We start from the raw sequence: 57671 nt of genomic DNA on the forward strand, positions 1-57671 counted from the left end.
GACCCGGTCGCCCTCGTCCGTGGTCAGGGCGACCGTCGCGTCGGCCGGGAGCTGCGGCCCCGACTCGGTCCACCAGGCACCGGCCCGCTCGTCCTGCGTGGGGTACGCGGCGAAGGCCACCCGGCCGCTCGCCGAGCGCTGGGCGAGCAGGGTGCAGTCGTACCCGTCGAGTTCGCAGCGGACCGCGGCGACCGGGCCGGGCCCGGCGGAGGGCAGCAGGGTGTACGGCTTGCCGCCGGGCCGCCAGGCGCAGAGGTCGCCGGCCTCGTCGCTGTAGTAGAGGGTCGTGCTCTCGGGGGAGGTGGCGAGGGCGGCGAGGGTGCCCGGACGGACCGGGGCCTCCAGCGCCTCCAGCAGCACGGGCGGCTTCCCCGCCTCCTCCTGCCGCCAGTACACGATCCCGCCCGGCACGGCCGCATACACCTCCACCCGCCCCGACTCACCGGTCACCGCCGCCAGCCCGTCCTCGACCAGCCGGCCCTTCAGGTCGCGCCACGGCTCCCAGCCGCCCTTCTCCTTCTGGGCGACCATGCTCACCCCGCGCCCCCGGTTGCGGACGAAGACATGGGCCCGGCCCCGCGCGTCCACCGCGACGGCCGGGGCGCCGGTGACCTCGCCCTTCTTGTTCGGGTGGCCGATCGACTGCCAGTCCAGGGCGGCCAGACGCGGACGGTAGTGGGTGGAGTGGACCAGCCCCGACTCGCCCTTCACCGTGGGCCGCCAGGCGACCAGGTGGGCGTATCCGTTGGCACCCCGGCCCACCGAGAAACCGGGGTGCAGCCGCTGGTCGCCGCCCATCTTCCGGGGAGTGCCCCAGGGACCGCCGGGGCCGCGTTCCGCCCGGCACAGCACGGCGTCACCCGACGGCAGATAGACACTGAGCCGGCCGTCACGGCCGCGGAGGAGCCAGTCGCCGTTCACCGCTTCACTCTAAGCGGGGCCGTTCGGGGCAGTGGCCCGGGCCCCGGGCGTGCGAGGCTGGGGGCATGGATGACGAAGCTCCCCTGCTGGTGATCGTCGACGGCGCGAACGTCGTCGGATCGCGGCCGGACGGCTGGTGGCGGGACCGCAAGGGGGCCGCCGAGCGGCTGCGCGACCGGCTGGCCGAGCGGGGCCTGCCCGGCCACCCGACCCCGGTGGAACTGGTGCTCGTCGTCGAGGGCGCGGCCCGCGGGGTGGAGTCGGTGCCCGGGGTACGGGTGGAGTCGGCGTCCGGCAGCGGCGACGACCGGATCGTCGAACTGACCGCCGACGACCCCGGCCGCCCCCGCCTCGTCGTCACCGCCGACCGCGAACTACGGCGCAGAGTCACGGAGTTGGGCGCCGAGGTCATCGGCCCGAGCGCACTGCTGCACTGAGCCGACCCCTCGCCGCGACCACGCCCGCCGCGCCACGGAGCCGGGCTCACCCACACCCGCCGCACCGCGGAACCGGATCGCCCGCAGCTGCCACCACGCCGAGTCGGGCCCAGCCACCTCCGCCGCGCCACGGAGCCGGGCTCACCCACACCCGCCGCACTGCGGAACCGGATCGCCCGCAGCTGCCACCACGCCGAGTCGGGCCCAGCCACCTCCGCCGCGCCACGGAGCCGGGGCCGCCCCGCGCCTGTCGTTCCCCGGTCCTACTCCCCCGGCACCCGTGCGTACAGCACCGCCCCGTCCACCTCGGCCACCTGTTCGTAGCCGGCCGTGAGCAGGCGGCGCAGGGTGGGGACCCGGTCGGGGCCGTAGGGCTTGCCCCGGGAGTCGTCGATCACCAGGGCCGGTGCCCGGTCCGCCAGTTCGGCGCGGAAGACCGGCCAGGTGCCCTCGACCGCGTACTTCTCGCCGACCTGCGGACCGTCGCGGCCACCGCTGAAGTTGGTGAGGAGGCCGGCCGTGAGATAGCGGGTGGCGGGGGTGCGGTCGGCGAGCCAGTACGTCTCCGGGTGTATCCCCCAGACCAGGACCCGGTCGCCGGGCTCGGTGCGGTGGGCGAGCGCGAGCGCGACCCGCTGGGCGTGCGCGAGTTCGGGGCGCGGGGCCAGGAGTCCCCAGGTCAGGAAGAGGACGCAGACACAGGCCGAGGTACGGATCGCGGCGGAGGTGCGCTCCCTGGGCAGGATCTGCAGCGCGGCCGTGGCCAGCAGGGCCAGCGGCGGGGTGAGTTGCAGGAAGTAGTGGCCGAAGAAGTGGAACCCGAGGGTGACGGCGGCCGCCGACGCGGCCAGCCACAGCCACAGGTCGACGGCGCCGGTACGGGCGATACGCAGGGCGCGGGCGACCGGCGGGAGCAGCCCGGCGCAGGCCGCGGCGAGGATCGCGGTGTTGGTCAACGCCCGTGCCAGGACGTGCAGTTCGGAGCCGGTGAAGGAGGCGTAGGCGCCGGAGCCGGTGACCGTCCAGAAGGCGAAGCCGGCCGGGTCGGTGAGCAGGGCCGCGCCCAGTACGGGCAGGGCGACGCCGGCCCCCAGTCGGAGCAGGCCGGCCCGCGGGCCGCCGTCCCGGTTGAGGAGATAGACCACCGGCAGCAGGACCGCGCCGCCGGTCTGCTTGGTGAGTAAGGCGCAGGCGACGGCGACTCCGGCGGCCCCCCAGCGGCGGCGGTCGGCGCACCACATCGCGGCGGCCGTGGCCGGCAGCATGAACACCTCGAAGGTGGCCGCCTGCGCGTCCTCGGGGTTGAGGCCCACGGAGACCAGCAGATACAACGCCCCGGCGGTACGCCCCGCACGGTCGCCCCACCGCCGTTGGGCGATCGACGCGAGCAGTACGGCGGTGGCCAGCTGCGCGAGCACGGCGAATACTCGGACCGGGGTGAGCGACCCTGACCCGAAGACCGCGAACACCCCCTCGTACAGCCAGGGCAGCAGCGGCGGCTTGCGGTCCACGACCGTCTCGTACAGCTGGCCGCCGCGCGCCAGTATGCGCGCCTGTACGGCGAGGAAGCCCTCGTCCGGGTTCCACACCGGCCGGCGGAAGGACGGCACCCGGGTGACGCAGGCCAGCACGGCGAGCAGCGGCAGCAGCCGCGGCCAGTACCCCTTCCGTACGACTACGGACCGTGCCGGGACGAGAGGGGCGACAAGCATGGGGAGCACGCTATCCGGCCCCGCAGTCCCACCTGGACGGGACATACGGGGCCGGAGTGGCGAGCCTGATGATTACGGAGCGTCGGCGGGGGTCCGCTGCTGTCCGGCGAGGCGGCTGTGCGAGCGGCCGTAGAGGAAGTAGACGACGAAGCCGATGACCATCCAGATGGCGAACCGCAGCCAGGTCTCGGCCGGCAGGTTGAGCATCAGCCACAGCGAGGCCAGCACCGAGACGATCGGCAGCGCCGGTACCCAGGGGGTGCGGAAGGACCGCTCCAGGTCGGGCCGGGTGTTGCGCAGGATGATCACGCTGATCGCGACGACGATGAAGGCGAAGAGGGTGCCGATGTTCACCAGCTCGGCGAGTTCGCTGAGGCTGGTGAAGCCGGCGACGATCGCGATGACGACGCCCAGCAGGATGGTCGGCCGGTAGGGGGTGCGGAACCTCGGGTGGGTGTGCGAGAAGAACCGGGGCAGCAGCCCGTCCCGGCTCATCGCGAAGAACACCCGGGACTGGCCGAGCAGCAGGATCATGCACACGGTGGTCAGGCCGACCGCCGCGCCGAAGCTGATCAGACCCGCGAACCAGGGGTGCCCGGTGGCCTTGAACGCGTCGGCCAGCGGGGCGTCCACGGACAGCTGGCTGTACTTCTGCATGCCGGTCACCACGACGGCCACGGCGACGTACAGCGTGGTGCAGATGATCAGGGAGCCGATGATGCCGCGCGGCACGTCCCGCTGGGGGTTGCGGGTCTCCTCGGCGGCGGTGGCGACGACGTCGAAGCCGATGAAGGCGAAGAAGACGACGGACGCTGCGGTGAAGATGCCCATCACCCCGAAGTTGGAGGGCGCCCAGCCGAACATCAGCTGGATCAGCGGAGCCTTGAGGTTGCCGCCCGCCGGCACCGGCTGCTCCTTCGGGATGAACGGGTCGTAGTTGCCGCTGTGGATGAAGAAGGCGCCCGCGATGATGACGACCAGCACGACGGCCACCTTGATGGCGACGACGACCGAGGTGACCCGGGCGGAGAGCTTCATGCCGACGACCAGGATCGCGGTGAGGACGAGGACCAGGGCGGCGGCGAGGATGTCGAAGCCGAAGCCGTGGGCGCCGTCCCGACCGCTGAGGTACGCGGGCAGCTGCCAGCCCGCGTTGTCGAGGAGCGAGTGGATGTACCCCGACCAGCCGACGGCGACCACCGCCGTACCGAGCGCCAGCTCCAGCACCAGGTCCCAGCCGATGATCCAGGCGGGGAACTCGCCGAGCGAGGCGTACGAGAAGGTGTACGCGGAGCCGGCCACCGGGAGGGTGGAGGCGAACTCGGCGTAGCAGAGCGCGGCGAGGCCGCAGACGACGCCGGCGACGACGAAGGAGAGCGCGACGGCGGGGCCGGCGGTGTTCTTCGCGGCCGTGCCGGTCAGGACGAAGATGCCGGTGCCGATGATGACACCCACGCCGAAGACCGTGAGGTCCAGCGCCGACAGCGACTTCTTGAGCGCGTGCTCCGGTTCCTCGGTGTCCTTGATGGACTGTTCGACGTTCTTGGTCCTGAAGAGCGTACTGGCCACGTGCCTACCTCCCACGTTTGTCGTCCTCGACATGATCGAGAGGGCCGGGGATGCGTATGCCCCGGCAAAGGCAGGTTCACGCAGACGGGTCGGTCTCGCCACCGGAGGGGTGAGCGAAACCGACCCATCGGGGGTTCGTGTTTCGTCGAGGGCTGACGGCCGGTGGGGGCTGGTCGCGCCCACGCGGCGGAGCCGCATATCGAATACAGCCCCGCGCCCCTGCAGGGGCGCGCCTCGGCCAGGACGTCTTAGTCCCTCGCGGGCTCCACCGAGTCGACTTCCGTCGTCGTGCCGTCCAGCTTCGCGACCAAACCGGTGACCTGGCGGGCGATGTCCGGGGCCGTCAGGCCGATCTCCGTCATGACCTCGGCCCTCGACGCGTGGTCGAGGAAGCGGGGCGGGATGCCGAAGTCGCGGAGGGGGACGTCGACGCCCGCGTCGCGCAGGGCCTGGGCGATCGCCGCGCCCACGCCGCCGACGCGGATGTTGTCCTCGACGGTGACGACCACCCGGTGCCGCTCGGCCAGCGGGGCCATCGCCTCGTCCACCGGCTTTACCCAGCGCGGGTCCACGACGGTGGTGGAGATGCCCTGCTTGTCGAGGAGGCCGGCGATCTCCAGGCACATCGGGGCGAGCGCGCCCACGGAGACCAGGAGCACGTCCGGGGTGTCGGTGCCGGGCTCGCGCAGCACGTCCATGCCGCCGATCTTGCCGACGGCGGCCACGGCGGGTCCGACCGCGCCCTTCGAGAAGCGGACGACCGTCGGCGCGTCGTCGACCTCGACGGCCTCGCGGAGCTGGGCGCGGACCTGGTCGGCGTCGCGCGGGGCGGCGAGCCGCAGACCGGGGACGACCTGGAGGATCGACATGTCCCACATGCCGTTGTGGGAGGCGCCGTCGGTGCCGGTGACGCCGGCCCGGTCCAGGACGAAGGTCACCCCGCACCTGTGCAGGGCCACGTCCATCAGCACCTGGTCGAAGGCGCGGTTGAGGAAGGTGGCGTACACGGCGAAGACCGGGTGCAGTCCGGCCGTGGCCAGGCCCGCCGCGGAGGTGGCACCGTGCTGCTCGGCGATGCCGACGTCGTAGATCCGCTCCGGGAAGGCGTCGGCGAACTTCTTCAGGCCGACCGGCTGGAGCATGGCCGCCGTGATCGCGACGATGTCCTCGCGCTCCTTGCCGAGCCTGACCATCTCGTCGCCGAAGACGGAGGTCCAGTCGGCGCCGGAGGCCTTGACCGGCAGGCCGGTGTCGGGGTGGATGGGGCCGATGCCGTGGAAGCGGTCGGCCTCGTCCTGGAGGGCGGGCTGGTAGCCGCGGCCCTTCTCGGTGAGGCAGTGCACGATCACCGGGCCGCCGAACCGCTTGGCCCGGGTGAGGGCGGACTCCAGGGCCTCCATGTCGTGGCCGTCGATCGGACCGACGTACTTCAGGCCCAGGTCCTCGAACATGCCCTGCGGGGCGATGAAGTCCTTCAGCCCCTTCTTGGCGCCGTGCAGGGTGTCGTAGAGCGGCCTGCCGACGACCGGCGTGCGCTCCAGCAGGTCCTTGCCCCGGGCCAGGAAACGCTCGTACCCGTCCGTCGTACGCAGGGTCGCCAGGTGGTTGGCGAGGCCGCCGATGGTCGGGGCGTACGACCGCTCGTTGTCGTTGACGACGATGACCAGCGGGCGGTCCTTGGCGTCGGCGATGTTGTTCAGCGCCTCCCAGGCCATGCCGCCGGTGAGGGCACCGTCACCGATCACGGCGACGACGTGGCTGTCGCGTTCGAGCAGCTGGTTGCCCTTGGCGATGCCGTCGGCCCAGCCGAGGACCGTGGAGGCGTGGCTGTTCTCGATGACGTCGTGCTCGGACTCGGCCTGCGAGGGGTAGCCGGACAGGCCGCCCTTCTGCTTCAGCCGGGAGAAGTCCTGCCGGCCGGTGAGCAGCTTGTGCACGTAGGACTGGTGGCCGGTGTCCCACAGCACCTTGTCCTTCGGCGAGTCGAAGACGCGGTGCAGGGCGATGGTGAGCTCGACCACGCCCAGGTTGGGACCGAGGTGGCCGCCGGTCTTGGAGACCGCCTCCACGAGGAAGCTCCGGATCTCCTCTGCCAGCTGGAGCAGCTCCTCGGGGCTGAGCCCGTCCAGATCGCGCGGTCCCCTGATACGGGTCAGCAGCGGCACCCGTGCCTCCTTGCAGTAGAGCTGATCGAGCTGTTGCCGGGCCTGTCGAGTCTAATGTTCCGCCCGGGCGGCCGACGCGCGGGCTGTGGGTCGTACGTCACGCGAACGGCCGTACCCACCGAGAGCTCTTCCTATGACACGACTGTGCCCGGCACTGTCCAGTGCCGGGCACAGTCGGAAACCTCAGGGGCGCGGGGCTGTATTCATGTGCGGCTGCCGCCGCGTGGGCGCGACCGGCCACAACGGACCTGCACCCGCACTACCTCGGCACCCCCGACGGCGATCGGCGTCAGCCGCGCCCCGCCGCCTTCTGGCTCTTGCGGGAGACCGAGTCGATGACGACCGCGCCCAGCAGAACACCGCCGGTGATCATGTACTGGATCGACGTGTTCATGTTCAGCAGGTCGAGGCCGGTCTGGATGGACTGGATGACCAGCATGCCCAGGAGGGCGGACCAGACGGTACCGCGCCCACCGAACAGCGACGTACCACCGATGACCGCGGCCGCGATCGCCAGCATCAGCGTGTTGCCGCCACCGGCGTTGAGCGTGGCGCTCGCCGTCTGACCGGCGAAGAACATACCGCCGATGGCCGCGAAACCACCGGAGATCGCGAACACGGTGATCCGGACCATCGGCACGCTGATACCCGCACGGCGGGCCGCCTCGATGCCGCCACCGACCGCGAAGACCTTACGGCCGTAGGTCGTACGACGGAGCACGAAGTCCACGACCACCAGGGACGCGAGGAAGATCACCAGTGCGTTGGAGACACCGGACGCGTTGTTCAGCACGGCCGCCGCGACGAAGGACGCGATCGCCAGCAGCGCTACGCGGACCAGGATCTCGCTGGTGGGCCGGAACGGCACACCGGCCGCGCGACGCCGGCGCTGCTCGTTGAACTGGCCCAGGGCCGACAGCACGACACCGAGACCGGCCAGCAGGTACGCACCGATGATGGCCTGGTCCATGAAGAAGGAGCTCTGGCCGAGGACGTGCACCGGACCGCTGTCGGCCGGGATGTTGATCGTGCCGCTGTCGCCCAGCAGCCACAGCATCAGACCGTTCCAGCCGAGGAAGCCGGCCAGGGTGACCACGAACGCGGGTACGCCGATCTTCGCGAAGAACCAGCCGTGCAGCGCGCCGATACCGATGCCGGTGATGATCGTGAGGATCAGGGCCAGCCACTGGTTCATTCCGTGGTTGACCACGAAGACGGCGAACACCGTGGACGCCAGACCGCTCACCGAACCGACGGACAGGTCGATCTCACCGAGCAGCAGCACGAACACCAGGCCGATGGCGAGCATGCCGGTGGCCGCGAGGAAGTAGCTGATGTTGGAGAGGTTGTCCGCGCTCAGGAACAGGCTGTTCTTCAGCTGGAAGATGGTCCAGATGATGATCAGGCCGATGACCACCGGCAGCGAGCCCAGCTCGCCGCCCTTCACCCGGCGCTTGAACTCGGTGAGGTAGCCCTTGAAGCCCTCTTCACGGACCAGCAGGCGCGGGTCGACGACCGTGACCGGCGCGGCCGTGGGGTCGTCGGCGGGAGCCACCGTGGTCGGGGTCTCGGCGGCCGCGGCCACCTCGACCTTGTCGATCTTGGGCGACTCGTCGCCCTGCACGGTCTTGGACGTCTCGCTCACTTTGCCGCCTCCGGGGTGCGACGCTCCGAACGACGGGTCACGGCGTTGTCCGTGGCACCCGTGATCGCCGCGATGATCTCTTCCTGGCTGGTGCTCTTCACGGGGAAGAAACCATTGTTCTTGCCCAGTCGCAGCACGGCGACGGTGTCCGCCACCGCCTTCACGTCGGCCATGTTGTGGCTGATGAGGATGACGGCGAGGTTGCGCTCGCGCAGCCGCTCGACCAGGTCGAGGACCTGTGCGGTCTGCTCGACGCCGAGGGCCGCGGTGGGCTCGTCGAGGATGACGACCTTGGGGTCGCCGATCAGGGCGCGGGCGATGGCCACGACCTGGCGCTGACCGCCGGAGAGGCTGGCGATCGGGATGCGCACACTCGGGATGCGGATGGAGAGCGTGCTCAGCAGCTCGCGGGCCTGCTTCTCCATCGTCACCTCGTCGATGACGCCGCGGTACAGCAGCTCACGGCCGAGGAAGAGGTTGCCGACCACGTCGAGGTTGTCGCACAGGGCGAGGTCCTGGTAGACGGTCGCGACGCCGAGTCCCTGGGCGTCGTGCGGCTTGTTGATGCTGACGGAGTTGCCTTCCCATTCGATGACGCCCTCATCGATGGGGTGGACACCCGCGATCGTCTTGACCAGGGTCGACTTTCCTGCGCCGTTGTCGCCCACCAGGGCGACCACTTCTCCGGCGTGGACCTCCAGATCGACATCGGTGAGGGCCTGGACCGCACCGAATCGCTTGGAGACTCCGCGCAACGCCAGCACGGGCGTAGCGGACACGTGAACCATCTCCTTCGCCGCCTGACCGGCGGGGATGCCGCGCTTGGTGGCCAAGCGCGGAGGGCCGTGCGGTACCTCAGGTTGGTCGGTGTACGCACGTGGTTTACAAGATGAACATGCGCGAATCCGCTGCGCTTGGCAACGGGTCCGTCCGACGCCCGCTCCGGCAGCGGGGTATGAAGGCCGGAGCGGGCGTCGGAGGGGTTTCGCGAGACCGCCGGACGGACGGGGCGCCTTGCGGAAGGGCCGGGCCCGTCGGGCGGCCGGGGCCCGGGTGTCGTACTGCGATCACCCGGGCGCTGACGGCCGGAGCCGGACGGCTCCAGGGCTGGACTACTGCAGGCCGGCGGCCTTGCAGGCCTTGGCGAAGTCGGCGGTGCAGATGTCCGCGACGGTGTACAGCTTGTCCTTGATCACGGTGTCCTTGATGTTGGCCTTGGTGACCGACACCGGGGTCAGCAGCTGGGAGGGCACCTTGTCGCCGGAGCCGCTGGTCTGCGTGGTGGTGGCGAGCGAGGAGATGCTCTTGTTCTCCAGCAGGTCCACCGCGATCGTGGCGGCGGCGTCGGCCTCCGGCTTGAACGCCTTGTAGACGGTGGAGGACTGGGTGCCGGCGACGATGCGCTGGATACCCGCGAGCTCCGCGTCCTGACCGGTCAGCGGGATGCCGCTGATGTTGGCACCCTTGAGGGTGGTGGCGATACCACCGGCCATGCCGTCGTTGGCGGAGTAGACGCCCGCGATGTTCTTGGCGCCGAGCTGCGTGATGGCCGCCTTGACCTTCTGCGCGGCGACGGTGTCCTTCCACAGGCCGGACTGCTCGTAGGCGATGTCGACCTTGCCGTCCAGGGCCTTGTGCGCGCCCTGCTTGAACTGGGCGGCGTTCGGGTCGGCGTCGTCACCGTTGATCATGACGACCTTGGACTTCTTGGTCGCCTTGGAGCCGAGAGCGTCGAGCAGGGCCTGGCCCTGGAGCTCGCCGACCTTGACGTTGTCGAAGGAGACGTAGGCGGAGACCGGGCCCTGGGCGAGGCGGTCGTACGCCACGACCTTGATGCCCTTGTCCACGGCCGCCTGGATGGAGGACTTGATGGCCGCAGAGTCCTGGGCCGAGATCACGATGACCTTGACGCCCTTGGTGATCATGCTGCTGACCTGCTGGGCCTGCTTGGCCGAGTCACCGGCGGCGTTCGCGTACTCGACCTTGCAGTCGGCACACAGCGAGCTGACCTGCGCCTCGAAGTACGGCTTGTCGAACTTCTCGTAGCGCGCGGTCACGCTGTCGGGAAGCAGCAGGCCGATGGTCTTGCTACCACCGGAGGAGCTGCTGCTCGACGAGTCGCTCTTCTTGTCGTCGCCGGCCTTGCCACAGGCGGCGAGCGACAGCGCCATGGAAACCGCGGCGGTGCCGATCACGACTCTACGCATCGTTGCGTTCATTGGGGGTGCCTCCCTGACAGGGCCGCAACGCTGCGGCCGAGGTGGCTGGAAGTCAACTCGGCCGTGACTGCGGCGTCAAGAAGTAAATACTTAACGAGATGGCAACGGCGCCATTCGTTCTCTAAGTGAAGGCAGGTGCAACGGCAGGCAACGTGCCGTCCAAAAGGGTCGAATCGCCCATCTCGCTGAGCGCGAGAGCGAGCGCGCCGAGCACCTCCGCACGGCCGCCGAGGGCCCCCGGAAGCACCGAGAGCTGCCGGGCGGCGCTGGGGATCGCATAGCGCCCCACGGACTCCCTGATCGGCGCCAGGACCAGCTCTCCGGCCTCGGCGAGGTCGCCGCCGAGGACCACCCGGCTCGGGTTCAGCAGGTTGCAGAGGTTGGCCACCCCGCTGCCGATGTGCCGGCCGACGTCGGCGATCACCCGTCGGCATCCGGGATCGCCGTCCCGGGCCAGCCGCACGACACCCTCCAGGGTCAGGTCGGTGCCGTGACTGGGCTGGAGCAGTGGCAGCACGTAGCGGGCCGCCGCGAAGGTCTCCAGGCAGCCGCGGTTGCCGCAACGGCAGACCGGGCCGGATTCATCAAGTGTAATATGTCCTATTTCGCCTGCTGTGCCGCCGGGGCCCCGGTAGATCTTCCCGTTGATCACCAGACCGGCGCCGACGCCGCTCGCGACCTTGATGTACGCGAGATCACGGACACCCTTGCCGCTGCCCCAGACCAGCTCGCCGAGAGCGCCGAGGTTGGCGTCGTTGTCCACGTGCACGGGGACGCCGAGGCGGAGTCTGAGTTCCTCGGCGGGTCTCGCGCCGATCCAGCCGGGCAGGATGGCGCTGGAGCCGAGGGTGCCGGACTCGACGTCGATCGGACCGGGGACGCCGACGCCCACGCCGGCGATCTTCGAGCGGTCCACGCCGGTCGCCGTGATCAGGCGGTTGACCAGCTCTTCCGCCCGATCGAAGCCCTGGCTGGACGACGCGTCCACGTCGAGCGGTTCGGATTCCTCGGCCAGCACCTGATGGGCGAGGTTCCCGATCGCGACGCGCAGGTGGGTGTGGCCGAAGTCGATCCCTATGACGATGCCGGCGTCACCGCTCAGACTCACGCTGCGGGCCCTGCGGCCGCCCGCCGACGTGGGCGTGACCTCGACGGTTCCGCCGTCCTTGAGCTCGCGCACGATGTTGGAGACCGTCGCCGCCGACAGGCCGGTCGTGCGCGCGATCTCCGCCTGCGTGAGCGATCCGGCCAGACGTACGGCCCGTACGACACGTTCCAGGTTGGCTCGGTGCAGCGACGACTGCGACCCCGGAGTCTCCATCGACCCATCCACTCCCGCCATCGGAGGCGGCCACGGCGCCGCCAACGTGACCCAAGTCACATCACTGGAACCGGGTCACTTACAAGTTATGAACTCCAAGCTCTGCTGAACGGGTTACCGCCGTCAAGTCCTTGACAGAAATCGTTGGCGGTTCGGGGGTCGCCTGACGGACACGCTTTCGACATGTCTAGTCCACTGGTGGGCAGGCGGGAGAGGGGGTGGTGCGTGGGTCCGAGGGAATCCGCGCGGGTGCTGCGTGGCTGGTCTCGCCCACGCGGCGGAGCCACACAGTGAACGCAGACCGCGCCCCTTCGGGGCGCGGTCGTGGGCACCGGATTCCCAGGGCCTGTCTGGCGCCCCTCTTTCGGGTCGCGAACGTTCGGGGGTTTACTTCAGAGCGCCCGCCGTCAGGCCCGCCACCACCTGGCGCTGGAAGATGATGTACGCCGCCAGGACCGGGAGCATGGCCATCACCAGGCCGGCGAACAGGCCCGACCAGTCACCCTTGTAGCCCTGACTGACCGCCAGCTGGACCAGGCCCTGGGTGAGGACGCGCTTGTCGGGGTCCGTGTTGAGGACCGTCGGGAGCATGTACTGGTTCCACTGGCCCAGGAAGTTGAAGATCCCCACGCTGATCAGGCCGGGCTTGGCCATCGGCAGCATGATCTGGAAGAACGTGCGGGTGTGGGAGGCACCGTCGACGAAGGCCGCTTCGGCCACCGAGGTGGGCAGGGTGCGGAAGAACGCCGTCAGGAAGAAGACCGTGAACGGCAGCGAGTACGCGATGTAGACCAGGATCAGGCCGTGGATGGTGTTCAGCAGGCCCATGTTGTTCACGACGTAGAACAGCGGGACCAGCGCGAGCATGATCGGGAAGCTCATGCCGCCGATGAACAGGAAGTAGATGAAGCGGTTGCCCGGGAAGTCGAAGCGGGCCAGGACGTAGGCCGCCATCGAGCCGAGCACCAGCGTGCCGATGAGCGAACCGCCCACCACCAGGATGGTGTTCAGGAAGTAGTCGCTCATGTTGGCCTGGGTCCAGGCCCGCGACCAGTTGTCGAAATGCAGCTTGTCCGGCAGCGCCCAGGGCGAACTGAAGATGGACCGGTCGTCCTTGAAGGACGTCATCACCGCCCACAGCAGGGGTGTGACCACCATGAACGCCCAGATGATCAGGACGCCGTGGGAGAAGACGTTGAGGACCCCGCCCTCGCGCTTGCGCCGGGGCGGCTTCGGCGCGGGAACGTCGATCTTGGTGACGGTGGTGTCGGTCTCGGTCGTCGTCATCGCTTCAGTACTCCAGCCGCTCGCGACGGCCCAGCCGCATCACGATCGCCGCGAAGGCGAGCGTGACGACCAGCAGGGCGACGCCGATGGTGGTGGCGTAGGCGGCCTGACCGTCCCGGAACGCCTTCTGGTACACGTACAGGACCATCACGGTCGTCGAGTAGTCGGGGCCGCCCGGTCCGGTCGTCATGATCTGTACGACTGCGAACGACTCGGCGCCGAGCGCGAGGATGCCCATGTACACCCAGCCGGACTGCACGGTGTCCCAGAGCAGCGGCAGGGTGAGGCGGAAGAAGGTGGTCGCACGGCCGGCGCCGTCGAGGAGGGCGGCCTCGTAGAGATCCGTGGGGATGGACGCCATGCCCGCCGAGAAGAGGACCACGAAGAAGCCGACCGAGGACCAGACCAGTACGGCCATCACGCACCACAGCGCCAGGCTCGGGTCGCCGAGCCAGAGCGGCTGGATATTGTCCAGACCAATTCCCCGAAGCAGTGAATTGATCGCGCCGCTGTCCGGGTTGTACGCGAAGGCGAACAGCAGCGAGACGATCGCGATCGACAGCACCTGCGGAAAGAAGTAGACGATCTTGTAGAAGGAGGAGCCCCGGACACCGGTGACGACCGGACCGCCCTTCCTTCTGCGACCGCCCACATTGATCATGAAGGCGAAGAACAGCGCCAGGCTGATCGTCACCAGCGGCAGCACGACCGCGAACATCAAGCTGTGCTGCAAGGACTTCCAGAAGATGTCGTCGTGGAGCATCCTCTTGTAATTGTCCAGGCCGACCATCTTGAATTCGGGGCTCAGGCCGGTCCAGTCCGTGAACGAGTAGTAGATGGACTGGATGAACGGCCATACCACGAAGAGCGCGTACAGTCCGAGGGGCAACGCCAAAAACCCCACAATGAACCGGTACTTGCCGTGCTGCATCGCCACTCCGGTGCGGTCAGGGTTTCGGGTTACTGGTGCTTGTAGTGCTTGATCGAGTCGTCCTTGGCGGCCTCGTCGGCAAAGCCCTGGATCTTCTTGATGGCCTCCGCCGGGGTGAGCCGGCCCGCCATCATCTCGCCGAGACCGGACACGCCGATCTTCTCCTTCTGGAGCTGCACATACCAGTCCTGGAGCCGCGGGTTGACCACGTTCGACCCGGCCAGCTTCAGGGCGGCGACACCGGAGGTGAGGCCCGGGGTGAGGGTGATGCCGTCGGTGCCGCCGTTGTACGCGGTCAGCGACTTCACCTTCGACGTGAAGTTCTTGGAGGACGCCTCACTGAGCATGATGCGCAGCTGCTCCATGCCGCCCTCGGCGTTCGCCGCCTTGGCCGGGACGATGAACGGCTCGCCGCCGGAGGCCCAGATGGTGCCGAACGGCATCTTGTCGTTCTTGTCGATGCCGGTGGGCGCGGAGACGGCGAGGTTGAAGTCGGAGGGGATGACGTTCGCCGACTCGTTCTCCACCCAGGAGCCGTTCGGGATGAACAGCGCCTTGCCCTGGGCCCAGGCGGTCTGCGACTGGATGTGGTCCAGGCCGGGGGTGCCCTTGAGGATGTAGCCCTTCTTGTAGAGCTCGTAGTAGGCCTCGAAACACGCCTTGACGGCCGGGTGCTTCCAGGCGTTCGGCTCCAGGTTGTCGATCGCGTTCAGGACCTCGACGCCGCCGACCTTGCCGATCATCGGGTACAGCGAGAAGGGGATGTAGTACGGGTACTTGCCCGCGTACGTCCAGCCGGCCATGCCCTTCTTCTTGGCCTTCTCGCAGACTGCGATCATCTGGTCCCAGGTCTGGGGGTACTCCGCGTCGAGCGAGTCCAGGGCCTTCTGCGAGTACCAGACGCCGTACACCGTGTAGGCGTAGTACATGATCCAGACCGGGTCGCCGTCGAACTGGCCCATCTCGACGATGCCGGGGCGCAGCGTGTCGCGGACCTTCTTGTTCGGGTCGTCGTACGACGGCGCGTCGAGCAGCGGGGTGAGATCGGCCAGCTGCTTCTTGCCGACCAGCACGCCCATGTCCATCTGCTCGGCGCCGGAGTTGTCGATGAGGTCCGGCGGGGTGCCCTGGTTGAAGCGGGGCTGCAGGGTGGACTGGATCTTCTGGGTGGCCGAGAACTTGACCTTGGCCTTCGGGAAGTCCTTCTGGTAGATCTTCACCGCGTCCTCGGCGTACTCCTTGCCGAAACCGCCGTCGAAGAGGACGAATTCCATCTTGGCGGTGTCGTTGACACCGAGCGGGTTCTTGGTCGTCTTCTTGCCGGCCTTGTCCTTGGACTGGCCGCCTCCGCCGCTGCTGGCGCAGGCGGAGAGAAAACCGACGGTGGGGACCGAAATCAGGCCGAGTGCGGCTGACCGCTTGATCAGATCGCGGCGGCCGACGCCTTCGGAACCATGACTGGCTGCGGATGTGGATCCCATGCTCAAGTCCTCGCCCTCTCCAGGACTCAGGCGGTGAACCGGATCCTTCCCGGCACCGCGGTCGGGTAGTGCTGGGCCGTGCAGGAAGTCACTCAGGAAACGCCGACAGGTATAGTCCACTTCACGCCAGCGGGGCAAGATCGAATGCAAGGTTGGCCATGGGTCTTTTCCTAGTTGAGACCTGTCGGAAATCTGAGCGACCTGTGTACGCCTTACCGGAAAAAGAGCCGACATAGACCCCTGAATGCCGCAGCCAACACCCTTGACATCACGGAGCACTTGACCACCTACTGGTTCCTGCGCCACGCATCTGACAACGTTGTCTCATGTGGCAGGGAGGGTACCCGTTGTGATGCAGCGGAGAACGCAGCGAAGAACAGGACACAGATCTGGTACGGCGGTCGTGATCGCGGCCGCCGTAGTCATGACCCTGGGCTCCCAGGGGGCCGCGGTCGCCCTGCCGGCCAAGGCACCGGCCGCCGCGACGCAGTTCGCATCCTCGTTCGAGTCTGGCGATCCGTCACCGGACTGGACCGACACGGTCGACACGGACCCCGGTGGCGCCCCGCGCGCCTCCGGCGTCGACGGCGGCTACAGCACCGGCATCCCCGGCAATGTCACCGACCATGTGACCGACATGCGGGCCAGCGGCGAGAACACCGGCGCGGGCGAGGTCAAGGAGAACCTCGTCGACGGCGAGCCGGGCACCAAGTGGCTCACCTTCGAGCCCACCGGCTGGGTGGAGTTCGACTTCGACAAGCCCATCAAGCTGGTGACGTACGCCGTCACCTCGGCGAACGACTACGCCGAGCGCGACCCCGCGGACTGGACCCTCCAGGGTTCGGCGGACGGCAAGGACTGGAAGACCGTCGACACCCGCACCGGCGAAGGCTTCACCGAGCGGTTCCAGACCAGGTCGTACGACCTCTCCGCACCCGCCGAGTACCAGCACTTCCGCCTCGACGTCACGAAGAACAACGGCGCGCCGGACATCCTGCAGATCGCCGACGTCCAGTTCTCCACGGGCGGCAGCGGCGGACCGGTGCCCCAGGACATGCTCTCGCTGGTCGACAAGGGACCGAGCGGCTCGCCGACCGCGAAGGCACGGGCCGGCTTCACCGGGACCCATGCGCTGCGCTACGCGGGCCGGCACACGGCGAGCGGGCGGGCGTACTCGTACAACAAGGTCTTCGACGTGAACGTGAAGGTCCGGCGGGACACACAGCTGTCGTACCGGATCTTCCCCTCGATGGCCGACGGCGACCTCGACTACGACGCCACCAACGTCTCCGTGGACCTGGCCTTCACCGACGGCACGTATCTGAGCGGCCTCGGGGCGGTGGACCAGCACGGGTTCGCGTTGTCCCCGCGCGGCCAGGGCGCGTCGAAGGGGCTGTACGTCAACCAGTGGAACAACGTCGCCTCGGTGATCGGCTCGGTCGCGTCCGGCAAGACCGTCGACCGGATCCTGGTGGGCTACGACTCGCCCGCCGGCCCGGCCAAGTTCCGGGGCTGGATCGACGACGTGAACATCGGGCGCGTCGCCCCCGAGAAGCCCAAGGCGCATCTGTCCGACTACGCGCTGACCACCCGCGGCACCAACTCCAGCGGCAGCTTCTCGCGCGGCAACAACTTCCCGGCTACGGCACTGCCGCACGGCTTCAACTTCTGGACGCCGGTGACCAACGCGTCCTCGGAGAGCTGGCTGTACGAGTACGCCCGGGCGAACAACGACGACAACCTGCCGACGATCCAGGCGTTCAGCGCCAGCCATGAGCCCAGCCCCTGGATGGGTGACCGGCAGACCTTCCAGATGATGCCGTCCGTCGCCGCCGGCACCCCGGACACCGGCCGCACGGCACGCGAGCTGGCCTTCCGGCACGAGAACGAGACCGCGCGGCCCTACTACTACGGGGTGCGCTTCGAGAACGGCCTCAAGGCCGAGATAGCGCCGACCGACCACGCGGCCGCGCTGCGCTTCACCTACCCGGGCGACGACGCGAGTGTGATCTTCGACAACGTGACCGAGCAGGCGGGCCTGACCCTCGACAAGGAGCACGGGATCGTCACCGGCTACTCCGACGTCAAGTCCGGCCTGTCGACCGGCGCCACCCGCCTGTTCGTCTACGGCGTCTTCGACAAGCCGGTGACCGGCGGCGACTCCAGCGGGGTCAAGGGCTACCTCCGCTTCGACGCCGGCTCCGACCACACCGTCACCCTGCGCCTGGCCACCTCCCTGATCAGCGTCGACCAGGCCGAGGACAACCTGCGCCAGGAGATCCCGGACGGCACCTCCTTCGCCACCGTGAAGGCACGCGCCCAGAAGGTCTGGGACGGGCTGCTCGGCAAGGTCGAGGTGGAGGGCGCCACGGCGGACCAGCTGACCACCCTCTACTCCAGCATGTACCGGCTGTACCTGTACCCCAACTCGGGCTTCGAGAAGGTCGGTTCGAAGGACCAGTACGCCTCCCCCTTCTCGCCGATGACCAGCCAGGACACCCCGACGCACACCGGCGCGAAGATCGTGGACGGCAAGGTCTACGTCAACAACGGCTTCTGGGACACCTATCGCACGACCTGGCCCGCCTACTCGCTGCTGACGCCAGGTCAGGCGGGCGAGATGGTGGACGGGTTCGTGCAGCAGTACAAGGACGGCGGCTGGACCTCGCGCTGGTCCTCTCCCGGTTACGCCGACCTGATGACCGGCACCTCCTCGGACGTGGCGTTCGCCGACGCGTACGTCAAGGGCGTGAACTTCGACGCGAAGGCGGCCTACGAGGCGGCCCTGAAGAACGCGACGGTCGTCCCGCCCTCCTCCGGCGTGGGCCGCAAGGGCATGTCGACCTCCCCCTTCCTCGGCTACACCAGCGACGACACCCGCGAGGGCCTGTCCTGGGCGATGGAGGGCTACGTCAACGACTACGGCATCGCCGAGATGGGCCGGGCCCTGTACAAGAAGACCGGCGAGAAGCGGTACAAGGAGGAGTCGGACTACTTCCTCAACCGCGCCCAGGACTACGTGAACCTCTTCGACTCCAAGGCCGGCTTCTTCCAGGGCAAGGACGCCCAGGGCAAGTGGCGGGTGGACTCCTCGGCGTACGACCCGCGGGTGTGGGGCTACGACTACACCGAGACCAACGGCTGGGGCTACGCCTTCACGGCCCCGCAGGACAGCCGGGGCCTCGCCAACCTCTACGGCGGCCGGTCCGGACTCGCCGACAAGCTGGACGAGTACTTCGCGACGCCCGAGACGGCCTCCACCGACTTCGTCGGCTCCTACGGCGGGGTCATCCACGAGATGACCGAGGCCCGGGACGTCCGGATGGGCATGTACGGCCACTCCAACCAGGTCGCCCACCACGTCACCTACATGTACGACGCGGCCGGCGAGCCCTGGAAGACGCAGGCGTACGTCCGCGAGGCGGTCTCCCGGCTCTACCTGGGCAGCGAGATCGGCCAGGGCTACCACGGCGACGAGGACAACGGCGAGCAGTCGGCCTGGTATCTCTTCTCGGCCCTCGGCTTCTACCCGCTGGTGATGGGCAGCGGCGACTACTCGATCGGCTCGCCCCTGTTCAAGAAGGCCACGGTCCACCTGGAGAACGGCCGGGACCTGGTGATCCGGGCGCCGCGCAACAGCGCGACCAACGTCTACGTGCAGGGCGTGCGGGTCAACGGCCGTATCTGGACGTCGACCTCGCTCCCCCACTCGCTCATCTCCAAGGGCGGGGTCATCGACTTCGCGATGGGCCCGAAGCCGTCGACGTGGGGCACGGGCAAGAGCGCCGGCCCGGTCTCGATCGCCAAGGACGACAAGATCCCGACCCCGCGCGCGGACGTCCTGAAGGGCGACGGCTCCCTGTTCGACAACACGTCGGCGACGGAGCAGGCGGTGACCTCGGTGGACCTGCCGGTGTCCCGGTCGGTCAAGGGGATCCAGTACACGCTCACCTCACCGGCGGACCACACCAGGGCCCCGACGGGCTGGACCCTTCAGGCCTCGACGGACGGCACCACCTGGCGCACCGTGGACCGGCGTTCGGGTGAGGCCTTCGCCTGGAACCTGCAGACCCGGGCGTTCACGGTCCGCACGCCCGGGACGTACGCGCACTACCGGCTCGTCCTGGACGGCGCCTCGACGCTGGCGGAGGTGGAGTTGCTGGCCTGAGGCACTGCACGGAGAAGCCAAAAAAAAGGGGGGCGGGCCCGTTCGGGTCCGCCCCCCTCTGCATCTCCGGCCGTATCTCCGGCTGTTGCTCCGCCTCAGCCGGTGGCGAGGGTGAACACGTGCAGGTCGGTGTTCTCGGGAAGCCGGACGCTCTTGATGCTCTTGCCCTCCGCCGCCTCGAACGGCTTGGTCGCGAAGACGTAGGTCGCCACCGGGTCCTTGTCGGCGCCCGCGACATTGCGGTACGCGGTCCTCGCCACGGTCTCGTTGCCGTACTGGACGGTGCCGCCTCCGCCGCCGACGGTCCAGTCGGTGAAGGAGAGGTCGACCGTGCCGGTGCTGCCGTCGGTGTAGGTGACGGTCGCCCGGGCGGACTGGTTGCCGTTGGTGGCGCTGCCGTGGAAGGACAACCTGCTTGCGGGAGTGGTGAGTTCGATGGTCTGGGCGGCTGCCGTCGCGTTGTCGGGGCGGCCCGCGGGGGCGTTCGGCCAGGTGTAGACCAGACCGTCGACCGTGCCCTGGGCACCCGCGGTGAGGCCGGCCGCCGCGAGGGCCTGGCGGGAGTAGCTCCAGCCGCCGCCGTCGAAGTCGGCCTCGTCGTGGTCACCGACGTCGTCCGAGACACCGGTGTTGCCGTAGGCGGCGAGGAGACTGCCCGGGGCGGCCACCGTCAGGGCGACCGGCTGGGCGTAGGAGGTGCCGGTGGAGGTCACCGTGACCTGGACGTCGTAGTAGCCCTGGGGGGTGCCGGAGGTGGTGGCGAGGGTGATCTGCTGGGAGCCGTCGGTCACCGTGCCCTCGGCCGGGGTGGCCTTGACGCCGTCCGGGGTCTCCACCCGGAAGCGGACCTCCGGGCCGGTGCCACCGGTGAGGGACAGGGCACGGATGCCGACCTCGGCGCTGTCACCGGGGGCGAGCGTCGCGGTGGTGGGCCCGACGCCGATCTGGTACGGCTGCTCGCCCTGGCGGAAGGAGGGCGGCGCGGAGGAGGTCCCCCAGGTGCGGTTCGGGGTGGCGGACAGGGTGTAGTCGAGACGGCCGCCGTCACGGACGAAGGAGCTGTCGAGCCAGGGGCGGTCGCTGGTGCGGCCGTCGACCTTCAGGGACTGGACGTACGGGGTGTCCGCGGCCGCACCCCGGGCGCGGATCGAGATGTCGTTGCCGCCCGGACGGTCGATCTCCACGCGCTCGAACAGGGGTGAGGCGAGGACGAGTTCGGCTCGGGAGGGGACCTGTGGGTACATGCCGAGCGCCGAGAAGACGTACCAGGACGACATCGCGCCGAGGTCGTCGTTGCCGGGGATACCGCCCGGACCAGTGGACCAGAGCGTGGTCATGGCCGCGCGGACCGTCTCCTGCGCCTTGTACGGGGCGCCCGCGTAGTCGTACAGGTAGGGCACGTTGATCGAGGGCTCGTTGTCCAGTTCGGACTTGTCGCCGCCGCTGCCGGTGAGGGCCCAGCTGCCGTCGCTGTTGTGGAAGAAGGCGTCGAGGCGGGCGAGGGCCTGGTCCGTGCCGCCCATCGCGGCGAACAGCCCGGCGAGGTTGTGCTGGACCATCCAGGTGTACTGGGCGGCCGTGCCCTCCACGAACCCGTTGCCGGTGGCCGGGGTGAAGCCGGTGACCCAGCTGCCGTCGGCCTTGCGGTTGGCGATGTAGCCGCCGCTGGGGTCGGCGGCGATGTTGAAGTTGTTCTGCCACCACTGGGAACGGTCGGCGAAGGTGGCCGCCGTGTTCTTCTCCCCTGCGGCCGCGGCGAGTTGGGAGAGGGCGAAGTCGGCCGTGGACATCTCCAGGGTCTCCGCCGCGCCGCCCCAGGCGTTGGAGACGGACGGCATGTAGTGCCTGTCCAGGTACTTGTCGAGGGACGGGCGCTGGCCGACCGACAGCACCGGTTTGCCCGCCGCCGACAGGTCCTGGGCGGTCGGTACCGTGGCGGCCTTCACCAGGGAGCGCAGCGCGCCCTTCAGGTCGAAGTCGGTGCCGCCGAAGGCGCGGATGCCGGCGAGCGCGGTGGGCGAGGGGTCGCCGTTCATGACGTGGGTGCCGCTCGCGCCGTGCAGCCAGCGGTCCCAGATCCCGCCGTTCTGCCGGGCGAGTTCGTAGAGCGACTGGGCGATGTCCGAGCCGGTCCCGGGGTCCAGCAGGGTGAGCAGCTGGACCTGGTCGCGGTAGACGTCCCAGCCGGAGAAGGTGCCGTACTGCGCCCGGTGGCCGCGTCCGACGCGGTGCACCCGGTCGTCGCTGCCCCGGTAGCGGCCGTCGGCGTCACTGATGACGTTCGGGTGGAAGAGCGAGTGGTAGAGGGCGGTGTAGAAGGTGGTGCGGTCGGCGTCGGTGCCGCCTCCGACCCGGATGGCACCGAGCCGGTCGCGCCAGGCGCAGTGGGCCGCGTCACGGACGGCGTCGAAGGAGCGGCCGGGTGGGTTCTCCGCCCTGAGGTTGGCCTCGGCGGCGGCCTGACTGACGTACGAGATACCCACCTTGACGTTCACCGGGCCGGTGCCCGGCGCGAACTCGACGTAGCCGCCCGCCCCCTTGCCCGCGACCGGCCGGCCGCCGGTCGCGAAGCCGCCGGTGCCGCCGGAAGCGGTCGTCGAACCCGGGCTGAGCCTGTCGTCCTGCCAGGTGCCGTTGGCGATGAAGGCGCGGTCGAAGTGGGCGGTGAAGTACAGCGTGTAGTAGGTGCGTTGGCCCTCGGGGTCGAGGTAGCCGCAGAAGTCGCCGGAGGTGACCGAACCGGAGACGGTACGGGTGGCCGGGTCTATGGTGACCGTCGAATCGGCCGAGCCCACCTCGGAGTTGGCGGTGCGGACCAGCAACGAGGCGGGTGTGCCGGCCGGGTAGGTGAACCGGGCCGAGCCGGTGCGGGTGGTCGCGGTGAGGTCCGCGGTGACGCCGGAGGAGAGGCCGACCTTGTAGTGGCCGGGCTCGGCGGTCTCGTCGGCGTGGCTGAAGTCCGAGGCGTAGACGGCGTCCTTGGTGTCGCTCGCCGGGGACGAGGTGACCTCACCGGCGTACGGGAAGAACGGGATGTCGCCGCTGCCGCCGGCGCAGCCGGTGCCGGACATGTGGGTGAGACTGAAGCCGCGGATGCGGGCGGCGTCGTACTGGTAGCCGCCGGGCGCGGCCGTTCTGGTCGCGTCGCCTCTGGTGTTCTCCGGGCTCCAGGAGAGCATGCCGAACGGCACGACGGCACCCGGGAAGGTGTCGCCGCCGTTCTTGGTGCCGATCAGCGGATCCACGTACGCCGTGGGGTCCTTGACGAGTCCGGGTGGCCCGCTCGCGGTCGCCGCGAGGGCGGGGGTGGCACCACCGGTCGCGAGCACCGCGGCCAGCAGCAGGGACATGGGACGGAAACGCATGACGCGGCCCCTCCTCCTCCGGACGGGTCGCGCACCACAGGTCGCACAAGCCGCAGGGACAGTAACGTGCGCCACCCGTAGCACGGAAGACCGCCTGCACCCCGCCAGGCACGGCTCTGGTTCACCCGGCCGGGCTACCCGAAGCGGGTTGACATCGTTGTCGGTTGAGGCGGTAGAGTCGTGTACAGACCATCAGACAACGTTGTCGTGTTCCACAGCGTCGACACAAGCCGAACAGCACAGCGCGCAAGAGGCAGTTCGAGCCACTTCCCCCCGGGCAGGCACCCCACCCCCCTCCCTGCCCGGCTCGCGGACCCGGTGTGCACCGACACCGGGTCCGCCCAGAGCGGATCAGCAGCGTCAACCGACCTGACAGGGCAGGGCGGTTGCACTGTCCCCGCCGTCGCCCTGGACGGACGTAGCCGAAGGTCGTGCTCTGCCCGGGACTGAGCGAACCGTTCCAGTCGACGTTGTGGACCATCACGGGTGGTCGACGGTCAGGAACGGCGTGTCCTCCATGTCGTCCCAGGTGAGCGGCTGGGTCGGGTCGTAGCCGTCCTTGGTGACGTAGACGTAGAACCAACCCGGGTGCGCCGCCCAGGCGTTGTAGGAGAAGTCGACGGTCGCGCCGGAGGTGAGGTGAGTGACCGGCCAGTCGTCGCGGGGCAGGTTGAAGCCGGTGAAGTTGGGGTTGCCACCGCTGCACAGCTGGCCGTCGGGCACGAAGCCGCGGGTGCGGCCGGCGCCGTCCGAGCGGAGCACGGAGAACCAGTTGTAGAACGGCGTGGTCCCGCTGACCTGCTGGGCCGCCTTGCAGGCCGGGTTGACGGGCTTGATCTCACCGGTGTCGGTGAGCCCGTCCTGCCAGCACAGGAAGGTACGGCTGCCCGGCTTCATGGGGGTGCCGTGCGCCTGGGCCGGGGCGCCGGCGGCCAGGATCAGGGCGAGGGCGGGGACCGTGGTGAGGAGAGCGAGGAGGGTGAGGAAGAGGGCCCGGCCTCGGGTGGGGAGGGGTAATCGGGGCAGGCGCACTCCGGACTTTGTCATATTCATGACAGTTCTGCCTTCGTGTGGGGTGAACGGTCGCGCGCGGGTCATGGCGACGAACGCGGGGCGGAAGCGAGCCTGGCGCCTCGGCGGGTTCCGGTCCGCCGAGGCTGATGGGAGCGCTCCCACCCCGCTCCCTGTGAAGTTAGCGCGGACGGGAGCGGCTGTAAACGGTAGGGAGGAGTCCACCGGGGCGGGGGTGACACCGGCGCCCGGACTCGCGGTCGATGTTCCGCGGGCAGCCGTCCCGACGGCATCCCAGCGACTCCCCGATGACGCAGTTCAACACGCCACCGCCATCCCGGCATCCCAAGGTGCCCAGAACTCCTTGGCACGCGCCCGGCCGCGCCGACAGCCTGCTGCGGCCAGGCGGGAGAGGACACCTCGCGCCGAGCACACGACCGAACGCATGCATGAAAACACGGGAGGAATCATGAAGAAGCGTGGCATCGCCGCCCTCGTCGCCGGCCTCGCGGCCACGGCTCTGGGGCTCACGCCGGGCACGGCCAACGCCTCGGACAATCAGCCGCTCAGCGCCAGCACCACGGGCGCCTCCGTCTCGCTCACCGTCGACTGGACCGGTTCGGAATCGTTCACCCTGCGCAACGTGAAACTCAGTGACACCTCCTGCGACGCCCACCCGGTGTTCTTCTACGTCACCGTGCCGGGTTTCCAGTTCCCGAACCACTGGAACAGCAGCGGGTGCGGCACCACCAGCACCTGGGGCAGCCTGTCGGGCAGCCTGGAAGGCGGCATCCACAGCCTCTGGGTGACGGTCTGCCGCGACACGACCTTCGACAACTGCAGCTCGTCCGGCGCGTCGCTCAACCCCTACGACTGATTCCCCGACGGTGACGGTGGGCGTCGTCGGCCGTAGTCTCGACGGGGTGTGCACCGTGGTGTTCGACGAGATGGCCGGCAGGCCGGCATGACCGTCCGCGACGCCGCCCCCTCGGACTCCGACGCCGTCCACCGTCCGCTGAGCGGGTTCGTGACGAGCCATCGGCCCGACCGCGCGGTCTTCGACACCGTCACGTTCCCCAGGATCATCGCGGCCGCCGCGGACGGCACAGCCGACTTCCTGGTCGCAGAGACCGACTCGCGTGTGGTCGGGTACGTGCTCGCACTGCGCATGCCCACCCTTTTCGCGGGCGGAACGATCCTCGAAGTGCTGGAACTCACCGTCGACGCGCCCTCGCGTGGCCGCGGTACGGGTTCCGCGCTGATCCGGGCCGTACAGGCACGAGCCCGGGAGGCGAAGGACGTCGAGGTGACCGTGCCGACCCGCAGGGCGGCCGGCTTCTATCGCGCTCTGGGATTCCACGAGACCGCCGTCCACCTCAAGTGGTCCGCCGCGTGACCGGAAGGGCCACGGGCTTCCGAGAGGCGGGGCGGTCGGACGGCGAAGAACGGCCGGCGACCGGCGGCCCACTCGGGCCGGGTGGGCCGTCCCGAAGGCGTGATCGCAGTCGCCGTCCGCCGTCACCGTCGCCCGGGCCGGTCGGGAGCTCGGCGATTTCTCACGGGCTGCCCCGCGACTGCTCTAGGGGTGTGCCCGCCTGAAGGACCGGCCGGCTGGTGGTTCAGCAGTCGCGGGTCGGACCGTTACTCGTACCGGTACTTCAGCGAGTCCGCCTCCGTCTGCTCGATGTCGGCGATCGTCAGTTCCGGCATCCGCAGTTGGGCCAGCGTCACCTCGGCCGAGGTCGGCTGGGCGTCCGCCGGCAGCCACTGCTCCGGCTTCCAGGCCCCGCTGCGCAGCAGCGACTTGGGGCAGTGCGGGTAGACCTCCTCGATCCCCAGCACCAGCGCGCTGGCCGGCGGCTTGCCCACGGCGGTCAGCTGCGACAGCAGCTCCGGGCGGGTGGAGACGCAGGCCCGGCCGTTCACCCTGAGCGTCGTGGTGCGCCCCGGGATGACGAACAGCAGCCCGGCCCGTCCGGTGGCGACGATGTTCTGCAGGGTGTCCAGACGCTTGTTGCCGGTCGCGTCCGGTATCGCCACCGTCCGTGCGTCCAGGACGGCGACGAACCCGGCGGGGCCTCCGCGCGGGGAGACGTCACAGTTGCCCTCGGCGTCCGCGCTGGCGACCAGGACCAGCGAGGAGCAGCCGATCAACCGCCGCGTCTGCTCGGTGAGTTCGGTCATCTGCTTCCGCACGGCCGCGTCGCCGGGGAGTTCGTAGACCTGGCGCAGCGCCTCCTGGTCGGGCACGGCGTCGAGGCGGAGCGAGTCGAAGACACTGCTGGCAAGAGGCGTCGTCATGTCTCCGACCCTAAGGGGCCGACCTACGATCGATCTTGGTCGGTGAGGGCGGGGACATGGAAACGGCCTCACGGGCTGTCTGACGGGTGAAGATCGAACAGGCCCGCGCGGCCATGCCCCAACCCGCCTTCCGAGACGGGAGCAAGCGCGGTTTCTGGACGGTGCCACAGCGGGGCCACAGACTTGACTCTTTTTTGGCCAAGCGCGCCGGTGGTGACTGGCGTTCGGTCATGTTCACTTGTCGCGTCCATAAAGTTTATTCTTGACGTTTTCTGAGGCAGTCAGGTGGGTCGTGCGAGCAGCCGTCCCGGTCGAGTACGGCCCTCCGATGCCGACCGTCGCGCTGTCAGGGCGCTGCGATGGAGGAAGAACTCATGAGAAGACAGATACGCGGGATGCTGGCCGCGTTCACCGGAGCACTGCTGCTCACCATGGGAGTCACCGCGACCGGCGGCCAGCCGGCGCAAGCCGATGACAACGGTGTCGGACTCAAGCCCCTGCTGGGGTGGAGCAGCTGGAGCTTCGTCCGCCGCAATCCGACCGCGGGGACCATCGAGGCGCAGGCGAAGGCGCTCAAGACCAGCGGCCTGGCGAAGAATGGTTTCGTCTACGCCAACATCGACGACTTCTGGTACCAGTGCCCGGGCAGCCAGGGGCCGGACGTCGACCAGTACGGACGCTGGGTCACCGACCCCGCCAAGTTCCCGCCCCGCGGCGGTGAGAACGGCATCCAGGTCGTGGCCGACTACGTCCACTCCCTCGGGCTGAAGTTCGGCCTGTACGTCACTCCCGGCATCTCCCAGCAGGCGGTCGCCAAGAACACCGAGATCCAGGGAACCCCGTACCACGCCCGGGACATCGCCACCACGACGACCGAGAACAACTACAACTGCGGCGGCATGGTGGGCATCGACTACACCAAGCCCGGCGCACAGACGTTCATCGACTCGTGGGCCGGTCAGTTCGCCGGCTGGGGCATCGACTACCTCAAGATCGACGGCGTCGGCACCCCCGACCAACAGGACGTCCAGGCCTGGTCGGACGCGCTGCGGCACACCGGCCGCCCCATCCACCTGGAGCTGTCCAACAACCTCGACATCAACAACACCGCCACCTGGAAGAAACTCTCCAACGGCTGGCGCACCGGCGGCGACGTCGAGTGCTACTGCGGACCGGACGGCAGCAGCTACCCGCTCACCACCTGGGCGTCCGTCGCCTCCCGGTTCGACCAGGTCGCCGCCTGGGCACCGTACGGCGGTCCCGGCGGCTACAACGACTACGACTCCCTCGAAATCGGGAACGGCGACAACAACGGCCTCACCCCCGACGAGCGCAGGACGCAGATGAGCCTGTGGTCGCTGGCCGCCTCCCCGCTCATCCTCGGCACCGACCTCACCCACCTCGACCCCGCCGACCTCGCCCTGCTGAAGAACACCGACGTGCTCGCGGTGGACCAGGACGGCATCGACGCCAAGCGGATCTCCGCGGACGCGAACTCCCAGGTGTTCGCCAAGACCGAGCCCGACGGGGACGCCGTCGTCGGGCTGTTCAACACCGGTTCGGCTCCCCGGGAGGTCGCCACGACCGCGGCCGCGCTGGGCCTGCCCGCGACACACGACTACGCCCTGCGGGACCTGTGGAGCCACCGGCTGACCGAGTCCGCGGGCCGGATCGCCGCCAATGTGCCCCCGCACGGCGTGGTCCTGTACCGGGTCCACGGCACCCACCGCACGGTGGCCGCGGCTCCGGACGTCTCGCTGGCGCTCAACTGGGCCGCCGCGCCGAGCGACAGCACCACGCGTACCGTGACCGCGGTCCTGTCCGACAACGGGTCGCGGGCGATCACCGATACCGCCCTGACCCTCACCGGCCCGTCGGGAACGAAGATCACCACGCGTTCCGCGACCCGGGCCCGGACGATCCGCGGCGGCCACGCGCTGAAGGCCACCTACTCCGTGTCCATCCCGCCCTCGGCCAAGCTCTTCGCCTCCAGCGACTTCCAGGGGACGGCGACCTACCGCTTCCGGTCGGCGGGGAAGACCGGGCTGACCGCCGGTGACACGATCACCGTCAACCACCAGGTGACGGCTCCGTACCGGACGTTCGCCTCCACCACGGCCGGCTTCAGCGAGTCCGGCAGCAAGCTCGGCATCCGGGCCCAGGGCGCGGACCTGTACAACGGCACCAACGAATACGGCACGGTCTATCTGCCCGGAGCCGAACACGACGGTTCGGTGACCACCGTGAAGCTCGACTCCCAGTCGGACACGGACGTCTGGGCGAAGGCCGGGATCATGGTCCGCAACGACATCACCCAGCCGAACACCTCCCCCGGCTACCTGGCCCTGGTCGCGACCCCGGGCAACGGCTACCTGCTCGACTGGGACAGCGACGGCGACGGGAAGCTGGACTCCCAGGACTCCGCCGGCACCGCCACCTACCCCTCGTGGCTGAAGCTGGTCCGCAACGGCACCACCTACAGCGGCTACTACTCCACCGACGACTCCACCTGGAACCTGGTCGGCACCGTCACCGTCCCGACCGCCGCGGCCACCCAGGACGTCGGCCTGACCCAGACCTCGCACGCCTCCGGCACCACCGGCGAGGCCGACTTCGACACGTTCACCACCACCCCCTGACGGTCCCCCCGTCGACGCTGCCGTCCGCACGGCGCGCGATGCTCTCCTAGACCGGCGCCGTGCGGGCGCGTATCGCCGTTCCGGTGGGCGGCAGTTCGGCCACCGGGAGCTCCAGCGTGAACTCCGTGCGGCCCGGCACGCTCGCCACGTCGAGGTGACCGCCGTGGGCCGTGGTGATGGCCGCGGCGATGGCCAGGCCCAGGCCCGAGCCGCCTTCCAGGACGCCGGCGCGGGTGCGGGAGGTGTCGGCCCGGGTGAAGCGTTCGAAGACGGTCGGGAGCAGGTCGGGCGGGATGCCCGGGCCGTCGTCGCGGACACGGACCACGCAGGTGACGGGGGTCGATTCGACCGTCGCGGTCACCGTCGTCCCGGCGGGGGTGTGCACCCGCGCGTTGGCCAGCAGGTTCGCCACCACCTGGTGCAGGCGGGCCTCGTCGCCCCTCACGAACGCCAGGCCGTCCAGGTCGAGTTCGAGCTGCCAGACATGACCGGCCCCGGCCGCCCTGGCGTCCCACACCGCCTCCGCGACCAGCGCGGCCATGTCCACCTCGGCGGACTGCAGGGGGCGGCCCTCGTCCAGGCGGGCCAGCAGCAGGAGGTCCTCCACCAGGCTGCGCATCCGCACGGACTCGGCGTTGACCCTGCGCCAGGCCAGGTCCGGCTCGATGCGGTCCGTCCCGCGGTTCATCAGCTCCGCGTACCCGGCGATGGACGCGAGCGGGGTACGCAGTTCATGGCTGGCGTCGGCCAGGAAGCGGCGCATGCGCTCCTCGCTGCGGCGCACCTGTTCCTCGCTGCGCTGGCGTTCCGCCAGTGAGGCCTCGACGTGGTCGATCATGCGGTTGAGGGCGGCGCCGACCTGACCGGCCTCGCTGCCGGGGTCGGTGTCCCGCTCGGGCACCCGGGTCAGGCCGGTGACCTGGCCCCGGCCGAGGGGCGCGTGGGAGACCTCGACCGCGGTGGCGGCGACCCGGCCGAGCGGGCGCAGCTGCCGTCGTATCACCACCGCGCACACACAGCCCGCGACCGTGAGGCCGACCGCCGCGACCCCGATCTCGACCTCCACCAGGCCGCTGATGGTGTCCAGTACGTCGTCCATGGGGAGCCCGGCCAGGACACGGATGCCGCTGGCGTTCAGGGCGGTGACGCGGTACGTGCCCAGGCCGGGGACCGCGCGGGTGTGCGTCGAGCCGTCCGGCGCGATGCCCTTGAGGGCGGTGGTCTGGGCGGCGGTGAGGGAACGCGGGGGCGCGTCCCGGCTGACGACGGCCGCGGTGACGATGTTCCCCCCGGCGTCCAGGCGGGCGGCGAGCAGGCCGGCCGGCTGGCCGGTCTCGTTGAGGAAGGTCAGGTCGCGGGCGAGCTCCGGGTGCAGGGCTGCGCCGCCCACGCCGCGCTCGGCCGCGTCGCTCACCCGGTCGTCCAGGTTGCCCATCAGGTAGGCGCGTTGGGCGAAGACGGTGGTCAGGGCCATCACGGCGCAGACGCAGACGAGAACGGCGGTGATGAAGACGAGCAGTCGCGTGCGCAGCGACCGGCTGCGCGGCCGGGCGGTCATCTGCCGTCCTCCACGGGCCGTACGACGTATCCCATGCCGCGGACGGTGTGGATCATGGGTGCCCGGCCCCGGTCGATCTTGCGGCGCAGGCTGGAGATGTAGACCTCGACGAGGTTGCCGCCGCCGTCGAAGGAGGTGCTCCAGACGTGGTCGAGGATCTGGGCCTTGCTCAGCACCTGGCGCGGATGGTCCAGGAGCAGGCTGAGCAGGTCGAACTCCTTGGCGGTGAGCCTGATCGGGGTGCCGGCCCGCTGCACCTCGCGGGACTCCCCGGTCAGCACCAGGTCGCCGAGGACGCGTACGGAGTCGTCGACGGTGGGCTGTTCGGTGCCGGCCCGGCGCAGCAGTCCGCGCAGCCGCAGCACGACCTCCTCCAGGGAGAAGGGCTTGGTGACGTAGTCGTCGGCCCCCGCCTCCAGTCCGTCGATACGGTGCTCGATGGCATCGCGGGCGGTGAGCATCAGGACGGGCAGCCTCGGCATCTCGTAGCGCAGTCTGCGCAGCACCTGGAGGCCGTCGAGGTCGGGGAGCATCCCGTCGAGCACCACCGCGTGCGGGGCGCAGCCGCGGGCCAGCCGCAGGGCCGTCTGTCCGTCGAGCGCGGGGTAGGGGCGCCAGCCCGCGTCCGCGACGGCGGCGGAGAGCAGCTCGGTGAGACCGGGCTCGTCGTCGACGATCAGGACGCGGACGCGGCCGGTTCGGGACCCTGCGGTGGCAGACATGTATCAAGTCTGTGCCGGTCCGCTGAGGGAATGCTGTGTTCCGGCTGAGCTCTGGCGATGTCACGCACCGGCAACGGTACGGACGACGACGACGCAACGCGAAGGGCCGCGCCCCCGCTGACCGGGGACGCGGCCCTCACAGGCCCCTGCTGCCTACTTGCGGAGCAGGCTGCGCAGCACGTACTGCATGATGCCGCCGTTGCGGTAGTAGTCGGCCTCACCGGGGGTGTCGATGCGGACGACCGCGTCGAACTCACGGCGCACATTACCGGCTTCGCCGGGGGCCGTGTCGGTGGTGACCTTGACCGTGCGCGGCGTGGTGCCGTTGTTGAGCTCCTCGACACCGGTGAAGGAGAAGGTCTCCTCGCCGGTCAGACCGAGGGACTCGGCGGTGGCACCCTCCGGGAACTGGAGCGGGAGCACGCCCATGCCGATCAGGTTCGAGCGGTGGATGCGCTCGTACGACTCGGCGATGACGGCCTTGACGCCGAGCAGCGCGGTGCCCTTGGCGGCCCAGTCGCGGGACGAGCCGGAGCCGTACTCCTTGCCGGCCAGGACGACCAGCGGGATGCCCTGCTCGATGTAGTTGCGGGAGGCGTCGTAGATGAACGCCACCGGCGCCCCTCCTTCACCTTCGGCGGACCGGGTGAAGTCGCGGGTGTAGCCGCCTTCCGTCCCCGGCGCGATCTGGTTGCGCAGGCGGATGTTGGCGAACGTGCCGCGGATCATGACCTCGTGGTTGCCTCGGCGGGAGCCGTAGGAGTTGAAGTCACGACGCTCCACACCGTGCTCGGTGAGGTACTTGCCGGCCGGGGTGTCGGCCTTGATGGCGCCGGCCGGGGAGATGTGGTCGGTGGTGACCGAGTCGCCCAGCTTGGCCAGGACGCGGGCACCGGCGATGTCGGTGACCGGGGACGGCTCGTGCGCCATGCCCTCGAAGTACGGGGGCTTGCGGACGTAGGTCGACTGCGGGTCCCACTCGAAGGTGTTGCCGGTCGGGATCGGCAGCGACTGCCACTGGGCGTCGCCGGCGAAGACGTCGGCGTAGGACTTGTTGAACATGTCCTCGCCGATGGCGCTCGCCACGACCTCGTTGACCTCGGCCTCGGTGGGCCAGATGTCCTGGAGGTACACCGGCTTGCCGTCGGTGTCGGTGCCCAGGGCGTCCTTGGTGATGTCGACCTTCATCGAGCCGGCGAGGGCGTAGGCGACAACCAGCGGCGGGGAGGCCAGGTAGTTCATCTTGACGTCGGGGTTGATCCGGCCCTCGAAGTTCCGGTTGCCGGAGAGGACCGAGGTGACCGCGAGGTCGTGGTCGTTGACGGCCTTGGAGACCTCCTCCGGCAGCGGGCCGGAGTTGCCGATGCAGGTGGTGCAGCCGTAACCGACCAGGTTGAAGCCGACCTTGTCGAGGTAGGGGGTCAGACCCGCCTTCTCGAAGTAGTCGGTGACGACCTTGGAACCCGGGGCGAGGGTGGTCTTGACCCAGGGCTTGCGGGTCAGGCCCTTCTCGACCGCCTTCTTGGCCACCAGGGCGGCGGCGACCATGACGTACGGGTTGGAGGTGTTGGTGCAGGAGGTGATGGCCGCGACGGTGACCGCGCCGTGGTCGATCTCGTAGGTCGAGCCGTCGGGGGCGGTGACGGTGACCGGGTTGGTCGGAACGCCGTTGGCGGTGGCCGGGGAGTCGGAGGCCGGGAAGGACTCCTTGCCCGCCTCGTCGTCGTCGGCGACGTAGTTGCGGACGTCGCTCTTGAACTGCTCGGCGGCGTTGGCGAGGACGATACGGTCCTGCGGGCGCTTCGGGCCGGCGATGGAGGGGACGACCGTGGCGAGGTCCAGCTCCAGCTTCTCGGAGAAGTCGGGCTCGGCCTTCGGGTCCAGCCAGAGGCCCTGCTCCTTGGCGTACGCCTCGACGAGCGCGACCTGCTGGTCGGAGCGGCCGGTCAGGCGCAGGTAGTTCAGGGTCTCGCCGTCGATCGGGAAGATCGCGGCGGTGGAGCCGAACTCCGGCGACATGTTGCCGATGGTGGCGCGGTTGGCGAGGCTCGTCGCCGCCACACCCTCGCCGTAGAACTCGACGAACTTGCCGACCACACCGTGCTTGCGGAGCATCTCGGTGATGGTGAGCACCAGGTCGGTGGCGGTGGTGCCGGGCTTGAGCTCACCGGTCAGCTTGAAGCCGACGACGCGCGGGATGAGCATGGAGACCGGCTGGCCGAGCATGGCGGCCTCGGCCTCGATACCGCCGACGCCCCAGCCGAGCACGCCGAGGCCGTTGACCATGGTGGTGTGCGAGTCGGTGCCGACCAGGGTGTCGGGGTAGGCCTGCCCGCCCCGGACCATGACCGTGCGCGCCAGGTGCTCGATGTTCACCTGGTGGACGATGCCGGTGCCCGGCGGGACGACCTTGAACTCGTCGAACGCGGTCTGGCCCCAGCGCAGGAACTGGTAGCGCTCGCGGTTGCGGCCGTACTCCAGCTCGACGTTCTGCGCGAAGGCCTCGTGGGTGCCGAACTTGTCGGCGATGACGGAGTGGTCGATGACCAGCTCGGCCGGGGCCAGCGGGTTGATCTTCGCCGGGTCGCCGCCGAGCTCCTTGACGGCCTCACGCATGGTGGCGAGGTCCACGACACAGGGCACGCCGGTGAAGTCCTGCATGATCACGCGGGCCGGCGTGAACTGGATCTCCTGGCTGGGCTGGGCCTGCGAGTCCCAGCCGGCGAGGGCGCGGATGTGGTCGGCGGTGATGTTCGCGCCGTCCTCAGTGCGGAGCAGGTTCTCCAGCAGCACCTTCAAGCTGTACGGAAGGCGAGCCGAGCCTTCCACCTTGTCCAGCCGGAAGATCTCGTACGACTCGTCGCCCACCTGCAGCGTGCTGCGGGCGTCGAAGCTGTTCGCCGACACGACAGTCTCCTTCATTGATGTGCGCGTACCACCGTCAATCGTGCCGCCACGCCAACTTGGCCGATCCAGTAAGGTCAGGCTAAGTTAGGCATGCCTTACTAGAGGTGGCGGCTACGGTGCGCCTAGGCAGATATCTCGATGTCGAGATAACTCTAGTACACGGGCGCGGGATGGTCATGCCCGGACCCGCTTGACCGCTGTCATCCAATCGAGGCGTTCGACAGCGAACCCGGTCGTTTCGGCTTCCTTGCCAGCGAACCCAGTCGTACGAGGTGACGCGCCGGGAGTGCTGGATGGCCGTACCCGGTCGGGGTAAATCTTGCAGAGCCGTCCGTCGAGCTGTCGTACGTGGATGCTGTACGCGAGCGTCGGCGGCCTCCGCTGCTGGACTGTGTGACGGCCCGGTTCGAGGACGTGGCCGCCGTACGGCCGTTTCGCTGGGCGCGGTGAGCTCACTTCTCCGGCTGCCCAGTCACCTGCACCGTTTCCTCTGCGGCCCACCGTTCTGGTTCGGCAAACCCAGTCTCTCCCGCCCCGCAGCAGCCTCCGGCCGCCCCAGACGCTCGCTCGCCCCCCATCAACGCCTGCTTCCGGTCCCGACCGCATGTGGAACGTCACGCGATTCCCCATCAGCAGCGCCAGCTTCCCCACGCAAGCGTTCGCCCCTTGAGTCCCTCGCGCGCGTAGTCACTGAAGCGGCTCTCAGCAACCTCCGTATCTTGGTGCCATGACGGACACGGAAGAACCGAGGCTCTACGTGAACCGCTGGGGCGACACATCAGATCCAGCCCCGGAGCGGCGGGGGCCCCGCCAGGACGCGTGCTCGTGTTTCGACCAGTCCAGGCCGCACCCGCGAGCCCGCGTCGGATTCCACACCGAACGGCAGGACACCTCTGCCCCGGGCCGGCAACACCTGCTGGAGCCGGTCGATGAGGCCGCCGCCGACGGGCGCGAGCAGTTCCGCCCCCTCACCGAGCTGAGCCCAAAAGAGCGGCGGTAGGTAATCACCCTGCCGCCGAGCATCGCCAGCCACGGCGATCAGCGCTGGTCACGGCTCCTCGGGCGGGGAGGCGTTCGAGCGAGCTGATGCGCAGTTCCTCGCACGGCGCGGTCCGGCGTTCAGCTCCGTCGACGACACGCGTCTTGGTCCCCGCCGTCGCCTCGTCATCTCGGCGGCGGAGGTCCAACACCAATGATCACCGGAGTCACCAGGGGGAGCCCACAGCATGACCAGCACCACGGAGGCCCTTGGCGGGTCGGCTGCAGTCGACGATGCAGCACGAAGCGTCACGCGCCCGTTCTACGTATACGCCGTGCTCGCCAACACGCTGTTCCAGCGCGGCGTATTCGTCCTCTTCCTTTATCAGCGAGGCTTCTCCGCCGGGCAAGTGGCCCTACTGCAGACACTGCTCTACCTGGTCAGCGGACTTGCGGAGTTGCCGACGGGAGTCATCGCCGACCGAATCGGCAGGCGTGCCAGCATCGTGATCGGCCAGGTGCTGACGGCTGGATGTCTGCTCGGCCAGGTGGCGTTCTCCGACTACTGGGTGTTCCTGGCGCTGTTCATCGGGCAGGGCGTGGGCATGGCATGTGTGTCCGGTTCGGACACCGCCCTGCTGTACGACCTGCTCGTGCGTCGTGGTGCGACGGCCGGCTACGTCAGGATCAAGTCCCGGTTCACCATGTTCGGGACGGTCACCTCGGGAGCCGCCATCGCCCTCGGCGGCCAACTGCAGCGGATTTCCTGGGGAGTCGTCTACGTCGGTTCGGCGGCGTGCCTCGTCCTGGCCGTGGTGGTGCTGATGTCACGGGTGCCCGAGATCCGCGGCGCGGACGCGGTGGACGAGCAGGACGGAGCCGAGGAGGAGCACGGCGACGGCACAGCATGGCGGGCGATGCTTCGGGTCGCCACGCCGGCGCTCGTGACGCTTGTCGTGGTGTCCGGATTGATGCACGCGACGTTGACGCCGTACATCATTTTCACGCAGAAGACCCTCTCCGATCAGGGAGCGGGCACCGCATTGGTCAGCGTGGTCATATCGGCGGGATTCTTCGTCGGCGGGCTCACTCCCCTGCTGTCGGACCGCGCGGACCGGCGCATCGGGTATCGGGGCATCGTCCCGGTGTCTCTCCTGACGCTCGCCGTGGCGCTCGGTCTGAGCGGCCTCGGCCTTGTCTGGGTCACCATCGCCGCGTTCCTGGTCCTGGTCGGAATTCCCGAGATCACCGCCGTGCTCGTGGACAACGTGTTCAACGAGGCAGTGCCCTCGCGCCACCGGGCGAGCCTGCTGTCGATGATCGCATTCGTGGAGTCGGCGCTCATCGGCATCGGCTATCTCGTCGTCGGCGCGCTCATGGACGGGCTGGGCTCCAGTGTGGGCATGGCCGCCTACGCCGCGGTCCCCCTGCTGGCATGTCTCCTGTGGCTCCCGGTGCTCTTCCGAGGGGCACGGGTGACCGCCGAGATCGAGAAGCCCGCCACCCAAAAGGCATCCTGAAACAGACCATCACGAGCAACGCCCCTGCCCGATGGCGGGGGCGTCGAAAATGGCCCCTCGAATGGAGCCGATGCGGAAACGTTTTTGCCGACCAACTCAGTCGTGGCAGGTCAGCGCGACCAGGACGACGAACTCCCCTGCCAAAGGACACCGCTGTCCGCTGCCCGCTGTCCCCGCGGCGTGTCCGGGGCCGGTTCCCGCGGGCGAATCACCGCATCCCGAACGGCCGCCTGTGAGTCAATCCGGGTTTCGCACCCATCAGTTCGCGGCGCGGGGGTAGCCGACGAGGGGAGCGAAAGGAGTCGCAGTCATGCCGCTCACCTTCCGGAAGAGCTTCCGGATCCTGCCCGGAGTGCGCCTCAACATCAATCGGCATTCCTGGTCCATCACCACCGGGGGCAGGCACGGGCCCCGGCACACGCACAGCAGTACGGGACGCCGGACGACGTCGATGGATCTGCCCGGACCGTTCGGGTGGCGGCGCACGTCCAGGGAGCGCCGCCGGTGACGTCCGCGGGCGGGACGGAGACCGGGCGGTCCGTCCCGCGGGGCCGTCCGGCGGCCCCGGGCCTCAGGAGGCGGCCGTCTCCGGGTCCCCGCACCCTCCTCGGGTCTCCAGCCGGCGGCAGGCCCTCAGATCCGCCGGCAGCCGTGCGACCGGGGCGGCGGCCTCCGCCGGGGAGCGGTCGGCGGCGACGAGGGGGCGCGCCAGGTCCTGTTCGGTGCGCGGTTCACGCAGCGCCTCCAGGAGGATGCGGGCCGCCTTGTTCACGCCGACGGCGGTGAAGGTCGCGCCGACGGCCACCTGGACTCCGCCGTCCGGCTCCCAACGGAGGTGCGGGGAACCCACAAGGCGGATCGTCGGCGTGTCGGAAAACGTGTCAGATCGTGTCAAGTCGGGCCTTTGGCCGGACGAAGGGGAAGCGCATGGCGGCCGGGCCGTCACCCATCCCCGGACGGACGCGATCCCCGCTGTGCGGCGAGAGTGCGGGAATTACTGTGACGCCACCGTCATGCCTCCGAGAGGACACCGGCGGCGGCGTACGGCGCAACGAGGCGTGCGTCAGATTCCGTTGTGGATGACCGCGAGGAACGGCTTGGAATTCTCATCGTCGGAGGTCAGGGCGGTCGTTCCCGGATCGGCGTCGAGGGACCCGATCGGGGTGATCTCCGCGGCTTGCGGATTTCCGGGGAGCAGGGCTGTCCAGATGGCCGTCTGGGGCATTTCCCGTACCTCCGGCTTGAGCCCGATGACACATGCCGGTGGTGTGCACCGGGCACCACATCAGCGTACGGCGGAAAGGCCTCCGGACAACGGTCGGCGGAATTCACGACGAAACATCGGGAGCCGCCTTGACGTTCCCCGACCCCGCCCTTGTGCGCATCGGAACCACGGTCGACGGGCCGAACAACCAGGCCCCCTGACAACGCATCACCCGAACGGACCCCCCAACGGGCACCATCTCATATCTGAGATAACCTCAACCTCATGGCAGACGACTACCTCGTACGCATCGGCAGGCTCATCCGTGACGCCCGGCAACACCGCGGCTGGACACAGGCACAGCTCGCGGAGGCGCTCGGCACCAGTCAGAGCGCCGTCAACCGCATCGAGCGCGGCAACCAAAACATCAGCCTTGAGATGATCGCTCGAATCGGCGAAGCCCTGGACAGCGAGATCGTCTCACTGGGCTATGCGGGCCCGATGCATCTGCGAGTGGTGGGCGGCCGCCGGCTGTCCGGCGCGATCGACGTGAAGACCAGCAAGAACGCGTGCGTGGCCCTGCTGTGCGCCTCACTGCTCAACAAGGGGCGCACGGTGCTGCGCCGGGTGGCCCGGATCGAGGAGGTGTACCGCCTCCTGGAGGTGCTCAACTCCATCGGCGTGCGCACCCGCTGGATCAACGAGGGCGTCGACCTGGAACTGGTACCGCCGGCCGACCTCGACATGGCGTCGATCGACGCCGAGGCCGCCGTACGCACCCGCTCGATCATCATGTTCTTCGGCCCGCTGCTGCACCGCATGGACCACTTCAAGCTGCCGTACGCCGGCGGCTGCGACCTGGGCACGCGGACCATCGAGCCGCACATGATCGCGCTGCGCAGGTTCGGACTGGACATCGCGGCGACCGAGGGGCAGTACCACGCGCAGGTCGACCGCTCGATCCGCCCGGACCGCCCGATCGTGCTGACCGAGCGCGGGGACACGGTCACCGAGAACGCGCTGCTGGCCGCCGCCCGGCACGACGGTGTCACCGTCATCCGCAACGCGTCGTCCAACTACATGGTCCAGGACCTCTGCTTCTTCCTGGAGGCGCTCGGCGTCAAGGTCGAGGGCATCGGCACCACCACCCTGACCGTGCACGGCGTCCCGAACATCGACGTGGACGTGGACTACTCCCCCTCCGAGGACCCGGTCGAGGCGATGAGCCTGCTGGCCGCGGCGGTGGTGACGGAGTCGGAGCTGACCGTGCGCCGGGTGCCGATCGAGTTCCTCGAGATCGAACTCGCCGTCCTGGAGGAGATGGGCCTCGACCACGACCGCACGCCCGAGTACGTCGCCGACAACGGCCGTACCCGCCTGGTCGACCTCACGGTCCGCCCCTCCAAGCTGGAGGCGCCGATCGACAAGATCCACCCGATGCCGTTCCCGGGCCTGAACATCGACAACGTGCCGTTCTTCGCGGCGATCGCGGCGGTCGCGCAGGGCAAGACCCTGATCCACGACTGGGTCTACGACAACCGTGCGATCTATCTGACCGACCTGAACCGCCTCGGCGGCCGCCTCCAGCTCCTGGACCCGCACCGGGTGCTGGTGGAGGGCCCGACCCGCTGGCGTGCGGCCGAGATGATGTGCCCGCCGGCACTGCGCCCCGCCGTGGTCGTCCTGCTGGCCATGATGGCGGCCGAGGGCACGTCCGTGCTGCGCAACGTGTACGTCATCAACCGCGGCTACGAGGACCTCGCCGAACGCCTCAACACGATCGGGGCCCAGATCGAGATCTTCCGGGACATTTGATGCACGGATGCCGCCGCACCCCGTCTGACCTGCTACTTAGCGGGTCAGGATGGGGTGCGGCGGCATCTCTGGGACTTCTCGAGGACGGACACCGAGCGGGTCGAGCGCCGGGGTGGATCTGCCGCGAGGCCATGAGCATTCGGCGACCTGGTACTGAGGTCGACCTGGTACTGAGGTGGTGTGGCCGGAGCGTCGGGGACAGAAGACGTGCGGTCGGCATGGGCATGGGGGCGGACAGGGCACTGGCTTACGGTGAACGCACCGGTCAGTGCGCAGGCGCTGCGTGGTCCGGCGACGGATGAGGACATCGCGGGTCTGCGTGCGGCGTTGGGGTTCGATGTGCCCGACGCGCTGGAGGCGTTGCTGCGGATCAACAACGGCAGCACGGCGAAGGACACCACGCGGACCCTCCCCAACGGGCGTGTGGTGCCTGTCCGTCACCTTGATTCGGTGATCTTCCCCTACGGAAAGATTCTTCTGGGGTGCGCTGAGATCGGTGAGGCATACGCCAGGTGGCGGCGGCTGGGTGAACAACACTTGCTCGGGCTCGATCAGGATCCCGCGTTCGACCAGCCGCTTCAGCTTCAGCCGGACGTTGTTGACGTCGCAGGGCGCGATCTCCGGATCCTTCGCCTCGCAGACCGCCCATACCCGCAGCGGGGCGTCGACCGCGGCGAACACCGCCATGGCGCGGCGCCCTTGTCACGCAGGTTCTCGGGGCGGGTGAGCGGGAAGATCTGTGCCCTCCTTCGGCCGCTGACTCCGTGCGTTGGGATGCGGGACCTCCGCGAGGAACCGCTCCAGCCCCGGGCCGCCGTAGGGGACCTTCTCGATGCGTTTGCCTGCCGGTTCCAGGGCGCCGCAGCACCCCTCTCCGACAGGGGTGCGGCGGCGGCTTCGGGGCTTCTCCGGATCCGCGGGGCTTGTCCGGGCTCAGGTGTTGAAGACCACCGGCATGCTGGTCCAGCCGTTGCGGATGTGGTTCATGACCGGTGTGGGGTCGCCGGCGAGTGTCACGCCCGAGAAGCGGTCCAGGAGTGCGTCGAGCACGATCGGTGCCTGGGCGCGGACGAGGCGGGCTCCCATGCAGTGGTGGATGCCGGCGCCGAACGCCAGGTGCTTGACGCTCTCGCCCCTGGTGACGTCGTACCGGTGGGCGTCGGGGAACACCGACTCGTCCCGGTTGGCCGCCATGTACATCAGGTACACATGCTGCCCGGCCCGGATCGGGCGGCCGCCGATCTCGACGTCCTTCGTAGCGGTCCGCAGCATCGCACGCGCCGGTGTGACATAGCGCAGGGTCTCCTCGACCGCCGACGGGAGCAGCGAGCGGTCCCGGCGAAGCAGCTCCCACTGGTCGGGGTGCCGGGCCAGCTGGTGGACCAGGCCGGCGAGCAGGGACCTGGTCGTGTCGTTGCCGGCGGCGAGCATGGTCATGGCGAACATGACGACGTTGGCCTCGGAGACGTTCGTCCTGTCGAGTTCCGCGGTCAGCAGGACGGTGAGGAGGTCGCCGTCGCCGGGGTCCCGGCGCTTGGCCGCCAGGCTCTCCACGATGAACCGTTGCAGGCTCTGGAACTCGGCGGCCGCGGCCCGCAGTTCCTCGAACGTCACGTCGCCGGCGAGTTTCTCCAGTTCGTCGCTCCAGAACCGGACGCGGTCGAACTCGGTGTGGGGCAGCCCGATCATCCGGATCGCGGCGTTGATCGGCACCAGGTTGGCGTAGGACACCCAGTCGACGACGCTGTCCGGGGCTATCCCGGCGACGAGTTCACGGACGTCCGGCGTCAGCGCTTCCCGCAGCCGCCGTATCGCCTCCGCCGAGAACGCCGGCGCCATCACCCGGCGCAGTTCCGCATGGCGCGGCGGGTCCGTCGTACCGACCTGCTCGCCGCCCTTGGGGAAGAAGCTGTCGGTGATCAGCTCGTCCCCGGCCTGCGCCTGGTACTTGACGTCGTTGAGGAAGAGGCCCTTGGAGCTGACGAAGATCTCCGGCAGGCCGGCGATGGCCCGGATGTCGGCGTGCCGGGTCACCACGAAGGTGTCGAGAGGCTCGTAGTAGTAGAAGGACGCGTCCTCCTGCATCCGGGCGAAGGCCGGCCAGGGATCGTCGACGTAGAAGCCGGGGTCCTCGATCGGGACGGCTCCGGGCGGGCTGTCGGTCATCGTCGTACTCCAACTCCGGTCGGTGGTGTCGCGTGGTCACCACGGGTCTGGGGGCACTCGGGAGGCGGAATTCAGGAACGTCCTCAGGTGTTCCAGCGACTCGGGCCCGGGATCGGCGTTCACGAGGCGGTTCACGAGGAACTCGGGAACGGTGAGGTCGGGGAGCCGGAGCGCGCCCGTGAGCGAGTCCCACTCGCCGCGGTGCAGGCCGTCGTCGGTCTTCCCGCGTACGCCCACCTTGCGCACGACGTAGCCACGGGCGGCGTACTGATGTGCGTCGATGACCGCGCACCGCAGCAGTGTGCGGTGGGACGTGGTGGGCAGGGAGATCACTCCGTAGCCGGCGTCGGCGAGGACGTCCAGCACCTTCGGTGTGCCGACCAGGCCTGCCGCGACGATGGCGACCCGGCCGCCGCGGCCGTCCGGAGCGGCGCCGTGCGCGATCCCGGGCGACGCGCTCATCCTGCCAACCCGCTCTCCAGGTCGCGCCGCAGCGAGTCCGGGGTCGCGCCGGGCAGGTCCATTCCGACGCCGATCAGGCACGGTGGCCGCAGTCCGCGTGAGCGGATCTCGGCCTCCAGCTCCTCGATCCACACCCCGCGTCCGGGGACCACCGTCCACGCGTCGGACCGCCCCGGCTCGCCGCGCCAGTCGGGGGCGCTCGTGATCAGATCGACCCCGCTGGAGGGACTGCCGTCGATTCCGATCACGACCACCTCGGTGTCGGCGGCCGACGGGTCCGCGGCCAGCTCGTCCACGACCGCCCGTGCGAGCTCGCGGCAGTGTTCTCGGTAGGTCGGGGTGTCGTACTGCTCCTTCGACTGCCACCAGCGGTCCGGCCCGGCGAAGGTGAATTCCGGGCAGGGCATCTGCACCATGCGATGGTTCCGCCGCCGAAGCAGGTCGATCACCGGCGAAACCACTCCGGGACAGATCGCCCCGTCACTGACCTTCGCGTTCTGGTTCAGCAGGCAGTGGGACACCAACGCGATCGGCATGGGCTGTCTCTCCATGGGTGCGCCTTCTCGGTTGTGGTGCGCGAGCGATGGCGTCCGCCGCTCAACGGCCTGACCTCGGACGCCGGTTCAGCCGGACCGGGACCTCGGTCGGCCCCTGCACTCCGGACGGCGGGCCCCAGCGCACGGTGCCCGTCGGCTCCGGGGTCCGGAATCGCGCCGCCAGGGCCCTGAGTACGGCGGTCAGTTGGCGCTCGGAGACCGTGGCGCCGATGCAGTAGTGGAGGCCCGCGCCGAAACTGAGGTGCGGGCGGGTCGGTTCGCGCAGCGGGTGGTAGGCGTCGCCGTCGGGTTCGGCGTCGCGGTTGGCCTGCACCGCGCACAGAAGCACCGGACTGCCGGGCTCCAGGGTGCGGTCGGCCAGCGTCAACGGCACTTCGGTGAAGCGGATCTGGAGCGGCGCCGTCGGCATCCAGCGCAGCAGCTCCCGTACGGCCGAACTGGCGGTCGTCTCGTCGCCGGCCGCCGCCGACCAGGTCCGCGGGTGGTCGGCGAGCGTGGCCACCAGCTGGCCGAGCACGAGGCGATACGGCTCGAAGCCGATGAGGAGCGACATCCTGGAGCGCGTCCAGTCCGTGCGCTCGGCTGCCGTGACGCCCTCCCGGCGGGCCAGCCGGCCGAGGAAGTCCTGCACCTGCTCGACCGCCGACCTCGCCCGCGCGAGCGTCCGCGCCGGCATCAGCCGGTGGATGAGCGCCAGGTCCCGCACCGGCTGTGCGATCTCGCCGTACGTCCCCTTGTCGACGTCGAGCAGCCGCGCCGCCTGGGCGTGCACGATCGAGTCGGCGACGTCCGCCACGAACTCGCACTCACCGTCGAGTTCGGCGGTGGCGGCGAGTGCCTGCGCGGCGGCGAAGGACGGGTCGAAGGCCGGGCCGCGGAGGAGGGGACGCATGTTCTGCCGCAGCGCGTCGTGGTCCTCGGCCCGGGAGAAGATGAGCAGCGAGGCGAACCAGGCCCCGATCGAGTGGTCCGTCACCCCGGAGTACCGAAGCTGCCGCCAGGGGTCGTGCACCAGGGTCGGCTGCCGCAACAGCCGGCCGACCGTCGCGTGATCGCAGACGACGGGACCGTACCTGCTGTCCAGGAGCCGGCCCTCGGTGCGAGCGAGACGCAGACGGTGGTCGTCGAAACGGAAGGAGGGGGAGTCGACTTCGATGAACGAGCAGGGAGTTTCGTCTCTCTCTGCCACTTGCGACGTCATCTTGTGGCCTCACTCGTGCGGTGCCCGCATACGCGAGCCATTGTGCGCACGGCGTCCGGCCGTCAGCGACGTCCCCGAACGGGCGTCCCTCACCCCCGTGAGAGGGGGCCGTCCTCCTCGCGGCTGACCTCGTGGTGGCGGCCGTCGGGGCGGGGCAGCGGCTTGAGGTCGACCTGGATGCGGTGCGTGGAGTCATGGCTCACCGAGCCGCCGAGCCGGGCCTCGACCACGCCCAGGCGCAGCCCCGCACCGCCCTCACCGGCTCGGTGGAACCGCACCGAGAACTCCAGGCTGACCTGCTCCACGCTGAACCGCCAGTCGCTCTCGGCGCCCTCGGCCTGGGCCCTGGCCAGTTCCGCGCGGACCGTGCCGATGGCCTCCGCGAGGCCGATCGGTTCCGGATCCCCCATGGCAACTCATCTCCGGCTTCCGTTGATTGGCCGATCCAACCTGGTCACAAGTCGCTGCGTGCCCGGCCTCCTGCGGGACGTCCAGCGGGTGGACGCACAGGGCACCCCCAGCAGAGCCGCGCCGCGGACGGTGTGCAGTCCGCGGTGAACAACCGGCCACCGACACCCCGGACTTGGCGACCGGCCGTGTCTCGCAGGAGACTCGGACGCGGCTCGCACTCGACTCGCACGGACTTGCACGCGACTCGCAGGTGACTCGCACGCGACTCGCTGGTGACTCGCAGGTGAGGCGTCGGCCGCCTAGCGCAGCGCTTCCTCGATCGCCGTCAGCCAGACGTCGACCGGCCCGGCCGTCACCAACCCGCTGCCCGCACCGGCGAGTTGGCCGGCGGCCGGACACAGCCGGTGCCGGCAGCGGCGCAGGGCCGGGCGGTCGCCGAGCTCCAGGGCGACGGCCGCCACGACACACCACAGCGCCTCCTGGACCAGGTCGGCAGGAGGCTCGGGCAGCCCGCGCAGCGCTTCGCGGGCCGTCTGCTCGTCGTCCGCGGCGAGGGCGAGCCCCGGGCGGATCCAGGGGAGATACGGCCCCCAGTCGGCGGCCGGGTCCAGGGCCGCACGGATGCCGTAGGGCCGGGGCCGCCCGGCCAACCGGAGACAGAGCAGCGCGAGCGGGAGCAGCCCGGCGCGCACTCCGGGCATGCCCGGCCCGTCCAGCAGCCGGTCGACCGCCCGGTAGGCGGCCTCGGCGCGCTCCGGGTGCCCGGTCACGGCCAGCCGCAGCGCCCGGTAGCCGTCCGTGAACACGCGGGCCAGCGGCAGTTCATGGCGGTCGGCCAGCCGGTCGGCCGCCTCGGCGTGTGCGTCGGCGGTGGTGAGGTCGGCGAGGCCCGCGCGGGCCTGCACCCGGATCAGATGGCCGAGCACCTCGTAGGTGACCAGGCCGTGCCGGGTGGCCAGGGCGATCAGTTCGGTGCCGAGGGCGTCGCGGCGCGGGGCGAGGCCGGTCCGGGTGCAGGACTGCATGAAGACGCCGTTGAGGGCGAAGGCGAGCAGCGCCGGATCGTCCAGGCGGCGGGCCAGGCGCTCCGCCTCGGCGGCGGCCTCGGCAGCACGGGCGGACCGGGTGCCGCGTGACTCCAGGGCGACCGTGGCCAGCAGCCGGCAGCGGGCGGTGTCCTGGGCCGGGGTCGCGGGCAGCCGGGCCAGCGCGCGTTCGGCGGCCTCGACCACGCGGCGGGCGTCCGCCGGGTCGTCGGAGCGGGTCCAGATCGCCGGGACGTCGTAGGCGCCGATGACCCGTGCGGTCAGTTCCGGGTCGCCGGACTCCTCGGCCGCGGTGATCGCCGCGAGGCGGTGTTCACGGGCGGCGGCCAGTCCGCCGGATCCGGTCACCGCGAGGGTGCGCAGCAGGCCGACGGTCGATTCGAGCCGGGCCCGGGCACCCGCGGCGACGGTACGGTCGTACGCCTCGGCCGCCCGGGACCACACCCGTGCCGCCGCGGCCGCCGGCTCCTCGTCCAGGGCGGGGTCCTGCGCGAGGATGCCGGCCTCCAGCCGCCGCAGCGCCGGGCCGGGATCGAGCCCCAACTGGTCGGCGAGGGTCGCGCGGGCCCGGCGCAGTACCGCGAGGGCGTCGCCCTGGCGGCCGGTCCGGTAGAGGGCGAGCGCCAGCAGCCGCCAGCCCTCCTCGCGCCACGGGTGCCCGGTGAGGTGGGCGTCCAGATCGGGCACCGCCTCGCCTGCCCGGCCCGCGGCGAGCAGCGCCTCGGCCCGCTGCTCGACCGCCCGCAGCCGCAGCTCGGCCAGCCGGGCCCGCTCGCCCCCGCACCACTCCTCGTCGGCGAACTCGGCGTAGGCCGGCCCCCGCCACAGCTCCAGCGCCTCGCGCAGTCGCCGAGCGGCCCGGGCGGGCTCCTCCGGTACGGCGGTTTCCACAGCCGTCTCGAACCGCCAGGCGTCCACGGCTTCCGCTTCCGCGCGCAGGGCGTAGCCAGGACCGTCGGTGACGAGCAGCCGGGCCGGGGCGCGGGGCGGGCGGTCGGGTTCGAGGGCGCGGCGCAGGTCGTTGACGAAGGTACGGAGGGAACCGACGGCGGTGGGCGGCGGTTCGTCCCAGAGGTCGGCGACCAGGCGGCCCACCGGCACGACCCTTCTGCGGGCCACGATCAGCCGGGCCAGTACGGCACGGTGCCGGGGGCCCTTCAGGCCGAGCGGGCCACCGGCACGCTCGGCCGTCACGGTTCCGAGCACCCCGAAGTCGACCTGGTCCATCCTCACCCACCCCACGGTAGATCCCGACCACGGGAGGCCCGCCGCACACCCGGTCCCGTCCCACGGCAATGTCCCCTCCTCCCGCAGACCCGCCCCAGACACGCCCCCCAACCCACGGCAGCCCCGGCCCACGCACGACCCCGACCCACACTCGGCCCCCTCCCACCGCAGACCCGACCCACGGCACGGTCCCAACCCACGGCAGACCCGACCCACACGCGATCCCAGCCCACCCCAGACCCAACCCACACTCGGCCCCGGCCCCGACCCGCGCTCGGCCCCGACCCGCGCTCGACCCCAGCCCACCGCGGACCCCAACCCACGCTCGGTCCCAACCCACCCCAGACCCAACCCACACTCGGCCCCGACCCGCGCTCGACCCCAGCCCACCGCGGACCCCAACCCACGCTCGGTCCCAACCCACCCCAGACCCAACCCACACTCGGCCCCGACCCGCGCTCGACCCCAGCCCACCGCGGACCCCAGCCCACCGCGGACCCCGACCCACGCTCGGCCCCCTCGCCCGGCAGGCCCCGGCCCACCGCGGGTGCTGATCGGCTGCTGATTCGCGCGCGGGAGTGTCGGCTCATGAACATCCCCGGTTTCACAGCACACCGTGTCCCGGTCGCCGACGGCGTCTCCCTGCACGTGGCCGTCGGCGGTGCCGGCAGCCCGGTCGTCCTGCTGCACGGCTTCCCGCAGACCCATCTGATGTGGCGGCAGGTGGCCGCCGGCCTCGCCTCCGATCACACCGTGATCTGTCCCGACCTGCGCGGCTACGGCGCCAGCGACAAGCCCGCCGACGCGGACGGGCTGTCGTACGCGAAGCGGACCATGGCCGCCGACGTGGTGGCGCTGGCCCGGGCCCTCGGCCACGAGAGCTTCGCGGTGGCGGGGCACGACCGGGGCGCGCTGGTCGCCTTCCGGGCCGGCCTGGACCACCCGGACACCGTCACGCACCTGGCCCTCCTCGACGTCCTGCCCACCCTGGACATGTGGGAGGTACTGCACGGCACCACCGCCGCCGTCGCGTTCCACCTCTACCTGATGGCCCAGCCCCCGGGCCTGCCCGAGCAGTTGATCGGCGCGGCCCCTGACCTCTTCTTCGGTCACTTCCTCGACCTGTGGACCCGCGACCCCTCGGCGATCCCCGCCGACGTCCGCGCCGCGTATCTCGCGGCCTGCCGGGCGGCGGTGCCCTCGATCGTGGCCGACTACCGGGCCTCGGCCGGTATCGACACCGAGCACGACCTGGCCGACCGGGCCGCCGGAACCGTGCTGGGCATGCCGGTGACCGTGCTCCAGCAGGACTGGGGTGCCGCCCTCGGCTACGACGCGGCCGCGCTGTGGCGGGCCTGGGCGCCGAACCTGGAGCACCGCACGGTGGACTGCGGGCACTTCATGGCGGAGGAGGCGCCGGACGAGGTCACGTCCGCGCTGCGGAAGCTGCTGACCCGGTGATCCGGGTGGTGATCCGGGTGCGGCGGGACCGTGACGCGTCACGACGCCGATGAGCGGCGGCCCGGCACCGTCGGGGTGCCGGGCCGCCCGGGAACGCGCCTCAGCCCTTCTTGAGGGTGACGTCCTGCTGCTGGATGGCGTGGAACGAGGGCAACGGCAGGCCGCCCAGGGGGCGCAGCTCCATGATCGTGGCCTCGACATGGGCCGCACCGGTCTTCAGCTTCTCCGAGGTCACCTTGCCGGTGTTCTCCCAGTGGTGCTTGGCGCCGTCGCACACGGCCCGGGTGCCGCCGACGCCGTGGCGATAGTTCGGCGAGTCCTGGCTGACCGACGAGCTGACGAACACCGGGCCCGTGGCATCGGTGCAGGTGTAGGTGCCGGAGAGGGTGACCGTGCCGTCGTCGGCGAGACGGCCGGTGGGATCGACGGTGACGGATTCGGCGGGGGCGGCGGTCGCCGGGGCGACGGCGGCGCAGAGCAGCGCTGCGGAGCCGAGGGCCGCGGCGAGGACGGGGCGTAGGGGCATGACATCCTTCCCAGGTCGTGGGGTGGGGCATGCCCTGGATACCGGGCGCCCGGCCCGGGAGGCGTGACCGTCACTCCTTCGGTGGCGCGTCCCGCCACGCCGAAGGCGCCGGTCGCGTCGCGGACGTGCGGCGGTCGTCGTGGGACCGTCCGGGAGTTGTCCGTGTGTTGTCACAGCTCGCGGCAGGAGGTTCCGCGGCGTTCACGACGGGAGCATGGTCTGGTCATGCCGGTCGGCGACCGTGCCGGAGGCAGACCCGTGGAGGTGCGCCATGTGTTCCCACCCGTTCCCGAGCGCGACGGCCGACCGCGGCCTCCCGCACATCGTCGCCGCCCACCCCGAGCAGGGCTGGACCCTGCTGTGCGACGGGGCGATCGTCTTCGACGACACCGGCGAGCTGCACCCCGACGGCAGCGTGACCGAGCCGCACCGCGGCCCGGCCGGCCGGCTCGCCGTCGCCGCCTGACCCGGCGCGGGCGGGACCGAATCGGTCGTCGGCGGCTCGGCGCAGGCCCCTCCGGCCCCCCTCCCCCGGCTCCTTCGACGCGCCCCCCGGAACCCTGACTCACGTTCAGGCGCGTACCTGAGGTGACCAGCAGCGATGCCGGGGACCTAAAATGATCAACGTGTCCGAGCAACACGCCCCGAGGTCCCTCATCGTCACGCTCTACGGCGCGTACGGCCGCTTCCTGCCCGGCCCGGTGCCCGTCGCCGAGCTGATCCGGCTGCTGGCCGCAGTCGGCGTGGACGCGCCCTCCGTACGGTCGTCGGTGTCCCGGCTGAAACGCCGCGGTCTGCTGGCCCCGGCCCGCACCGCACAGGGCGCCGCCGGCTACGAACTCTCCGCCGAGGCACGCCAGTTGCTGGACGACGGCGACCGCCGGGTGTACGCGGCGGCGCCGCCGGAGGACGCGGGCTGGGTGCTCGCCGTTTTCTCGGTGCCCGAGTCGGAACGGCAGAAGCGGCATGTACTGCGCTCCCGGCTCGCCGGACTCGGCTTCGGCACCGCCGCGCCCGGGGTGTGGATCGCCCCGGCCCGGCTGTTCGAGGAGACCCGGCACACCCTGCACCGGCTCGGCCTCGATCCGTACGTGGACTTCTTCCGCGGTGACCATCTCGGGTTCGCGCCCACCACCGAGGCGGTCGCCCGTTGGTGGGATCTGACCGCGATCGCCAAGGAGCACGAACAGTTCCTCGACGACCACGAGCCGGTGCTGCGCGACTGGGAGCACCGGACGGACACCCCGCCCGAGGACGCCTACCACGACTATCTCCTCGCCCTGGACTCCTGGCGCCATCTGCCGTACTCGGACCCCGGACTGCCGACGGGCCTGCTGCCCGCCGACTGGCCGGGCACCCGTTCGGCCGCCGTCTTCCGGGCGTTGCACCAGCGGCTGCGGGACCCGGGCGGTGCCTTCGCCGGCCTGTGAACGGACCGGCCAGCAGACCGCCGATGGTGAAATGTTCATTGCACGCCCCTGTGACCTCTTGCGTACCACGAGTCACTCAGCTAAACCTCAGCTTCCTTAACCGCTCCTCTCAGACTTCTTACCTACTCTTCGACGGGTCGTACGCAGGTTTGAGTAGGTAGGGAAGAGGTCTGTTGCGCATGACCACCACGCCAAGGGCTCAGGGGGCCACGGTCTGGCTGACGGGGTTGCCGAGCGCGGGCAAGACGACGATCGCCCGGCTGCTGGGCGATCGGCTCAAGGCCCAGGGACATCGCGTGGAGGTCCTCGACGGCGACGAGATACGCCGCTTCCTCTCGGCCGGCCTCGGCTTCTCCCGGGCGGACCGCAACACCAATGTGCAGCGCATCGGGCTGGTCTCCGAGGTGCTGGCGCGCAACGGCGTGCTCTCCGTCGTCCCAGTCATCGCGCCCTACGCCGACAGCCGCGAGGCGGTCCGCGACCGGCACGAGAAGAGCGGCACGCCGTACCTGGAGGTGCATGTCGCGACCCCGGTCGAGGTGTGCAGTGAGCGGGACGTGAAGGGTCTGTACGCCAGGCAGGCCGCGGGCGAGATGACCGGGCTGACCGGTGTCGACGACCCGTACGAGCCGCCCACCGACCCGGCGCTGGTGCTGCACACCCAGGACCAGACCCCGCAGGAGTCGGCGGACGCGGTGCACGTGCTGCTGATGGAGCGGGGGCTGGCATGAGCACCTTCACCCTGTCCCACCTGGACGCGCTGGAGTCCGAGGCGGTCCACATCTTCCGCGAGGTGGCGGGCGAGTTCGAGCGGCCGGTGATCCTGTTCTCCGGCGGCAAGGACTCCATCGTCATGCTGCATCTCGCCCTGAAGGCGTTCGCCCCGGCGGCGGTCCCCTTCTCCCTGCTGCACGTGGACACCGGGCACAACTTCCCCGAGGTCCTCGAGTACCGGGACCGCACGGTCGAGCGGCACGGGCTGCGGCTGCACGTGGCCTCCGTGCAGGACTACATCGACCGGGGAGTGCTCAAGGAGCGCCCGGACGGGACTCGTAACCCGCTCCAGACGGTGCCGCTGACCGAGAAGATCCAGAGCGAGAGGTTCGACGCGGTCTTCGGCGGCGGCCGCCGCGACGAGGAGAAGGCCCGCGCCAAGGAGCGGGTCTTCTCGCTGCGGGACGAGTTCTCCCAGTGGGACCCGCGCCGCCAGCGCCCCGAGCTGTGGAACCTCTACAACGGACGGCACGCCCCCGGCGAGCACGTCCGGGTCTTCCCGCTTTCCAACTGGACCGAGCTGGACGTCTGGCAGTACATCGCCCGCGAGGACATCGAGCTGCCGGACATCTACTACGCCCACCACCGCGAGGTGTTCCGGCGCGGCGGGATGTGGCTGACCGCCGGTGACTGGGGCGGCCCCCGCGAGAACGAGACCGTCGAGAAGCGCCGGGTGCGCTACCGGACCGTCGGCGACATGTCCTGCACGGGCGCCGTCGACTCCGACGCCGACGGCATCGACAAGGTGATCGCCGAGATCGCCGCCTCCCGGCTCACCGAGCGCGGCGCCACCCGCGCCGACGACAAGCTCTCCGAGGCCGCGATGGAAGACCGCAAGCGCGAGGGGTACTTCTAGGCATGACCAGCACGAGCACGAGCATGAGCACGAGCACCAGCGCTGCCGGCCCGACCATCGACACCCTGCGTTTCGCGACCGCCGGCTCGGTCGACGACGGCAAGTCCACCCTCGTCGGACGGCTGCTGCACGACTCCAAGTCGGTCCTCACCGACCAGCTGGAAGCCGTGGAGCAGGCCTCCCTCAGCCGCGGCAAGGACGCCCCCGACCTGGCCCTCCTCACCGACGGGCTGCGCGCCGAGCGCGAGCAGGGCATCACCATCGACGTGGCCTACCGCTACTTCGCCACCCCGAGGCGCCGGTTCATCCTGGCCGACACCCCGGGGCATGTGCAGTACACCCGGAACATGGTCACCGGCGCCTCCACCGCCGAGCTGGCGATCATCCTGATCGACGCCCGCAACGGGGTCCTCGAGCAGACCCGCCGGCACGCGGCCGTGGCCGCCCTGCTCCGGGTCCCGCATGTCGTCCTCGCGGTCAACAAGATGGACCTGGTCGGCTACGAGCGGGCCGAGTTCGAGCGGATCGTCGCCGACTTCACCGCGCAGACCGCCGAGCTGGGGCTCCCGGAGGTCACCGCGATCCCGGTCTCCGCGCTGGTCGGCGACAACGTCGTCGACCGGTCCGCGGCCATGGACTGGTACGACGGCCCGGCCCTGCTGGAGTTCCTGGAGAGCGTCCCGGTCGCCGCGGCCGCGGCCGACGCCCCGGCCCGTTTCCCGGTCCAGTACGTCATCCGGCACGGTGACATCCGTCACTACGCGGGCCAGCTGGTCTCCGGTTCGCTGCGGGTCGGCGACCGGGTCACCGTCCACCCGTCCGGGGAGACCTCCGAGATCACCGCGATCGACGTGCTCGGCACCGCGGTCGAGGCCGCGCACGCCCCGCAGTCCCTCGGGGTTCGCCTGGCCGACCAGCGGGACGTGTCCCGAGGCGACATGATCACCGCCGGGCCGGAGACGCCCGTGCTCACCCAGGACGTCTCGGCGGCCGTGTGCCATCTGGCCGACCGGCCGCTCCGGGTCGGCGACCGGGTGCTGCTCAAACACACCACCCGGACCGTCAAGGCGATCGTCCGGGAGCTGGCGGGCGCGGCCGAGCTCACCGCCAACGACCTGGGCCGGATCACCCTGCGCAGCGCCGAGCCGCTGCCGCTGGACGCCTACGCGGTCTCCCGGCGCACCGGCGCGTTCATCCTGATCGATCCGGCGGACGGCGCGACGCTGACCGCGGGGATGGTCGACTTCGCCTGATCCCCTCTTCGGTCGCAGAGCCCCCGGCGGGTGCCGGGGGCTCTGCGCGTTCGGGACGGTCACAAGGTCACGGCGCGTCAATAAGGCGGTAACAGAGCGGGCGGCCGTGAAAGACGGCCCGCCGGCCGGGGTAAGCAGCCTGTTGTCGGGCCGATGGTCCGGTCCGGGGCCCGCCGACAGGCTCTGGGACGGGACCCGTACCATTCCTACAGTTGAAAGCAGGACAAGCAGTGATCGCCTGCTCCATGAACGGAATCGCCGTGTACGAACCACCTTCCGCCGCCGCCTCCTGGCGCATCGCGCTGCCGCACACCGTCGCGGCCGTGCCGGTCGCCCGTGCCCTGGTGCGTTCGGCGATGGAGGAGGCGGGCCACGCGGCCGACCCCGACACCGCAGAGCTGCTCACCGCGGAACTGGTCGCCAACGCCGTCGAGCACACCGCGGGCAAGGGGCCGATAGAGCTGGTCGTCGAGCTGATGCCGGGCGGCTGCAAGGTCGAGGTGCACGACCCGGACCCGGCGCCGCCCGGCCATCTCACCCGTCCGGTGATCGAGGAGCCCGACCCCATGGACGAGGGCGGGCGCGGTCTGCTGCTGATCCGCGCCCTCAGCGCGTCCTGCGGGCACCGCCCCACCGAGTCCGGCAAGGCGGTGTGGTTCAGGCTTCCTGCAGTACCGCGTCAGTGGCGTCCGGCGTGATCACCCCGGCGCGCGCCAGCGTGGAGCGCCGGCGCCCGTAACCGACGTAGACGAGCAGGCCCACCGCCAGGAAGACGGCGAACTGGAGCCAGGTCGTCCACCCGGTCTCGTAGATCAGATACAGGCAGAAACCGACGCCCAGCAGCGGCACGACCGGGTAGAGCGGCACCCGGAAGGTGCGGGCGAGGGCCGGTTCGCGGCGGCGCAGGGCGATCACCGCGATGTTCACCACGGCCATGATCGCGAGGGTGCCGATGGTGCACAGGTTCATCACCGCGTCCAGCGAGGCGAAGGCCGCCGGGAGCGCGAAGACGACCGCGACGATCAGGGTGCCCGCGACCGGGGTGGCGGTCTTCGGGGAGACCTTCTCGAAGACGCGCGGGATCAGCCCGTCCCGGGACATGGACATGAGGATGCGGGTCTGGCCGTACATCACCGCGAGGACGACGGAGGCGATGGCGACGACCGCGCCGAAGGCGATCACACCGCCGCCGATCGTGGACCCCGTGACCTGGTTGACGACGTAGGAGAGGGCTGCGGGACGCCCTGCCACCTGGTCGCCGCCGATGGCGCCGGTCGCGGCCAGCGCGACCGCGCAGTAGAGCAGGGTGACCACGCCCATGCAGACGAGGATCGCGACCGGGATGTCCCGGCGCGGGTTCTTGGCCTCCTCGCCGGCCGTGGTGATCGCGTCGAAGCCGATGTACGAGAAGAACGCGGCGGTGGTGCCCGCGCCGATGCCGCCGAGCCCGGCCGGGGAGAACGGCACCAGGTTGCCGTCCTTGAAGGCGCTGAAGCCGATCACGCAGAAGGCGACCAGGATGACGAGCTTCACGGCCGCCATCGCGGCGGTCGCCCGGGCGCTCTCCCGGACCCCGCGCACCAGCAGCACGGCGGCCATCGCGATGACGATCACGGCGGGGAGGTTCACCATCCCGCCGTCGCCGGGGCCCGCGGACAGGGCGTGCGGGAGCTGGAGGCCGGTGAGGCTGTGCAGCAGTTCGTTGACGTACTGGCTCCAGCCGACGGCGACGGCCGAGATGGAGATGCCGTACTCCAGGAGCAGGCACCAGCCGACCAGGAAGGCCGTGGACTCGCCGAGACCGGCGTAGGCGAAGGAGTACGACGATCCGGAGACCGGGATCGCGCCGCCCAGCTCGGCGAAGGAGAGGGCGGTGAAGACGCAGGTGACCGCGGCGAGGACGAACGAGATCACGACGGCCGGGCCGGCCTGGGCGACCGAGTCGGAGAGCCCGACGAAGATGCCGGTGCCGACGATCGCGCCGATGCCGAAGCAGATCAGCTGGAAGAGACCCATGGTGCGGCGGAGGCCGTGGCCCGCCCGGTCGGCGCCGGATTCGGCGACCAGCAGGTGCGGGGACTTGATGCGGGGCATGCGGGTGGTGCTCGTTTCTGGTGGTACGGGTGCGATCCGGGTCGGTCGCCGGGGCGGCCGCGGCAGGGGTGGCGCCGGGCCGCCGGAAAGGACAGGGCCTGGTGAGGCCCGCGCGTTACGGCGGTCAGCCGAGCGTGGCCACCAGTACCGCCTTGATGGTGTGCATCCGGTTCTCGGCCTCGTCGAAGACGACCGAGTGCTCGGACTCGAACACCTCGTCGGTGACCTCCAGCTCGGTCAGTCCATGGCGCTCGAAGATCTCCCGGCCGACGTCGGTGCCCAGGTCGTGGAAGGCCGGGAGGCAGTGCAGGAACCTGACGTCGGGGTTGCCGCTGGCGCGCAGCACGTCCATGGTCACGGCGTAGGGGCCGAGCAGCCCGATCCGCTCGTCCCAGACCTCCTTGGGCTCGCCCATCGACACCCATACGTCGGTGGCGATGAAGTCGGCGCCTCGCACGCCCTCCTTCACGTCGTCGGTGAGCGTGATCCGGGCGCCGGACGCGTCGGCGAGCCGCTGGGCCAGCTCGACGATCGTGTCGTCCGGCCACAGCAGCCGGGGTGCCACGATCCGCACGTCCATGCCGAGCAGGGCGCCGGTGACCAGGTAGGAGTTGCCCATGTTGTAGCGAGCGTCGCCGAGGTAGGCGAAGGCCATGCCGGTGAGCGGCTTGTCGCTGTGCTCGGTCATGGTGAGCACGTCGGCGAGCATCTGGGTGGGGTGCCACTCGTCGGTGAGCCCGTTGTAGACGGGCACCCCGGCGAACGCGGCCAGCTCCTCGACCACTCCCTGGCCGTGCCCGCGGTACTCGATCGCGTCGAACATCCGGCCGAGGACCCGGGCGGTGTCCTTCACCGACTCCTTGTGCCCGATCTGCGAGCCCGCCGGGTCCAGGTACGTGGTGTGCGCGCCCTGGTCCGCGGCGGCGACCTCGAAGGCGCAGCGGGTGCGGGTGGAGGTCTTCTCAAAGACCAGCGCGATGTTCTTGCCGGTCAGGTACCGCGTCTCGGCCCCGGCCTTCTTGGCCGCCTTCAGCTCGGCGGCCAGCTCGACCAGCCCGCGGAACTCCTCCTGGGTGAAGTCCAGCTCCTTGAGGAAGTGGCGGCCGGCGAGGGCGGTCGGGACTGTCGCCATGGGGGCGCTCCAGCAGTAGAGGTCGACGCGGGGACTTTTGGAAGTCTATACGACGTTTCACATTTCTATACAGGCAGCTTCGGTCTCATCCGGCTCCGGGCTCACACAGGTCCGGTCTCATACGGCGCCCCGCTCCACCGGGCAGCTCATACAGCGCGGACCGCCCCGCCCCCGGCCCAGCTCGCTGCCCGGGATCTCGATCACCTCGATGCCCTGTTTGCGCAGATGGGTGTTGGTGGTGGAGTTGCGCTCGTAGGCGACGACGACACCGGGTTCGACGGCCAGGACGTTGCAGCCGTCGTCCCACTGCTCACGCTCGGCCGCGTGCACGTCCTGGGTGGCGGTGAGCACCCGGATCTCGCTGAGGCCGAGGGCGGCGGCGATCGCGCGGTGCATGTGCTCCGGCGGATGGTCGGTGACCTTGAGCTCCTTCTCGCCGACGCCCGGTTCGATGGTGTACGAGCGGAGCATGCCGAGCCCGGCGTACTGGGTGAAGGTGTCGCCGTCGACCATCGTCATCACGGTGTCGAGGTGCATGAAGGCGCGCCGCTTCGGCATGTCCAGGGCCACGATCGTCTGCGCGGAGCCCGCCGCGAACAGCTTGTGCGCGAGCATCTCCACCGCCTGCGGGGTGGTGCGCTCGCTCATCCCGATCAGGACCGCGCCGCTGCCGATCACCAGGACGTCGCCGCCCTCGATGGTCGAGGGGTAGGCGGCCTGCCCCTCCGACCAGACGTGGAACGTTTCGCCACGGAAGAGCGGGTGGTGCCGGTAGATCGCCTCGAAGTGCACGGTCTCGCGCTGCCGGGCCGGCCAGCGCATGGCGTTGATGGAGACGCCGTCGTAGACCCAGGCGGAGGTGTCGCGGGTGAAGAGGTGGTTGGGGAGCGGTTCGAGGAGGAAGCCGTCGAGGTCCATGACATGGAAGCGGACCGAGGTGGGCTCCGCGTGCCCGTCCAGGAACTCCCGCTTGGTCATGCCGCCGACCAGCGCCTCGGCCAGCTGGGGCGCGGGCAGGTCCTCGAAGGCGGCGCGCAGATGGTCGGTGGCGAGCGGACCGTACTCCTTCTCGTCGAAGACCCGGTCCAGGACGAGGGTGCGAGCCGCCGGGATCGCCAGCGTCTCGGTGAGCAGGTCGCCGAAGAGATGGACGGCGACCCCGCGGTCCCGGAGCACGTCCGCGAAACCGTCGTGCTCGG

44 protein-coding genes and 1 pseudogene (1 of these 45 cut by a window edge) are annotated in these 57671 nt (G+C 70.1%); 16 read left to right on the forward strand and 29 right to left on the reverse strand.

Going from position 1 to position 57671, the window contains the following annotated elements:
• Positions 1 to 921: hypothetical protein (locus AB0D59_RS19445; protein ID WP_362566443.1), on the reverse strand; the 921-nt coding region annotated here is incomplete at its 3' end.
• Between the two features lie 65 nt (positions 922 to 986).
• Here AB0D59_RS19445 and AB0D59_RS19450 point away from each other — a divergent pair.
• Positions 987 to 1358 (forward strand): NTP pyrophosphohydrolase, encoded by a 372-nt coding sequence (locus AB0D59_RS19450; protein WP_362566446.1) that lies wholly within the window; start codon positions 987 to 989, stop codon positions 1356 to 1358.
• A gap of 263 nt (positions 1359 to 1621) precedes the next feature.
• Here the strand turns inward: AB0D59_RS19450 and AB0D59_RS19455 are convergent, their stop codons facing one another.
• The 10 genes from AB0D59_RS19455 to ngcE all read right to left on the reverse strand — a co-directional run bounded on the left by AB0D59_RS19455 (position 1622) and on the right by ngcE (position 15688).
• Positions 1622 to 3070 carry a glycosyltransferase family 39 protein gene (locus tag AB0D59_RS19455; RefSeq protein ID WP_362566449.1) on the reverse strand — a complete coding sequence of 483 codons (1449 nt, stop codon included), beginning with the start codon at positions 3068 to 3070 and terminating at the stop codon, positions 1622 to 1624.
• 72 nt (positions 3071 to 3142) lie between these two features.
• On the reverse strand, positions 3143 to 4639 hold the full coding sequence (locus AB0D59_RS19460) for an amino acid permease (protein ID WP_362566452.1): 1497 nt from the start codon (positions 4637 to 4639) through the stop codon (positions 3143 to 3145).
• 248 nt (positions 4640 to 4887) lie between these two features.
• The gene (dxs, locus tag AB0D59_RS19465; RefSeq protein ID WP_362566455.1) at positions 4888 to 6804 is read right to left on the reverse strand and encodes a 1-deoxy-D-xylulose-5-phosphate synthase; all 1917 of its coding nucleotides are present in this window, start codon (positions 6802 to 6804) and stop codon (positions 4888 to 4890) included.
• A gap of 289 nt (positions 6805 to 7093) precedes the next feature.
• Entirely contained in the window at positions 7094 to 8404 is a 1311-nt protein-coding gene (locus tag AB0D59_RS19470) for a sugar ABC transporter permease (protein ID WP_362566642.1), read from the reverse strand.
• Between the two features lie 41 nt (positions 8405 to 8445).
• Entirely contained in the window at positions 8446 to 9237 is a 792-nt protein-coding gene (locus tag AB0D59_RS19475; RefSeq protein ID WP_362566645.1) for an ATP-binding cassette domain-containing protein, read from the reverse strand.
• Positions 9238 to 9561: 324 nt separating this feature from the next.
• Positions 9562 to 10656, reverse strand: coding sequence for a substrate-binding domain-containing protein (locus tag AB0D59_RS19480; protein WP_362566458.1), 1095 nt, complete (start codon positions 10654 to 10656; stop codon positions 9562 to 9564).
• A gap of 133 nt (positions 10657 to 10789) precedes the next feature.
• The gene (locus tag AB0D59_RS19485; protein ID WP_362566461.1) at positions 10790 to 11989 is read right to left on the reverse strand and encodes an ROK family transcriptional regulator; all 1200 of its coding nucleotides are present in this window, start codon (positions 11987 to 11989) and stop codon (positions 10790 to 10792) included.
• A gap of 387 nt (positions 11990 to 12376) precedes the next feature.
• Positions 12377 to 13276 carry a carbohydrate ABC transporter permease gene (locus AB0D59_RS19490; RefSeq protein ID WP_362566463.1) on the reverse strand — a complete coding sequence of 300 codons (900 nt, stop codon included), beginning with the start codon at positions 13274 to 13276 and terminating at the stop codon, positions 12377 to 12379.
• Positions 13277 to 13280: 4 nt separating this feature from the next.
• The gene (locus AB0D59_RS19495; protein ID WP_362566466.1) at positions 13281 to 14207 is read right to left on the reverse strand and encodes a sugar ABC transporter permease; all 927 of its coding nucleotides are present in this window, start codon (positions 14205 to 14207) and stop codon (positions 13281 to 13283) included.
• A 29-nt stretch (positions 14208 to 14236) separates the two neighbouring features.
• A complete protein-coding gene (gene ngcE, locus AB0D59_RS19500) occupies positions 14237 to 15688 on the reverse strand; it encodes an N-acetylglucosamine/diacetylchitobiose ABC transporter substrate-binding protein (protein ID WP_362566469.1) in 1452 nt (483 codons plus the stop codon).
• Positions 15689 to 16112: 424 nt separating this feature from the next.
• Here ngcE and AB0D59_RS19505 point away from each other — a divergent pair, with 424 nt between their 5' ends.
• Positions 16113 to 19856: a GH92 family glycosyl hydrolase gene (locus AB0D59_RS19505; RefSeq protein ID WP_362566648.1), complete on the forward strand. Its 3744-nt coding sequence runs from the start codon at positions 16113 to 16115 to the stop codon at positions 19854 to 19856.
• A 95-nt stretch (positions 19857 to 19951) separates the two neighbouring features.
• Here the strand turns inward: AB0D59_RS19505 and AB0D59_RS19510 are convergent, their stop codons facing one another.
• The gene (locus tag AB0D59_RS19510) at positions 19952 to 23221 is read right to left on the reverse strand and encodes a GH92 family glycosyl hydrolase (RefSeq protein ID WP_362566472.1); all 3270 of its coding nucleotides are present in this window, start codon (positions 23219 to 23221) and stop codon (positions 19952 to 19954) included.
• 360 nt (positions 23222 to 23581) lie between these two features.
• A pseudogene (locus AB0D59_RS19515) lies at positions 23582 to 24268 on the reverse strand (lytic polysaccharide monooxygenase).
• Between the two features lie 433 nt (positions 24269 to 24701).
• Here AB0D59_RS19515 and AB0D59_RS19520 point away from each other — a divergent pair.
• A complete protein-coding gene (locus AB0D59_RS19520) occupies positions 24702 to 25109 on the forward strand; it encodes a hypothetical protein (protein ID WP_362566474.1) in 408 nt (135 codons plus the stop codon).
• Positions 25110 to 25196: 87 nt separating this feature from the next.
• On the forward strand, positions 25197 to 25628 hold the full coding sequence (locus tag AB0D59_RS19525) for a GNAT family N-acetyltransferase (RefSeq protein ID WP_362566477.1): 432 nt from the start codon (positions 25197 to 25199) through the stop codon (positions 25626 to 25628).
• A gap of 245 nt (positions 25629 to 25873) precedes the next feature.
• On the opposite strand, the gene AB0D59_RS19530 is transcribed toward AB0D59_RS19525, so the two are convergent.
• A complete protein-coding gene (locus AB0D59_RS19530) occupies positions 25874 to 26533 on the reverse strand; it encodes an MSMEG_1061 family FMN-dependent PPOX-type flavoprotein (RefSeq protein ID WP_362566479.1) in 660 nt (219 codons plus the stop codon).
• 374 nt (positions 26534 to 26907) lie between these two features.
• Here AB0D59_RS19530 and AB0D59_RS19535 point away from each other — a divergent pair, with 374 nt between their 5' ends.
• Positions 26908 to 29172, forward strand: coding sequence for an NEW3 domain-containing protein (locus AB0D59_RS19535; RefSeq protein WP_362566481.1), 2265 nt, complete (start codon positions 26908 to 26910; stop codon positions 29170 to 29172).
• 46 nt (positions 29173 to 29218) lie between these two features.
• On the opposite strand, the gene AB0D59_RS19540 is transcribed toward AB0D59_RS19535, so the two are convergent.
• The 3 genes from AB0D59_RS19540 to acnA form a co-directional block, all read right to left on the reverse strand.
• A complete protein-coding gene (locus AB0D59_RS19540; protein ID WP_362566484.1) occupies positions 29219 to 30730 on the reverse strand; it encodes an ATP-binding protein in 1512 nt (503 codons plus the stop codon).
• Positions 30727 to 31452: a response regulator transcription factor gene (locus AB0D59_RS19545; protein ID WP_362566487.1), complete on the reverse strand. Its 726-nt coding sequence runs from the start codon at positions 31450 to 31452 to the stop codon at positions 30727 to 30729. Before AB0D59_RS19545 ends, AB0D59_RS19540 begins: the two co-directional genes overlap by 4 nt.
• Positions 31453 to 31605: 153 nt before the next feature.
• Positions 31606 to 34359: an aconitate hydratase AcnA gene (gene acnA / locus AB0D59_RS19550; RefSeq protein WP_362566490.1), complete on the reverse strand. Its 2754-nt coding sequence runs from the start codon at positions 34357 to 34359 to the stop codon at positions 31606 to 31608.
• Between the two features lie 727 nt (positions 34360 to 35086).
• On the opposite strand from acnA, the gene AB0D59_RS19555 reads away from it, so the two are divergent.
• The 3 genes from AB0D59_RS19555 (at position 35087) to AB0D59_RS19565 (ending at position 37365) form a co-directional block, all read left to right on the forward strand.
• Positions 35087 to 35359, forward strand: a complete 273-nt coding sequence (locus AB0D59_RS19555; RefSeq protein WP_362566492.1) for a hypothetical protein — start codon at positions 35087 to 35089, stop codon at positions 35357 to 35359.
• Between the two features lie 226 nt (positions 35360 to 35585).
• Complete coding sequence (locus tag AB0D59_RS19560) at positions 35586 to 36857, forward strand: MFS transporter (protein WP_362566495.1); 1272 nt, start codon at positions 35586 to 35588, stop codon at positions 36855 to 36857.
• Positions 36858 to 37167: 310 nt separating this feature from the next.
• Positions 37168 to 37365 carry a DUF4236 domain-containing protein gene (locus AB0D59_RS19565; protein ID WP_362566498.1) on the forward strand — a complete coding sequence of 66 codons (198 nt, stop codon included), beginning with the start codon at positions 37168 to 37170 and terminating at the stop codon, positions 37363 to 37365.
• A gap of 63 nt (positions 37366 to 37428) precedes the next feature.
• On the opposite strand, the gene AB0D59_RS19570 is transcribed toward AB0D59_RS19565, so the two are convergent.
• Both AB0D59_RS19570 and AB0D59_RS19575 read right to left on the reverse strand, forming a co-directional pair.
• Positions 37429 to 37707, reverse strand: coding sequence for a hypothetical protein (locus AB0D59_RS19570; RefSeq protein ID WP_362566500.1), 279 nt, complete (start codon positions 37705 to 37707; stop codon positions 37429 to 37431).
• A gap of 213 nt (positions 37708 to 37920) precedes the next feature.
• On the reverse strand, positions 37921 to 38082 hold the full coding sequence (locus AB0D59_RS19575; RefSeq protein WP_362566502.1) for a hypothetical protein: 162 nt from the start codon (positions 38080 to 38082) through the stop codon (positions 37921 to 37923).
• Positions 38083 to 38346: 264 nt separating this feature from the next.
• On the opposite strand from AB0D59_RS19575, the gene AB0D59_RS19580 reads away from it, so the two are divergent.
• Complete coding sequence (locus tag AB0D59_RS19580; RefSeq protein WP_362566505.1) at positions 38347 to 39876, forward strand: UDP-N-acetylglucosamine 1-carboxyvinyltransferase; 1530 nt, start codon at positions 38347 to 38349, stop codon at positions 39874 to 39876.
• Between the two features lie 933 nt (positions 39877 to 40809).
• Here the strand turns inward: AB0D59_RS19580 and AB0D59_RS19585 are convergent.
• The 6 genes from AB0D59_RS19585 to AB0D59_RS19610 form a co-directional block, all read right to left on the reverse strand.
• Positions 40810 to 42042, reverse strand: a complete 1233-nt coding sequence (locus tag AB0D59_RS19585) for a cytochrome P450 (RefSeq protein WP_362566508.1) — start codon at positions 42040 to 42042, stop codon at positions 40810 to 40812.
• A gap of 36 nt (positions 42043 to 42078) precedes the next feature.
• Positions 42079 to 42504 carry a hypothetical protein gene (locus tag AB0D59_RS19590; RefSeq protein ID WP_362566511.1) on the reverse strand — a complete coding sequence of 142 codons (426 nt, stop codon included), beginning with the start codon at positions 42502 to 42504 and terminating at the stop codon, positions 42079 to 42081.
• The gene (locus AB0D59_RS19595) at positions 42501 to 43055 is read right to left on the reverse strand and encodes a hypothetical protein (protein ID WP_362566514.1); all 555 of its coding nucleotides are present in this window, start codon (positions 43053 to 43055) and stop codon (positions 42501 to 42503) included. The genes AB0D59_RS19590 and AB0D59_RS19595 overlap by 4 nt, the downstream gene beginning before the upstream one ends.
• A gap of 46 nt (positions 43056 to 43101) precedes the next feature.
• A complete protein-coding gene (locus AB0D59_RS19600; RefSeq protein ID WP_362566516.1) occupies positions 43102 to 44250 on the reverse strand; it encodes a cytochrome P450 in 1149 nt (382 codons plus the stop codon).
• 101 nt (positions 44251 to 44351) lie between these two features.
• Positions 44352 to 44672 (reverse strand): trypco2 family protein, encoded by a 321-nt coding sequence (locus AB0D59_RS19605; RefSeq protein ID WP_362566519.1) that lies wholly within the window; start codon positions 44670 to 44672, stop codon positions 44352 to 44354.
• Between the two features lie 300 nt (positions 44673 to 44972).
• Positions 44973 to 46946 (reverse strand): BTAD domain-containing putative transcriptional regulator, encoded by a 1974-nt coding sequence (locus tag AB0D59_RS19610; protein WP_362566651.1) that lies wholly within the window; start codon positions 46944 to 46946, stop codon positions 44973 to 44975.
• A 588-nt stretch (positions 46947 to 47534) separates the two neighbouring features.
• Here AB0D59_RS19610 and AB0D59_RS19615 point away from each other — a divergent pair.
• Entirely contained in the window at positions 47535 to 48407 is an 873-nt protein-coding gene (locus tag AB0D59_RS19615; RefSeq protein WP_362566522.1) for an alpha/beta hydrolase, read from the forward strand.
• A 100-nt stretch (positions 48408 to 48507) separates the two neighbouring features.
• Here the strand turns inward: AB0D59_RS19615 and AB0D59_RS19620 are convergent, their stop codons facing one another.
• Positions 48508 to 48933, reverse strand: coding sequence for a DUF6299 family protein (locus AB0D59_RS19620; RefSeq protein ID WP_362566525.1), 426 nt, complete (start codon positions 48931 to 48933; stop codon positions 48508 to 48510).
• 271 nt (positions 48934 to 49204) lie between these two features.
• Between AB0D59_RS19620 and AB0D59_RS19625 the strand changes: the two genes are divergently transcribed.
• The 6 genes from AB0D59_RS19625 to AB0D59_RS19650 all read left to right on the forward strand — a co-directional run bounded on the left by AB0D59_RS19625 (position 49205) and on the right by AB0D59_RS19650 (position 53944).
• The gene (locus tag AB0D59_RS19625) at positions 49205 to 49399 is read left to right on the forward strand and encodes a DUF5999 family protein (protein WP_362566528.1); all 195 of its coding nucleotides are present in this window, start codon (positions 49205 to 49207) and stop codon (positions 49397 to 49399) included.
• Positions 49400 to 49550: 151 nt separating this feature from the next.
• Positions 49551 to 50363, forward strand: a complete 813-nt coding sequence (locus tag AB0D59_RS19630; protein WP_362566530.1) for a PaaX family transcriptional regulator C-terminal domain-containing protein — start codon at positions 49551 to 49553, stop codon at positions 50361 to 50363.
• A 179-nt stretch (positions 50364 to 50542) separates the two neighbouring features.
• Entirely contained in the window at positions 50543 to 51094 is a 552-nt protein-coding gene (cysC, locus tag AB0D59_RS19635; RefSeq protein WP_362566533.1) for an adenylyl-sulfate kinase, read from the forward strand.
• Positions 51091 to 51993 carry a sulfate adenylyltransferase subunit CysD gene (gene cysD, locus AB0D59_RS19640; RefSeq protein WP_362566536.1) on the forward strand — a complete coding sequence of 301 codons (903 nt, stop codon included), beginning with the start codon at positions 51091 to 51093 and terminating at the stop codon, positions 51991 to 51993. The genes cysC and cysD overlap by 4 nt, the downstream gene beginning before the upstream one ends.
• Before the next feature lie 23 nt (positions 51994 to 52016).
• A complete protein-coding gene (locus AB0D59_RS19645; protein WP_362566654.1) occupies positions 52017 to 53246 on the forward strand; it encodes a GTP-binding protein in 1230 nt (409 codons plus the stop codon).
• A gap of 245 nt (positions 53247 to 53491) precedes the next feature.
• Positions 53492 to 53944 carry an ATP-binding protein gene (locus AB0D59_RS19650; protein ID WP_362566538.1) on the forward strand — a complete coding sequence of 151 codons (453 nt, stop codon included), beginning with the start codon at positions 53492 to 53494 and terminating at the stop codon, positions 53942 to 53944.
• Here AB0D59_RS19650 and AB0D59_RS19655 read toward each other — a convergent pair.
• From AB0D59_RS19655 to AB0D59_RS19665, 3 genes are all read right to left on the reverse strand, one after another.
• On the reverse strand, positions 53904 to 55340 hold the full coding sequence (locus AB0D59_RS19655; RefSeq protein ID WP_362566541.1) for an amino acid permease: 1437 nt from the start codon (positions 55338 to 55340) through the stop codon (positions 53904 to 53906). The two genes, AB0D59_RS19650 and AB0D59_RS19655, sit on opposite strands and share 41 nt — an antisense overlap.
• Positions 55341 to 55464: 124 nt before the next feature.
• Entirely contained in the window at positions 55465 to 56472 is a 1008-nt protein-coding gene (gene argF, locus AB0D59_RS19660) for an ornithine carbamoyltransferase (RefSeq protein WP_362566544.1), read from the reverse strand.
• Between the two features lie 117 nt (positions 56473 to 56589).
• Positions 56590 to 57671, reverse strand: partial view of an arginine deiminase gene (locus tag AB0D59_RS19665; RefSeq protein WP_362566547.1) — the 3' portion only. Its footprint extends 142 nt past the window's final position; only the last 1082 of its 1224 coding nucleotides appear in the window; its start codon lies off the right edge, out of view — the gene reads right to left on this strand; its stop codon occupies positions 56590 to 56592.

Origin of the sequence: Streptomyces sp. NPDC048417 (genome assembly GCF_040651615.1) — a bacterium.
Lineage (GTDB): Bacteria > Actinomycetota > Actinomycetes > Streptomycetales > Streptomycetaceae > Streptomyces.

Excerpts from the sequence above, each read along its gene's own strand:
- AB0D59_RS19645 (WP_362566654.1), top strand. The coding sequence starts at position 52,017 with ATGAGCACGAGCACCAGCGCTGCCGGCCCGACCATCGACACCCTGCGT.
- cysD (WP_362566536.1), top strand. The coding sequence starts at position 51,091 with ATGAGCACCTTCACCCTGTCCCACCTGGACGCGCTGGAGTCCGAGGCG.
- AB0D59_RS19620 (WP_362566525.1), bottom strand. The coding sequence starts at position 48,933 with ATGCCCCTACGCCCCGTCCTCGCCGCGGCCCTCGGCTCCGCAGCGCTG.
- AB0D59_RS19615 (WP_362566522.1), top strand. The coding sequence starts at position 47,535 with ATGAACATCCCCGGTTTCACAGCACACCGTGTCCCGGTCGCCGACGGC.
- AB0D59_RS19625 (WP_362566528.1), top strand. The coding sequence starts at position 49,205 with ATGTGTTCCCACCCGTTCCCGAGCGCGACGGCCGACCGCGGCCTCCCG.
- AB0D59_RS19455 (WP_362566449.1), bottom strand. The coding sequence starts at position 3,070 with ATGCTTGTCGCCCCTCTCGTCCCGGCACGGTCCGTAGTCGTACGGAAG.
- AB0D59_RS19610 (WP_362566651.1), bottom strand. The coding sequence starts at position 46,946 with ATGGACCAGGTCGACTTCGGGGTGCTCGGAACCGTGACGGCCGAGCGT.
- AB0D59_RS19520 (WP_362566474.1), top strand. The coding sequence starts at position 24,702 with ATGAAGAAGCGTGGCATCGCCGCCCTCGTCGCCGGCCTCGCGGCCACG.
- AB0D59_RS19535 (WP_362566481.1), top strand. The coding sequence starts at position 26,908 with ATGAGAAGACAGATACGCGGGATGCTGGCCGCGTTCACCGGAGCACTG.
- AB0D59_RS19565 (WP_362566498.1), top strand. The coding sequence starts at position 37,168 with ATGCCGCTCACCTTCCGGAAGAGCTTCCGGATCCTGCCCGGAGTGCGC.
- AB0D59_RS19595 (WP_362566514.1), bottom strand. The coding sequence starts at position 43,055 with ATGGAGAGACAGCCCATGCCGATCGCGTTGGTGTCCCACTGCCTGCTG.
- AB0D59_RS19505 (WP_362566648.1), top strand. The coding sequence starts at position 16,113 with ATGACCCTGGGCTCCCAGGGGGCCGCGGTCGCCCTGCCGGCCAAGGCA.
- AB0D59_RS19575 (WP_362566502.1), bottom strand. The coding sequence starts at position 38,082 with ATGCCCCAGACGGCCATCTGGACAGCCCTGCTCCCCGGAAATCCGCAA.
- AB0D59_RS19590 (WP_362566511.1), bottom strand. The coding sequence starts at position 42,504 with ATGAGCGCGTCGCCCGGGATCGCGCACGGCGCCGCTCCGGACGGCCGC.
- AB0D59_RS19655 (WP_362566541.1), bottom strand. The coding sequence starts at position 55,340 with ATGCCCCGCATCAAGTCCCCGCACCTGCTGGTCGCCGAATCCGGCGCC.
- ngcE (WP_362566469.1), bottom strand. The coding sequence starts at position 15,688 with ATGGGATCCACATCCGCAGCCAGTCATGGTTCCGAAGGCGTCGGCCGC.
- cysC (WP_362566533.1), top strand. The coding sequence starts at position 50,543 with ATGACCACCACGCCAAGGGCTCAGGGGGCCACGGTCTGGCTGACGGGG.
- AB0D59_RS19510 (WP_362566472.1), bottom strand. The coding sequence starts at position 23,221 with ATGCGTTTCCGTCCCATGTCCCTGCTGCTGGCCGCGGTGCTCGCGACC.
- AB0D59_RS19530 (WP_362566479.1), bottom strand. The coding sequence starts at position 26,533 with ATGACGACGCCTCTTGCCAGCAGTGTCTTCGACTCGCTCCGCCTCGAC.
- AB0D59_RS19585 (WP_362566508.1), bottom strand. The coding sequence starts at position 42,042 with ATGACCGACAGCCCGCCCGGAGCCGTCCCGATCGAGGACCCCGGCTTC.
- AB0D59_RS19450 (WP_362566446.1), top strand. The coding sequence starts at position 987 with ATGGATGACGAAGCTCCCCTGCTGGTGATCGTCGACGGCGCGAACGTC.
- AB0D59_RS19540 (WP_362566484.1), bottom strand. The coding sequence starts at position 30,730 with ATGACCGCCCGGCCGCGCAGCCGGTCGCTGCGCACGCGACTGCTCGTC.
- AB0D59_RS19650 (WP_362566538.1), top strand. The coding sequence starts at position 53,492 with ATGAACGGAATCGCCGTGTACGAACCACCTTCCGCCGCCGCCTCCTGG.
- AB0D59_RS19490 (WP_362566463.1), bottom strand. The coding sequence starts at position 13,276 with ATGACGACGACCGAGACCGACACCACCGTCACCAAGATCGACGTTCCC.
- AB0D59_RS19525 (WP_362566477.1), top strand. The coding sequence starts at position 25,197 with ATGACCGTCCGCGACGCCGCCCCCTCGGACTCCGACGCCGTCCACCGT.
- AB0D59_RS19495 (WP_362566466.1), bottom strand. The coding sequence starts at position 14,207 with ATGCAGCACGGCAAGTACCGGTTCATTGTGGGGTTTTTGGCGTTGCCC.
- AB0D59_RS19485 (WP_362566461.1), bottom strand. The coding sequence starts at position 11,989 with ATGGAGACTCCGGGGTCGCAGTCGTCGCTGCACCGAGCCAACCTGGAA.
- AB0D59_RS19555 (WP_362566492.1), top strand. The coding sequence starts at position 35,087 with ATGACGGACACGGAAGAACCGAGGCTCTACGTGAACCGCTGGGGCGAC.
- AB0D59_RS19560 (WP_362566495.1), top strand. The coding sequence starts at position 35,586 with ATGACCAGCACCACGGAGGCCCTTGGCGGGTCGGCTGCAGTCGACGAT.
- AB0D59_RS19545 (WP_362566487.1), bottom strand. The coding sequence starts at position 31,452 with ATGTCTGCCACCGCAGGGTCCCGAACCGGCCGCGTCCGCGTCCTGATC.
- AB0D59_RS19475 (WP_362566645.1), bottom strand. The coding sequence starts at position 9,237 with ATGGTTCACGTGTCCGCTACGCCCGTGCTGGCGTTGCGCGGAGTCTCC.
- argF (WP_362566544.1), bottom strand. The coding sequence starts at position 56,472 with ATGGCGACAGTCCCGACCGCCCTCGCCGGCCGCCACTTCCTCAAGGAG.
- AB0D59_RS19630 (WP_362566530.1), top strand. The coding sequence starts at position 49,551 with ATGATCAACGTGTCCGAGCAACACGCCCCGAGGTCCCTCATCGTCACG.
- AB0D59_RS19605 (WP_362566519.1), bottom strand. The coding sequence starts at position 44,672 with ATGGGGGATCCGGAACCGATCGGCCTCGCGGAGGCCATCGGCACGGTC.
- AB0D59_RS19480 (WP_362566458.1), bottom strand. The coding sequence starts at position 10,656 with ATGCGTAGAGTCGTGATCGGCACCGCCGCGGTTTCCATGGCGCTGTCG.
- AB0D59_RS19580 (WP_362566505.1), top strand. The coding sequence starts at position 38,347 with ATGGCAGACGACTACCTCGTACGCATCGGCAGGCTCATCCGTGACGCC.